Genomic DNA, 57176 nt, shown 5'->3' with positions numbered 1-57176 from the left:
CTGACCATCGACGACAACACCGGCGTCGGCACCAGCAACGGCAACGGCGGCCTCAACGCTCGTCAACAGTTCGTTGGCCTGCAAAGCGACAAGCTCGTACCGTCGCCCTCGGCCGTCCAGTATGCCCCTGGCTATGTGGCAACGGTCAATAACGATGTGCTCGCCGGTTCGAGCCTCGGTTCGCAGTCCATCTGAGCTCGCAGGCCGGCAACACCATCACCCCGAACTCGGCAGCGCGCTGGAACAACGCCGCCACCTACACCTCGCCCAACTGGAGCGGCTTCACCGCAAAGCGATCTACGCTTTCGGCGAGGAGCGAGACCCTCGCCAAGGACGGTAAGGACTCGAACGCCAACCTGCGCGTCTACGATAGCATCTTTCCAGCACTGACAACGGCAGATTCGGTCTTGGCGGCAACTACTCCAACGGAGCGTTGAACATTGACCTGGTCTACCAGCAGCGTTACAGCGTCGTTCGACCGCGGACTCGGCCATGGCCGTCCCGAACCTCTGGGGCAACGACATCAACGAAGGCTACATCGGCGCCTCCTATGACTTCAAGGCCGCCAAGGTCTCGGCCAGCTATCAGCAGCAGAACGACAAGAACGTCGCCAACAACGACAACACCGTCTGGTCCCTTGGCGTAAAGGTCCCGGTGATGGCTGCCAGCAATGTACTCCTGACCTATGGTCAGCCTGAGATGGATGCAGGCCACGTGGTTCCAGAGTTGACGGCAAGAGCAACAACCGCAACTCTCGCCTGGACGACCGCCATGTCCAAGCGCACCACCCTGTACGCCGGCTATGTCTGGTCGACAACGACAAGATGAGCCTGCCGATCCGCTTCTCTGGCGTTCCTGCCGGTGTTGGCCAGGGTCACGAGACCACAACACCTTCGCCGCTGGTGTTAACCACACGTTCTAATTCGACTTCGGTCGTTAGTTGAGAAACGGCGCTTCGGCGCCCGTTTTTTCGCCCGCGTTCGGGTACAGCCGCTCGTCGATCCTTACAACGCCTGTCGCAGGAGCATTCCGCGGACAAATGCTGAACGACGGACGGGGAGCGCCTTGCGCCAAGCTCCCATGGCCGGCAGCAAAGCGTATTTCCGGCGACCCACCTGTGACAAAAATGCAACAACCGCCGTCAGGGCGCCGAAATGGTGGCCAGCACGCTTGCTCGTAGTCTGGCCGTCTGCGATGATCGTTGCCAGCACATCGCAAAATTCTCTTGCCAATGAATCAATCTGGCGGAGCAGATTTAATCTTGGCGTTTCTGGAAAATAAGGAGAGTCATCATGCAAAGGAAAATTATCGCACTGGCTGTTGCCAGCCGGCTTCGGGCGCCGCCCTCGCGCAGACCAACGTCACCGTGTACGGCGTCGTGGATGCCGGCTACCTTTAACTCATCGGGCAACCAGCCGGGTGGAGGTTTCTCAACACCTTCGCGGCCTTTTCTTCCGGCATCAGTGCTGGCAACCGTATCGGCTTCAAGGGCTCGGAAGCGCTGGGCATGGCCTGAGCGCTGTGTTCACGCTTGAGTACGGCCTGGACATCGATAGCAACCAAGGCATCGGTACCGGCGGCCTCAACGCCCGCCAGCAATTCGTCGGCCTCGCCAGCGACAAGCTCGGCACCGTCGCTCTCGGTCGTCAATATGCCCCGGCTTCAACGCCTCGGCACGCAACTCGGCCCTCGACGCAACCGACCTGGCCATCCAGTCGAACCTTAGCGTTCTGTCCGGCATGTCGATCACTCCGAACAGCCCCGCGCGCTTCAACAATGCCATCACCTATACCAGCAACAACTACTCCGGCCTTAGCTTCAGCGCGATCTACGGATTCGGTGAAGAAGGTGTCGAGAACAGCACGAGCGACGGGGGCAAGTATGGTGTTGGCGCCAACTACGCCAATGGTCCGATCAACGTCGACCTGGTATACCAGGGCCGCCAGGACGTCGTGATTCCCGCGACCGACACCACACCCAAGAACCCTACGGGCAAGGACATCAACGAGTGGTATCTCGGCGGTAGCTACGATTTCAAAGTCGTCAAGCTGTTCGCCAGCTATCAGGAGCTGTATAGCCAGACCACCCAGGCGGACGCCCACTTTTAAAGGGAGCGATCTCTGGACGGTAGGCATCAATGCACCGATCGGTGCCGGCACGGCCTCCCTGAGCTACGGCGAACTGTCATTGGATAACACGAAGATGAAGGACGGCAGCAGCTGGGGAGCGGGCACCATGTACAGCTACCCGCTGTCGAAGCGGACCTCTGTATATGCCGCATACAGCTACTTCAGCAACGACAAGTACTCGCTGCCCATGCAGACGCAATTGGCGCCAATCACCGGCGGTGGCCAGATCGGCATCGGCGCGGTCGGCGAGAGCAACTATGCCATCGGTGCGGGCATGACGCACAGCTTCTAGGTTCTTTGGGGTCGCAGAAGGAACGGGCGCCTGGCGCCCGTTTTTTTGCTTCCCGGCTACGCCTCCTTATCAGGATCCTGACATCCAGGGCTCGGCCCCTTGCGTCGCCGTGCCTGACTCTGTACAATCCTCGCCTTTCAAGTTCTTCATCAGCTTTTTCATAGGGACAAACATTCATGGCCAATAGCGCACAAGCTCGCAAGCGAGCCCGCCAAGGCGTCAAACAACGCATCCACAACGCCGGCCTGCGCTCGACGCTGCGGACCGCCGTGAAGCGCGTTCAGAAAGCGATCATCGCTGGCGACAAAACGGCGGCTCAGAGTATTTTCCAGGAATCAGTCGCGGTGATTGACCGCATCGCTGACAAGAATATCATTCACAAGAACAAGGCCGCTCGGCAGAAGAGCCGCCTCTCGGCTCAGATCAAGGGCCTGGCCGCTTAGGTCCAGCGGCAGGGCAGCAGAAATAGCGGAAGCGGCACCTCAGGGTGCCGTTTTTTTTGCCTGCGAGTCCGCTGCTGCTGCCTTCTTGATGCGACTTTCGGCGACCCAGAACGTCGCGCGAAACCACGCGGCAGGCGGAATCTATAGCTTCCATACGGCGTGCAACACGACACTGGCGCCCAGCCGTGCGCGACAAAGGCTTCGCCGCGACCGTCGGCAGATACCGGGGTATAATCTCGCTGCAGATCGAATATTAGATCGCACTAATATTGCAATTGTGATGGGGAATGCTATGACAGCGGTGACGATGGATATGGAACAGGCTCGCTTCAACATGATCGAGCAGCAGAATCCGCCCCTGGGAGGTGCTGGATCCGGAAGTACTGGCAGTTCTTGATGCGGTCAAGCGTGAACACTTCGTGCCAGCGGCCCACCAGATGCTGGCGTTTGCCGACATCGAAATGCCCATCGGCAATGGCCAGACCATGCTGCAACCGAAGATTGAGGCACGCATTCTCCAGGAACTGGGCGTCAAGAACACCGATATCGTGCTTGAGGTCGGTACCGGTAGCGGCCACATGGCCGCCCTTCTGGCGACAAAGGCGGAGTACGTTTATAGCGTCGAGATCGATCCGCTCCTGGCCGAAACCGCCAAGCGCAATCTGCAACAGGCGGGCGTCGCCAACGTCAGCGTCGACACTGGCGACGCCTCCGAGGGCTGGTCTGCGCACGGCCCCTATGACGTGATTGTCATCTCCGGCTCCCTCTCCGAGCTACCCGAAGCTTTCCTGCAACAATTGAAGATCGGTGGCCGTCTAACGGCGTTCATCGGTGAAGCACCGGCGATGCAGGCCCGCTTGACGACGCACAGCGACGAGAATGCCTTCAACACCATCAATCTTTTCGAGACCGTCGTCGCACCACTACGAACGGCAAAGCCGCGCCAGCGCTTCGTTTTCTGACACCCGGGCGACGACGCGATGCAGCAGCTCTCGGCGACCGAGTTGGCCGAATGGTTGGCAGCCAGCAGTGCGGCCCCGGAAAGTGGTGCTGGCGGCTGGCGACAACGACCGCTGCTGCTCGATGTCCGGGAACCCTGGGAGTTCGAGCTGTGCCACCTTGACGGCTCTCGCCTGCTGCCAATGCAGAGCCTGGCCGCGCGCATCGATGAACTACCGATAGATGCCGATATCGTCGTCATCTGCCATCACGGCGTGCGTAGTCGACAGGTCGGCGGCTTTCTGGAGCGACAGGGCTTCAGTTCAATCTACAACCTCAGCGGCGGCGTCGACGCCTGGGCGAATGACGTCGATCCGGCAATGCACAAATATTGAAAGCGAGTTCAGAAAAGATGCCTGTAAAACCCCGCCCCCTCAAGCTCGGCCTCCTGCTGGCGGCTCTCCTTTCTGCAGCTCCCGGATACGCCACCGACCTGCTGCAGCTGTATCACGATGCCCTGAGCTACGACGCGCAGTACGCGGCTGCACGCGCCACCGCGGCTGCCGGACGCGAGAAAGAGCCGCAAGCACTGGCCGGTTTGCTGCCAACCATTGCGGCGACGGGCAACACCTTCTGGAACGACACCGACTACAGGGTCAGGATCGACTCAAGCAGGGAATCGTATAGCAACAAGTACAATAGCAACACCTATGGGGTGAACCTGACGCAGCCGCTGTTCCGCTGGCAGAATTTCGTTCAGTACGACCAGTCGAAGCTGCTGGTCATGCAGAGCGAGGCCAATTTCGCGCAGGCCGGCCAGGATCTGATCCTGCGCGTCGCGCAAGCCTACTTCGATGTCCTCTTTGCCATCGAGAACCTGCGCGCGGTGCAGGCCAACAAGACAGCGATTGCACAACAACTGGCACAGGCCAAGAAGAACTTCGAGGTCGGCATCGCCACGGTCACCGATACCTACGAGTCGCAGTCGCGCTTCGACCTGGCAACCGCGCAGGAGGTTGCCGCCGAAAGCGAGCTTGCCGTCAAGCGTTATGCGCTGAGCGTGGTCGTCGGCAAGGAAACCGGCGAGTTGAACCGGCTCAAGCCGCAGGCGGTAATGCAACCGCCGCAGCCGGCAAACATGGAGCAATGGGTGACGGCTGCCGAAGAGGACAGCTTTGTCGTCCAGGCGCAAAAGGCAGCTGCCGAAGCGGCCGCCAAGGCGGTAGAGGTGAGCAGGGCGGGGCACTATCCGACTCTGGACATGGTCGCCAACGTCAACCAGAACAACGGCCCGGGCCAGTTTGGTGTCGGCTCGATCGATAACCACACCAATCAGATTGGTCTGCAGCTCAATATCCCGATTTTTCAGGGCGGTTCGGTGAACTCGAAGACTCGCGAAGCGATCGCCAGGCTTGACGCCGAAAAGGCTGCGCTCGACAATGCCCGGCGCACGTCGACGCTCAACGCACGTCAGTCCTATCTGGGGGTCGTCAATGGCCTCTCCGGCGTACGAGCCCTGGAAGCGGCACTGGTTTCCGGCCGCAGTTTCGCTGGAATCGAACCGGCTCGGTTACGAGGTTGGCGTACGCATCAACATCGACGTGCTCAACGCCGAGAATCAGGTCTTCGTCACCCGCCGCGATCTGGCCAAAGCGCGTTTCGACACCCTGCTTTCCCAACTCAAACTAAAAGCCGCCGTGGGCGCGCTCGCTGAAACCGACCTGGAGCAGATCAACAGCCTTTTCGAGGCGCCATGAAGATGATGACCGTCGAGACAACCCAGATCATGAAAGCGATCACCGTTCCCCTCGTCCCCTGCCCCTTCTCCCGCAAGGGGAGAAGGGAGTTTCGTGAGTCGCTTGCGCGACTTTCACATTAAGCCCTTCGATCAGCGCCACGGTACGCGCCGTGGCGCCGCGGTGCGCCTGGCTGAACGCAGTCGCCGCGGCGCGCATGACGAGCAGGTCCGCCGGCTGCGCGAAGAGCGCGTGCGCCGCCAGCGCTGCCTGACGGGCGTCAGGCACGCGCCGGCCAGCACCACAGGCGATCGCATCCGCACTGGCCTGGGCGAAATTGAAAGTGTGCGGACCAAGGAGCAGCGGACAGCCACAGGCCGCCGCCTCGATCAGGTTCTGGCCGCCAAACGGCAACAAGCTCCCGCCCATCACAACCAGGTCCGCCAGCGCATAGTAGGCGGCCATTTCACCCATGCTGTCGCCCAGCCAGACCTGGGTCTCGCTACCCGGCAGTTCGGCTGAGCTGCGCCGGCAGAAGCTCAGGCCGCGACTGGCAAGCAGGGCGGCGACCTCGGCAAATCGTTGTGGGTGCCGGGGAACCAGCACCAGCAATAGATCGGCAACAGCCACCGTGGCCAAGGCATCGAGCAGCAGCGCTTCCTCGCCTTCCCGGCTACTGGCCAACAAGCACACCGGCCGCGGCCCCATGGCGTGCCGCCAGTCTGCGCCGAGCTGCAACTTGTCTGCGGCCGGCGTGACGTCGAATTTCAGATTCCCGCATACCGTTGGCTGGCGGGCACCAAGCTGCTGCAGGCGCTCGGCGTCGGCGGTCGTTTGCGCGGCAACGGCACTCAGCGACGCCAGCGCCGGTCGGATCAGGGTGCGCAGGCGCATATAGCCACCTAGAGAGCGCGCCGACAAGCGCCCGTTGATCAGCGCAAGCGGCAGCTGCCGCCTTCTCGCCGCGGCGATCAGGTTTGGCCACAGCTCGGTTTCCATCAGCAGCCCGATGCGCGGCTGAAAGTGATCGAGGAAACGTCCACAGGCATCGGGCAGGTCATAGGGCAGGTAAGCCTGCGTCAGGCGTTCAGGGCGAGCCGCCAGCAGCTCGCCGCCCGTTTCGCGGCCGGTCGGCGTCATATGGGTCAGCAACAGGTCATGGTCCGGATAGGCCTCCAGCAGCGCATCGATCAGCGGCACGGCCGCACGTGTCTCACCGACCGAAACGGCATGCAACCAGATCAACGGCCGCTGCCCACAGCGCAAAGTTTGCCGGTAGAGCGCGTGGCGCTCGCCAAAATGTTGTCGATACGCCGGCTGCCGACGTCCTCGCCAGAGCAGGCGCAACCAGACCAGGGGCATTGCCAGGTAGAAAAGCAGCGAATAGGCCAGAAGTGCCAGACGCGCCATCACCGCAGCGCCTGCTCGGCAACGGTCAGCACCTCGGCGGTCGACGGCGGCGCGCCACAGCGGCCGAGATTGCGCACAAAGCCACTGCCATAGACGCCGGTCAAAGCGGGATCTGTCGCTACGTAAAGGGCGATCACCGGCACCCGTAAGGCAGCCGCGAGGTGTGCCAGGCCGGTATCGACGCCGACCGCCAAATCTGCCCGTGCGATCAGGGCGGCGACCTGCGCTAACGGCAGCGGCGGCGGCACAATAGCCCCTGGCAAGGCGGCAGCGATACGCTCGGCACGCTGCCGCTCGAGCGCATTGCCGGCCGGAAGGACCGGCGTCAGGCCGCGCTCGAGCAGGGCTCGACCAAGGACGCGCCAGTTCGCCTCATCCCACAGCTTGTCGTCGCGACTGGTCGCCGTCAGCAGAATGACCAGCCGCTCTGACGACCGGCAAGCGTCGTCGATTGGCGGCGCCGAAATACCGTAGTCAAGGGCCAGGTCGACCGGATAATCGAAGGCTGCGGCGGCCAGCCAGCGGTTGCGTTCGACAGCGTGCGCATTGCGCGGGATGACAAAAGTCTCCTCATAAAAGCGCGCCGCGACCGGCTCACGCGCCGATTCGGCAGCATAGCCGTAGCGCCTGCCTTGGGCTTGCCGGGCAATCAGCGCGCTCTTCAGCAAGCCCTGCGTGTCGAGCACGGCGTCGTAGCTCGGGGCACGGATGCGGGCGCGGAAGTTGCGCACTTCGCGCCACGTGGCCAGACTGCCAAGCGTTTTCCGCCAGCGCCTGATGGCCACCGGAATGACCTGGTCGACAGCCGGGTGCAGGCGCGGAATATCGGCAAAGCCTTCCTCGACACACCAGTCGATTGCCGCTTCCGGAAAACACTGCCGCAAATCACTGAGCACCGGCAGATTGTGGATTACGTCACCAAGCGACGAGGTTTTTACCAATAGGATGCGCATCGGTGGGCCAGTTCCGGGGAAGATGGGCGGCAAGCAGGAAGAGCGCATTATAGAAGATGGCGCGCACAGCCACCCGCCTTGCGTGGCTCGGCAAACGGCAGGCCTTTGGCGAGCGCTGACCGCTCGCCGCCGCCCACTGCCGGCGTCAGCGCCTACCGGCAATCCACGGCGGCGGTATAATGCCGTCCCTCAAAGCCCCATGGCGGCAAGCCTGCACCTACTGGAGACCGTTTAAATGAACACCTCTGTCATTCGCCCGGTAATTCTCTGTGGAGGGTCGGGCACCCGTCTGTGGCCGCTGTCGCGGACGCATTACCCGAAGCAGTTTCTCCGCCTGGTCGACGACTTTTCGCTGCTGCAGAACACGCTGCGCCGCCTCGACGGGGTCTCCGGGCTGGGTGAAGCCATTGCCGTCGCCAACGAAAACCACCGCTTCCTGGTTGCCGAACAGCTTCACGAAATCGGCCAGAAGGCCGACATTCTCCTCGAACCGGCCGCACGCAACACCGCACCGGCCGTCGCCGCAGCCGCGGTGCACGCCCTCCGCACCGGCATTCACCAAGAGCCGCCGCTACTCCTCGTCCTGCCATCGGATCATGTCATCGCCAACGTGCCTGCTTTCCAGAAGGCGATCAGTGCGGCGATTCCACACGCCCGCGCGGGCGCCCTGGTCACCTTTGGCGTCGTCCCCGATCGTGCCGAAACCGGCTACGGTTACATCCGTCGCGGTGAGGTCGTCGAGGGTGGTTATGCGCTCGACCGCTTCGTCGAGAAGCCCGACGCGGAAACTGCGCAACGCTACCTTGATTCCGGCGACTACTACTGGAACAGCGGCATGTTCCTCTTCGGCGCCAACACCTACCTCGAAGCCCTCGACCGCTATGCGCCGGGAATCCGCGAGTGCGTGACTGCGGCCGTCGCCAGCGAACGCTGCGACCTGGACTTCGTGCGCCTCGATCACGCGGCTTTTCTCGCCAGCCCGTCAAAATCGATCGACTATGCCGTCATGGAGAAAACCGACCATGGCGTCGTCATTCCGCTCGATGCGGGCTGGAACGACATCGGCGCCTGGGATGCAATGGCTGCGCTTGGTCAGGCCGACGACAACGGCAACACGCAGCGCGGTGACGTACTGAGTATCGACACCCACGATTCGATCCTTCTCGCTGACGGGCAATTGCTGGCCACCGTCGGCGTCAGCGGACTGATCGTCGTTGCCACGCCAGATGCGATCCTGGTAGCCGACAAAGCGAAGGCGCAGGAAGTCAAGGCGCTGGTCGAGGCCTTGAAGCGTTCGGCGCGCAGCGAAACCGAACTGAGGCACATCGTCCATCGCCCCTGGGGAAGCTACGAGGGGCTGGCGCATGCGCCGCGCTATCAGGTCAAGCGCATCCTGGTAAAAGCCGGTGCCAGCCTCAGTCTGCAAAAACACCATCACCGTGCCGAGCACTGGGTCGTCGTCAAGGGCACGGCGCTGATCGTCCGTGGCGAAGAAACGCTGTTGCTCTCCGAAAACCAATCGACCTATATCCCGCTCGGCGTCGTCCATCGTCTGGAAAATCCGGGCAAGATCGACCTCGAAATGATCGAGGTCCAGTCCGGCAGCTATCTTGGCGAGGATGACATCGTCCGCCTGCAGGACAGCTACGGCCGCTGACCCGATGAGCGTCGCGCCGGCCGCACGCTGGCGGTGCCTGATGGCTGACTACGCTGAGCCCTCTTTGCCTCTCCACCCTCCCTCTGAAAAGGTCCGCACATGATTCTGGTCACCGGCGGCGCCGGCTTCATCGGCGCAAATTTCGTGCTCGACTGGCTGGCACAATGCGACGAGGCGCTGCTCAACCTCGACAAACTGACCTACGCGGGCAATCGCGAGAACCTCGCGTCGCTGCTCGACGACCCGCGGCATATCTTCGTGCACGGCGACATCGGCGACAGCCAGCTCGCCACCAGCCTCCTGGCGCAATACCAGCCACGGGCGATCGTCAACTTTGCTGCCGAGTCGCATGTCGATCGCTCGATCCATGGTCCCGAGGACTTCATCCAGACCAACATCGTCGGCAGCTTCCATCTCCTTGAAGCGACGCGCGCCTATTGGGGGACGCTGGCTGGCGAGGCCAAAGAGCGCTTCCGCTTTCTGCACGTGTCGACGGACGAGGTCTATGGTTCCCTGGCCAGCGATGAGCCGGCTTTCAGCGAAACGCACGCCTATGAACCGAACAGCCCCTACTCGGCAAGCAAGGCCGCGAGCGACCATCTGGTGCGCGCCTACCACCACACTTACGGGCTGCCGGTGCTGACCACCAACTGCTCGAACAACTACGGTCCCTATCATTTCCCGGAAAAACTGATCCCGCTGATGATCGTCAATGCCCTCGCCGGCAAAGCCCTGCCGGTGTATGGCGACGGCCAGCAGATTCGCGACTGGCTGTACGTCAAGGATCACTGCACGGCAATCAGGCGCGTGTTGGAAGCCGGCCGCCCAGGCGAGACCTACAACGTCGGCGGCTGGAACGAGCAGCCCAACCTCGATATCGTGCACACCGTCTGCGACCTGCTCGACGAACTTCGCCCACGTTCGGACGGCCGCCCCTACCGCGAGCAGATCACCACGGTTGCCGACCGCCCCGGCCACGACCGGCGCTACGCCATCGACGCGCGCAAGATCGAAAACGAGCTGGGCTGGAAACCGGCAGAGACTTTCGCCACCGGCATTCGCAAGACCGTCCTCTGGTACCTGGAGAATCAGCAGTGGGTACAGCACGTGCAATCCGGCGCCTACCGCGATTGGGTCGAAAAGAACTATGGCGGGCGCAAGCCATGAAAATAAAGCGATGAAAATACTGCTCTTCGGCAAGCGCGGACAGGTCGGCTGGGAATTGCAACGCAGCCTGGCTCCGCTCGGAACCGTGATCGCCCTGGATCACGAAGGCGATGGCCCACTGTGCGGCAGCTTCACTGACCTCGCCGGCCTGGCAGCCTGCGTGCGCGCGGTTGCACCGGACGTGATCGTCAATGCCGCCGCCCACACGGCGGTCGACAAGGCCGAATCGGAACCCGAACTGGCGGGAACGCTCAACGCCCTGGCTCCCGGCGTGCTCGCCGAGGAAGCCAGCCGCCTCGGCGCCTGGCTGGTGCACTACTCGACCGACTACGTATTCGCAGGCAGCGGCGAAAAGCCCTGGCAGGAATGCGACGCGACCGCGCCCCTGAGCGTCTACGGTAAAACCAAGCTCGCCGGCGAACAGGCGGTCGCCGCAGCCTGCACCAAGCACCTCATCTTTCGCACCAGTTGGGTGTACGCCGCGCGCGGCAACAACTTTGCGCGCACCATGCTGCGCCTGGCGAGCGAACGCGATCAGCTCAAGGTAATCGCCGATCAGATAGGCGCGCCGACCGGCGCCGAATTGCTGGCCGACGTGACTGCGCACGCCATTCGCAGCGCCTGGCAACAACCAGCGCTCGCCGGCCTCTACCATCTGGTGGCTGGCGGCGAGACCAGCTGGCATGGCTACGCCCGGCACGTCATCGACTTCGCCCGGCAAGCCGGCGAGGCCATCCGCGTCGCGCCGACAGCCATCGAGGCGGTGCCAAGCAGCGCCTACCCCTTGCCCGCCCCACGCCCGCACAACTCCCGCCTGGACACGCGCAAGCTGCAAGCTGCCTTCGATCTGCGCCTGCCCGACTGGCAGGTCGGCGTGAACCGCATGCTCGTCGAAGTTCTCGGGCAATGAGCCCTGCGACGTCGCTACTGGCACCGAACGGCTGTGAGGCACCGAATCGTGGGATGATGGAGCCCTCGTTGCACAGATCCTGAAGGGAGTCCGCGTTGCTCTGGTGGCTGGCATATATCGCGCTGGGTCTGTTTACCGGCTTGTTCGCCGGCATGCTCGGCATCGGCGGCGGACTGCTCATGGTCCCGACCTTGACCATGATGTTTGCCGCGCAGGCGGGATTTCCGGCGACCGAGGTCCTGCATCTGGCGCTCGGCACATCGATGGCCGCGATCCTGTTTACGTCGCTTGCCAGCCTGCGCGCCCACCACCAGCATCAGGCCGTGCTGTGGAAGGTGGTTGGCCAGATCACCCCCGGGATTCTCGCCGGCACGCTGATCGGCACACTGTTCGCCGGCAGCGTGCCGTCCAGACCTCTGGCGCTCTTCTTCATGGTCTTCGTCTGCGTGGTCGCGGTGCAGATGATCCTTGACCTGAAACCCAAGGCCTCGCGCGAGTTACCCGGCGCGTTCGGCGTCTTTGGCGTCGGCACCGGCATCGGCGCGCTGTCGGCGCTGGTCGCCATCGGCGGGGGGTCCCTCACGGTACCCTTCCTGACCTGGTGCAACGTCCGCGTGCAGCATGCAATAGGAACGTCGGCGGCGGTCGGCTTCCCGATCGCCATCGGCGGTTCGCTGGGTTACATTTTCAACGGCTGGGAGCACCCCGGCCTGCCACCGTGGAGCGTCGGCTACGTGTACCTGCCGGCGCTGCTGTGGCTGGTGCCATCGAGCATGCTCATCGCACCCCTCGGCGCCCGCCTGGCGCACCGCTTGCCGGTGGCCACCCTGAAGCGTCTTTTCGCCGCCATCCTGATTCTCCTGGCAGCCAAGATGATGTGGGGTCTGTCCGTTTGATGTGCGGGTCGCAGGCCCCTTTCACGGCAAAGGCGGCGATCAGCGGCCTCTGAATTCCGGCTTGCGCTTCTCGATGAATGCCGACAGGCCTTCGCGATAGTCCTCGGTCGCGAGAAAGGCGAACGAAGCACGCAGTTCCTCGTCACTCAGCGGCGCACCCTGCTGCAGTCGACGCAGCCATTGCTTGTGCCAACGGGCAACCAGCGGCGCGCCGGCGCAAATGCGGCGAGCACTGGCGTAAGCCTCGTTAACCACTTCGTCCTCCGTCACCACCCGGGTAAGGAGGCCTTTGGCGAGCGCCTCATGCGCACCGAGAATGCGCCCTTCGAGCAGGATTTCCAGCAGGCATGCTGGTCCGGCCAGACGCAGCAGACTGGCCATCTCCGCGGGATACATCGAAAAACCGAGCTTGTTGATGGGCGCACCGAAACGCGACGACTGCGCGGCGATGCGCAGGTCGCACTGCGCGGCAATCTCCAGCCCACCACCGATGCATGCTCCCTGCAGCAACGCGATCGTCGGCTGACGACAGTCGGCCAGAGCTTGCAGAGCGGCGCCCGCCTGCCCATGGTAGGCCATTGCCCGCTCTACTGTGTCGCGCCTGCTGAGAAACTCGTCGATGTCGCCACCGGCGGCGAACGCTTGATCACCGTCGCCACGGACCACTACGCAGCGTATCTCTTCGTCGCCCGACAATTCAGCGACGATCTCGGCCAGGCTCTGCCACATGGCAAAGTCGATGGCGTTGAGTTTGCCCGGATTCGAAAGGGTCACTGTGGCGACCCTTTCGGCGTGCGTGCATAGAATACGCCCGCTCATGTCGGCAGTTCTTGAGTGGCGTTGCTCCTGGCCAGCGCCTGGCGTCCGGAAAGAATGTGATCGTGCATCGCGACTTGCGCGCCCGCCGCGTCGCCGGCCTTGATCGCCGCCAGGATGATCGCGTGTTCGGCGAGCGACTGCTGCACACGACCGTCGATGCTCAGCGAAAACCGGCGCGTCAGTTTGAGCACCTTGCGCAGGTCCTGGATCACCTGACGCAACCTGCGGTTTCCCGACATTTCCTGGATCTGGTAGTGAAACGCCTGATTGACCTCAAAAAAGTGCTCGATCTCCTTAGTCTCGGCAAAGTGCTGTAGTTCCGCGTGCAGCGCATCGAGCCTGGCCAGATCGTCGGGCTGTGCCCGGGTCGTCGCCTCGAGTGCGCAACGCCCTTCGAGCATGGCCATCAAGGGAAAAATGTCATCCAGGTCCTGCTCCGAGATTTCGGTGACGAAGCAGCCGCGACGTGGCCGCAAGGTCACCAGGCCTTCGGCGGCAAGGACCTTCAGCGCTTCGCGTAGCGGCGTGCGGCTGATCCCGTAATCGGTTGCCAGAGCCTGTTCGTCGATTCTGGCTCCCGGGGCTAACTGATGCGCGAAAATTCTCTGCCGTAGTCTTTCAGCGACCTCCTGGTAGAGGGCCGTCTGGGCGATTTGACTGGGATCCATCGATCTCTTTTTTTCTACTGATTCGTTCAGGGTCTCAGACGAGACCTTGCTTTCATAATTATGGATACAGTATTATTCGTCGAGCGGGGTGTCAAGTGCTAGCGATCTTTGTCTGCCATAGCGGCTCGCTTGGTCGGTATAATTCCTTGGCTCGTCGGGGCGAATTTCCCACCCCACCCCATCCCACTGATTTCGTGAAAGGTTCCGTAATGTCCAACGCGAACAATCCTGCATTAGCTGATTCATCCAACCTCGATGACTGGAAGAAGGCTGCCGCCAAAGCACTGCGCGGTGCCGAACTCGAAACGCTGAACTGGGTAACGCCCGAAGGCGTGGTCGTCAAGCCCCTCTATACCAGGAAGGATCTGGAAGGCCTGCCCTACACCGACACCCTGCCAGGCTTGGCCCCATTCGTCCGCGGCCCGCAGGCAACGATGTACACCGGCCGGCCATGGACCATCCGCCAATACGCCGGCTTCTCCACCGCTGAAGCGTCGAATGCCTTCTATCGCAAGGCGCTGGCGGCCGGCGGTCAGGGCGTCTCGGTAGCCTTCGACCTGGCCACCCACCGCGGCTACGACTCCGACCATGCGCGCGTCACCGGCGACGTCGGCAAGGCAGGCGTGGCGATCGACTCGGTCGAAGACATGAAGATTCTGTTCGACGGCATCCCTCTCGAGAAAATCTCGGTGTCGATGACCATGAACGGTGCCGTGCTGCCGATTCTTGCCGGCTACATCGTCGCCGCCGAAGAACAGGGCGTGCCGCAGGACAAGCTCTCGGGGACCATCCAGAACGACATCCTCAAGGAGTTCATGGTCCGCAACACCTACATCTATCCGCCGCAGCCGTCGATGAAGATCATCTCCGACATCATCGGCTACACCGCGCAGCACATGCCGAAGTTCAACTCGATCTCGATTTCGGGTTACCACATGCAGGAAGCCGGCGCCACGCAGGCGCTCGAACTGGCGTTCACCATTGCCGACGGTCGCGACTACGTGCGCACGGCGATTGCTTCCGGCCTGGACGTCGACGCCTTCGCCGGCCGGCTCTCGTTCTTCTTCGCCATCGGCATGAACTTCTACCTGGAAGTGGCCAAGCTGCGCGCTGCCCGCCTGTTGTGGTGGAAAGCGATGCAGGAGTTCGAGCCAAAGAATGCGAAATCGAGCATGCTGCGCACGCACTGCCAAACCTCGGGCTGGTCGCTGACCGAGCAGGATCCCTACAACAACGTCGTGCGTACGACCATCGAAGCGATGGCCGCGGTTTTTGGCGGGACGCAGTCGCTGCACACCAATGCCCTTGACGAAGCCATCGCCCTGCCAACCGAGTTCTCTTCGCGTATTGCCCGCAACACGCAGCTGGTGATCCAGGAAGAGACGCACATCACCAACGTCATCGACCCCTGGGCCGGTTCCTACATGATGGAGAGGCTGACCCAGGATCTCGCCGACGAGGCGTGGAAGATCATCGAGGAAGTCGACAGCATGGGCGGCATGACGCACGCCGTCGAATCCGGCTGGGCGAAGATGAAGATCGAGGGCTGCGCGGCCGACAAGCAGGCGCGCATCGACTCCGCCAAGGACGTCATCGTCGGCGTGAACAAGTACAAGCTGGCCAAGCAAGACGACCTCGAAATCCGCGACATCGACAACAATGCCGTCCGCGACTCGCAGATCGCCCGCCTGAAGAGCGTTCGCGCCGGCCGCGATAACGAAAAGGTCAATGCCGCACTGGCCGACCTGACACGCTGCGCCGAGAGCAAGGAAGGCAACCTGCTCGACCTGGCGATCAAGGCGATGCGCCTGCGCGCCTCGGTTGGCGAAGTTTCCGACGCCCTGGAAGCAGTTTACGGGCGTTTCCGCGCCACTCAACAGACTGTTTCCGGTGTCTACGGCGCGGTCGTCGAAGGGATCGCCAGCTGGGAGGCGCTGAAAGCCGAAATCGCCCAGTTCAACGAAGACGAAGGCCGGCGGCCGCGGATCATGGTCGCCAAACTCGGCCAGGATGGCCACGACCGTGGTGCCAAGGTGGTGGCCACGGCCTTTGCCGACCTCGGCTTCGACATCGACGTCGGCCCGCTCTTCCAGACCCCGGAAGAAGCGGCGCGGCTGGCCATCGAGAACGACGTGCATGCAATCGGTGTATCGTCCCTCGCGGCCGGACACAAGACGCTGTTGCCGGCGCTGGTCAAGGCGCTCAAGGATCAGGGAGCCGACGACATCATCGTTTTTGCAGGCGGGGTGATCCCGGCGCAGGACTATGACTTCCTGTACAAGTCTGGCGCCAAGGCCATTTTCGGACCGGGAACGCGTATCGAGGATTCGGCGATGACCATCGTCAGCGAGATCCGCAAAGCGCGCGCCGCCGCCTCTGCCTGAGCCACGCACTGCTGTCAGCCATGGATATGACCCACTCTTCAACCACCAGCATGGCCACGGCTGACCAGCATCTCGTCGACGGCGTCCTCGCCTGCCGTCGACGGGCCTTGGCCAAAGCCATCACCCTCGTCGAATCGACGCGCACTGATCATCAGCGTCGCGCCCGACAGGTGCTCACGGCGCTGCTCCCGCACACCGGACGAACCATCCGCGTCGGCATCTCTGGCGCACCCGGTGCCGGCAAATCAACTTTTATCGAATCGCTCGGCCTGTTCCTGATCGGCGCAGGCAAACGCGTCGCCGTGCTCGCCGTCGACCCCTCGTCGTCAGTCTCCGGCGGTTCGATTCTCGGTGACAAGACGCGCATGGAACTGCTCTGCCAGCGCGACGAAGCCTTCATCCGTCCCAGCCCGTCCTCGGGTTCGCTGGGCGGAGTCGCCGACAAGACACGCGAGGCGATGCTGCTCTGCGAAGCCGGCGGCTTTGACGTGATCATCGTCGAGACCGTCGGCGTCGGTCAATCCGAAACGACGGTAGCCGGCATGGTCGATGCGTTCGTCCTGCTGCAGTTACCCAGCCAGGGCGATGACCTGCAGGCCATCAAGAAGGGAATTGTCGAAATTGCCGACCTGATCATCTTCAACAAGGCCGATATCGACGAACGCGCCGCGGCCGCCGCGCGCAGTCAGATGCGTACCGCACTGACCATGCTGCGCAGCGCCAGCCCGAACTGGCGGCCGCCGGTGCTCACCTGCAGCGCGCTTGGCAAGCGCGGCATCGCCGAGTTCTGGGCCGAAATCGAGCGCTACCAGGGGCTCATGAAGGCAAGCGGCGAATTCGAACAAAAGCGCCGCCGGCAGGCGGTGGACTGGATGTGGAGCCTGATAGATTCCGGTCTGCGCCGCTACTTCCGCGCCCATCCGGCCATACGAGCGGCCCTGCCCGAGCTTTCCAGTGATGTCGCCGAGGGGCGGACGACGCCCGGCGCGGCTGCCGCACGGCTGCTGACGCTGATGAAGGAATGATTTCTTGAGTCGGATCAGGATCGTCCGACTCGCAAGCGTAGTTCTGATGTTTGAGTAGTTCTGATTGACCCGACCGTTAGGGAGTAAACCTTATGCACGACATTATTCGCCAGCTTGCAGAAAAGCGTGCGGCGGCGTGTCTGGGTGGTGGCCAGAAACGCATCGATAACCAGCACAGCAAGGGCAAACTGTCCGCCCGCGAGCGCATCGAGCTCTTGCTCGACAGCGGTTCCTTCGAAGAATGGGACATGTTCAAGGAACACCGTTGTCACGACTTCGGCATGGCCGAACAGTCGGTCCCCGGCGACGGTGTGGTGATTGGCTGCGGAACCATCAACGGCCGCCTGATGTTCGTCTTTTCGCAGGACTTCACCGTCTTCGGCGGTTCGCTGTCCGAAGCGCATGCTGAAAAAATCTGCAAGGTCATGGACCACGCGATCAAGGTGGGAGCGCCGGTGATCGGCCTCAACGACTCGGGCGGCGCACGCATCCAGGAAGGAGTCGCTTCGCTGGCCGGTTATGCCGACGTTTTCCAGCGCAACGTTCTCGCCTCGGGCGTCGTTCCGCAGATCTCGCTGATCATGGGACCTTGTGCCGGCGGCGCCGTCTATAGCCCCTCGATGACCGACTTCATCTTCATGGTCAAGGACTCGTCGTACATGTTCGTCACCGGCCCGGAAGTGGTCAAGACGGTGACCCATGAAGACGTCACCGCCGAAGAACTTGGCGGCGCCGTCACCCACACCAGCAAATCCGGGGTTGCCGACCTGGCTTTCGAAAATGATGTCGAGGCGCTGATGATGCTGCGCCGCTTCATCAGCTTCCTGCCTTCGAACAACCGTGAAAAGCCACCGCGCCTGCCCTCGCAGGATCCTGCCGAGCGCCTCGACTTCTCGCTCGACACCCTGGTACCGGACAATACCAACAAGCCGTACAACATCAAGGAACTGATCATCAAGGTCGCGGATGATGGCGACTTCTTCGAACTGCAGCGCGAGTACGCCAAGAACATCGTCATCGGCTTTGCGCGCATGGACGGCTCGACCGTCGGCATCGTCGCCAACCAGCCGCTGGTCCTGGCCGGCTGCCTGGACATCAAGAGCTCGATCAAGGCGGCGCGCTTCGTGCGCTACTGCGACGCTTTCAACATTCCGGTGGTGACCTTTGTCGACGTTCCCGGTTTCATGCCCGGCACCTCGCAGGAGTACGGCGGCATCATCAAGCACGGCGCCAAGCTGCTCTACGCCTACGCCGAGTGCACGGTGCCCAAGATCACCGTGATCACCCGCAAGGCCTACGGCGGTGCCTACGACGTGATGGCCTCCAAGCACCTGCGTGGCGACGTCAACTTCGCCTGGCCATCGGCCGAAATCGCCGTCATGGGTCCGAAAGGCGCGGTCGAGATCATTTTCCGCGAGGAGAAGAATGACCCGGAGAAACTGGCCGCACGCGAAGCGGAATACAAGGCCAAGTTCGCCAACCCCTTCGTCGCCGGAGCCCGCGGCTTCATCGACGACGTGATCATGCCGCACGAGACCCGCAAGCGCATCTGCCGCTCACTGGCCATGTTGCGGGACAAGAAACTGGAAAACCCGTGGCGCAAGCACGGCAACATTCCGCTTTGATCCACGGGGAGAAATAGAGATGTTCAAGAAAATACTGATCGCCAACCGCGGCGAAATTGCCTGCCGGGTCATGAAGACCGCCAAGCAGATGGGTATCCTGACGGTCGCCGTCTATTCCGAAGCCGACAAGGACTCGATGCACGTGCTGATGGCCGACGAAGCCGTGTGTATCGGCCCGGCAGCGTCCAAGGAATCGTACCTGGCGATGGACAAGATCATCGCCGCCTGCAAACAGACCGGCGCCGAAGCGGTGCACCCTGGCTACGGCTTCCTCTCCGAGAACGAGGAGTTCTCGCGTCGTCTCGAAGAAAGCGGCATCATCTTCATCGGCCCGAAGCACCATTCGATCGCCGCCATGGGCGACAAAATTGCCTCGAAGACGCTGGCTCAAGAAGCCAAGGTCAACACCATCCCCGGCTACAACGCGGCCATCGAAGATTCCGCTACCGCCGTCGGCATCGCCAAGGATATCGGTTACCCGGTCATGATCAAGGCCTCTGCCGGTGGTGGCGGCAAGGGACTGCGCGTCGCCTACAACGACGCGGAGGCCGCCGAAGGCTTTGATGCCTGCCGCAACGAGGCGCGCAACAGCTTTGGCGACGATCGCGTGTTCATCGAGAAGTTTGTCGAGGGACCGCACCATATCGAAATACAGCTCATTGCCGACTCCTTTGGCAACACCGTCTATCTGCTCGAACGCGAGTGTTCGATTCAGCGACGGCACCAGAAAGTCATCGAGGAAGCCCCGTCGCCCTTTATCGACGACAGCATCCGCAAAGCCATGGGTGAGCAGGCCGTGGCACTGGCCAAGGCGGTGAAGTATCAAAGCGCTGGTACCGTCGAGTTCGTCGTCGGTTCCGACAAGTCGTTCTACTTCCTGGAAATGAATACTCGCCTGCAGGTCGAGCATCCGGTCACCGAAATGATCACCGGCGTCGATCTCGTCGAGTTGATGATCCGCGTCGCCGCCGGCGAGAAACTGCCTTTCGTGCAGGACGATATCAAGGCCAATGGCTGGGCCATCGAGTGCCGGATCAACGCCGAAGACCCCTTCCGCGGCTTCCTGCCGTCGATCGGGCGCCTGGTCAAGTATCGGCCACCGGAAGCCGTCGAAGGGGAAGTCCGGGTCGATACCGGGGTCTTCGAAGGTGGCGAGATTTCGATGTATTACGACTCGATGATCGCCAAGCTGATCTGCCACGGCTCGACCCGCGAGCAGGCGGTCAATCGCATGCGCGACGCACTGAACGCCTTCGTGATCCGCGGCATCAGTTCGAACATTCCATTCCAGGCCGCGCTGATGCAGAACAAGCGTTTCCTGTCGGGGATTTTCACCACTTCTTTCCTGGCCGACGAGTTCCCGAGCGGCTTCGTCGCCAGCGACGTGGTGCACCAGGATCCGGGCCTGCTTGCCGCCGTCGCCGCCTTCGGGCGTCGTCGCTACATCGACCGGGCAGTCCAGGTCAGTGGTCAGATGCCCGGGCACGAGCGCAAGGTCGGCAGCGGCTGGGTGGTGCAGATGGAAGGCAAGGACTACCCAGTGGTGGTCACGCCGATCCCCGGCGGCTACTCGGTCACCTACGGCGCGGATCGCTACGATCTCGTTTCCGACTGGCGGTTCGGCGAACAGGTCTTCCACGGTACCTGTAACGGCGAACCGCTATGCCTGCAACTCGAACGCATCGGCCTGCTCTATCGCGTCGTCCACTTCGGCAAGCAGGTCAAGGCGACGGTAATGACCGCCAATGCTGCCCGCATGCTGGCGCTGATGCCGAAGAAGGTGCCGCCGGATCTCTCCAAGTTCCTGCTCTCGCCGATGCCGGGCTTGCTGCGTGAAGTTTCGGTCAGCGTCGGCCAGCAGGTCAGCGCCGGCGAAAAGCTGGCTGTCATCGAAGCGATGAAGATGGAGAACGTTCTCCGCGCCGAGCTTGACTGCAAGGTCAAGAAGATCCTTACCGAGCCGGGCGAGAGCCTGGCGGTCGATCAGGTGATCATCGAGTTCGAATGAGTCTGACGCAGCGACAGTTCGGCGACCGTCGAAGCCCGCCTCCCGGCGGGCTTTTTTGTTTCACGGAGCGATCGCGAAGAAGATCCTTGCGGCTTTGCCGGTCCCCAGACCATCCGGGCCAACAGTTGCGCGAAAACCCCCATGGCGCCTTCACGCCATGAGGACTGGGGGGAGTCATCCTATCGGTTTGTTGCTGCAAGCACCCTGCCCGGCAGCCGCGAACCGACCCTAGCGCATGTCCTCCGGCGCCGGCAGATTGTGCTGCATAAGTACGAAGAAACGATCGTAGAAGGGCCCGGCCGGGATCGTTTCGCTGGCCACCTTGACCAGCGAATCCTCGGTCGCCGAGAGCGGTATCGACAAGGTGCCGAGCGCTGCGACGCCGACGCTCGCCGAACTCGGGTTCTTCTTGAGCGCGTAGCGGTCCTGGACTGCGCTGACATAAGCGGTCGCCAACTTGCCCCCCGTACCCACCGGAGCGCAAACAACATTGAAAACGATCTGCACATGCACCTCACCCTCGGGCTGGAAGCTCTTGGTTGCGCTGAGGAAATCGTGCACCTGGGCAGTCATTCGGTAACCCTGGCTGAGCAAGGCGCGGCGTGCCGCTTCGCAGGTCTCCTCGACGCCGGCGTCGAAGAGACGTGAAAACGTCTCGTCGGCCGCGAAGCCTTCCCGCTGGTAAACGGTGGCGCGGTCGGGCGAACTGGTGCAAGCAGCCAGCACGCCAAGCAGCAGCATTCCGGCCAGCCCCTGGCGAACAGAAAGTGACCGACAGCAGCTCGACAGCCAGCTCACTTCATTGTCTGCCACAGGTTTCCTGCACGTAGGCATCGCCATTCTCCGGTCGGCGGCAGGGCAGATAGCACCCTACTCCAAAGCGATTCGGCGCCGCAAGCATCGCGCAAGCTGGCGAGTTGAACCAGGTCAAGCCAGATACTCCACCATCAATCGCGGCACACCGTTTCAGGCGCACGTTCGATACGGCTCCTCGAAGTCCAGGAAGTCGTGCTCGGCCAGCGCGCCCTCGCTCCAGGCAAGGACTCCCGGCAGCGCCTGCACGCGCTCGATATAGGCAGCAATGGCCGCCGGCACCGGCACCGCGTAGCTCACCAGGCGCTTGACCACTGGCGCGAAGAAAGCGTCAGCAATGGAAAACTTGCCGAACAGCAGCGGCCCGCCGTGCGCGACCAGCAACTCGCTCCACATCTGCACCAGCCGATCGACGTCTGCACGTACTGCCGCCTGTTCGCGCAAGACGCGTTGCCCGATCTCCGGCAACGCCGCTTCGATGTTCATCGGCAAGTGACTGCGCAAGGCACCGAAACCGGCGTGCATCTCGGCACAGACGCTGCGCGCGCGGGCGCGCGCTTGCCGCTCGACGGGCCACAGCTGCCGATCAGGATATTTCTCGGCCAGGTACTCGGCAATCGCCAGCGTGTCCCAGACCGCAAAACCGTCATCCACCAACACCGGCACGCGGCCGGCCGGGCTGTGCCGGGCGAGTTCGGTCTTGAACTTCGAGTCGGGCGTGAAGGCATCGAAGCGCAGCATCACCTCGGCGAAAGGAATTTCTGCCTGACGTAGCAGCACCCACGGGCGCATCGACCAGGACGAGTAGTTTTTGTTGCCGATAAAGAGCTGCATGGACATGGTGATTCACCTTTCATTGACAGGACAATCGCGCTGCCGCCGGACTCGGTGTGCAGAGTGCACTCCGGCAAACGCCGCCTTTCTCAGTGATGGAAGCCGGAAGCTTCGGCGGCGCTCAGCGGCGCCGGCAGCCGGTGTTTGGCAAAGTACTCGAGTGCGCGCCGGATGTCTTCCACCAGCAACGTCGCCAGGTCGCGGCTGACTCCGTGCCGCACGAGGATGCGCTGGATTGCGAGATCCTGACGATTGGCCGGCAAGGCATAGGCGGGCACTTGCCAGCCACGACTGCGCAGGCGGTCGGCCAGATCGTAAAGGCTGAAGCCCGGATCGGCGCCCTCCTTCATCTTCCAGCACAAGGCCGGGATGCCGGCGTCGCGATCGCCGCCGTAGATGATCTCGAAAGGTCCGAGTTCGGCGATTCTGGCGGCGAGGTAAGCGGCGGTGTCGTAGCAGGCGCCGTGAATCTTGCCATAGCCCTCCCTGCCCAAACGCAGGAAATTGTAGTACTGGCAAACCACCTGCCCGCCCGGCCGCGAGAAGTTCAGGGCGATGTCGCGCATGTTGCCACCCAGGTAATTCACCCAGAAGACCATTTCATCGGGCAGGTCGGCAGCTTCCCGCCAGATGACCCAGCCGACACCGAGCGGCGACAGACCGAACTTGTGGCCCGAGGTGTTGATCGACTTGACGCGCGGAATACGGAAATCCCAGACCAGATCCGGGGCACAGAAGGGCGCCAGAAAACCACCGCTGGCGCCGTCGACATGCATCGGGATGTCCAGTCCCTGCTCTTCATGCAACTGATCGAGCGCGTCGGCGACCGCCTTGACCGGCTCGTACTGGCAGGTGAAAGTCACCCCCAAGGTCGCTACGACACCGATGGTGTTCTCGTCACAGCGCTTGAGCACTTCCTCGGCAGTCATCAGCAGACGTTCGCCTTCGAGAGGAATCTCGCGCAGCTCGATGTCCCAATAGCGGGCGAACTTGTGCCAGCAGATCTGCACCGGGCCGGTAATCAGATTCGGCTTGTCGATCGGCTTGCCGGCCGCTTTTCGTTGGCCCTCCCAGCGCCGCTTCATGGCCATGCCGCCAAGCATCGCCGCTTCGCTCGAACCGGTCGTCGAGCAGCCGACGGTATTCGCCGCCGTCGGCGAGTTCCAGAGATCGGCGAGCATGTGCACACAACGGGCCTCGATTTCGGCGGTCTGCGGGTACTCATCCTTGTCGACCATGTTCTTGTCCATGCACTCATCCATCAGCTGATGGACTTCGGGCTCGGCCCAGGTCTGACAGAAGGTCGCCAGGTTCTGCCGCGCGTTGCCGTCGAGCATCAACTCGTCGTGGACCACCGAGTAGGCATGGCGCGGATCGTGTTCCGACGCCGGGAACCTGTACTTGGGCATGCTGACCGACAAATCGGCCGAGGCGTACACCTCGTCCTCGAGTTTCTCGCGAATGCTTTCTTTCTCGTGGAGGGGCATGCTGTTGTGCCTTTCGCTGTTGGATGAAATACGTCGCGTGCTGCGTTCTGATCGCGCGTCGCGCTACCGCCTGCCCTGGCCTCAGTGCGCCTGGTCCCAATTGGCGCCAACACCGACATCGACCACTAGCGGCACGCGCAGGGTCGCCCAGTCGGTCATCAGTCCCGGCAACGCGGCGCGCACACGCGCCAGCTCGCCGTCGGGAACTTCGAGCACCAGTTCGTCATGCACCTGCATCAGCAGGCGCGTCTGCAGGCCCTCGGCGTCGAGCCAGCCCTGGACGACAATCATCGCCGACTTGATCAGGTCCGCCGCCGAGCCCTGCATCGGCGCGTTGATCGCCGCGCGTTCGGCACCCTGGCGACGCGCAGCCTGGCTGGAGCGAATTTCGGGAAGCCATAGGCGACGCCCGAAAACGGTGTCGACGTAGCCCTGCGTCCTGGCCATCTCGCGCGTCCTGGCCATGTAGCCGGCGACACCCGGATAGCGTGCAAAATAGCGCTCGATATAGGCTTGCGCGGCGCTACGTTCGAGGTCCAGTTGCCGGGCCAGCCCGAAAGCACTCATGCCGTAGATCAGGCCAAAGTTGATGACCTTGGCGACGCGCCGCTGATCCGGGCCGACGTCGCCCGCACTGACGCCGAAGATCTCGGCAGCGGTTGCCCGATGCACATCCTCGCCCTGCGCGAAAGCTTCCAGCAGACGCGGGTCCTCCGAGAGGTGGGCCATGATCCGCAGTTCGATCTGCGAATAGTCCGCCGATACAATGCTGCAGCCGGCGGGAGCAATGAAGGCCGCGCGGATGCGCCTTCCTTCGGGCGTGCGCACCGGGATGTTCTGCAGGTTGGGATCGCTCGACGCCAAGCGGCCGGTGACTGCTACCGCCTGCGCGTAGCTGGTATGTACCCGTCCGCTCTGGGCATTGACCATTTTCGGCAGCTTGTCGCTATAGGTGCTCTTGAGCTTGGCCAGTTGTCGCGATTCGAGCAGGATCTTGGGCAGCGGGTAGTCCAGTGCCAACTCCGAGAGCACTTCTTCGTCGGTCGACGGCGACCCGGAGGGCGTTTTCTTCTTCACCGGCAGACCCAGCGTGCCGAAGAGGATTTCCGCCAGCTGCTTCGGCGAGTTGACATTGAACGGCTGCCCGGCCGCCGCGTGTGCCTGCGCTTCGAGCTCGAGCAGGCGCTTGCCGATCTCGGAACTCTGTTCGCCGAGCAACTGCGCATCGATCAGCACGCCGGTCCGCTCCATGCGCAACAGGATCTCGCGCACCGGCATCTCGATCGTCTCGTAGACCCGCAGTAGACCCGCATCGGCGGTGATCTGCGGATAAAGCCTGGCGTGCAGCCGCAGGCACAGATCGGCGTCCTCGGCAGCATATTCGGCGGCCTGCTCGATGGCCACCTGGGCAAAGCTGATCTGCTTGGCGCCCTTGCCGCACAGCGCTTCGTAGGGGATCGTCGCCAGCCCGAGATGGCGCGTCGCCAGGCGACCGAGGTCGTGGCCGCGAGCGCCGTCCTTGCCCGATTCGAGGACGTAGGATTGCAGCAGGGTATCGTGCGCGACGCCGGCCAGGGCAATGCCGTGGTTGGCCAGAACATGCTGGTCGTACTTGAGGTTCTGACCGATCTTGGCGTGTTTGGCGGATTCCAGCCAGGGCTTCAAACGCGCCAGCGTTGCGGCGCACGGTAACTGGTCCGGCCCGCCGGGATAGCAATGGGCCAGTGGCAGGTAGGCCGCTTCGCCTTCGGCGACCGCCAGAGAGAGGCCGACGATGCGCGCTGCAAAGGGGTCGAGGCTGGTGGTTTCGGTATCCAGGGCGGTCAGTGGGCTGGCGTCGATCTTCGCCAGCCAGCGCTCGAATGCCGCCTGGTCGAGGATCGTCTCGTAGTTCGCTCGATGCGCGTCGTCGGACAGGAGGCTCGCCTGCTCGGGCTGGGCAAGCGGCGGCAGCGGCGTGCTGCCCGCTGGCGTGCTCGACTGCGCGGCCTTCGCCGCGCCGCCCTCCGGAGTCTCCTGAATGTCGCGCAACCAGGAACGCATTTCGTAGTGTGCAAACAGCGCGGCCAGGCGTTCGCGGTCGACCGGGCGCGGCGCGAGGTCGGCGACTGCCAGGGGCAGCTCGAGGTCGCAGCGAACGGTGACCAGGCGCTGCGCCAGCGGCAGGAAGTCGAGCGCACGGCGCAGGTTCTGGCCGACGACGCCACCGATTTCGGCAGCGGCGGCAATGACGCCGGCGAGCGAACCATACTGGCTGAGCCACTTGACCGCCGTCTTGGCACCGACTTTGTCGACGCCGGGCACGTTGTCGACCGTATCACCGACCAGCGCCAGGTAGTCAACGATGCGCTCGGCGGCAACGCCGAACTTCGCGAGCACGCCGGCTTCATCGAGCACTTCGTTGCTCATGGTGTTGACCAGCTGTACCTGCGGAGCGACCAGTTGTGCGAGATCCTTGTCGCCGGTAGAGACCACCACGCTGACGCCCTGCGCCGCTGCCTGCTGCGCCAGCGTGCCGATCACGTCGTCCGCTTCGACCCCGTCGACGATCAACAGCGGCCAGCCCAGCGCGGCGATGGCGGCATGCAAGGGTTCGATCTGGCAGACCATGTCCGCGGGCATCGGCGGCCGGTTGGCCTTGTACTGCGGGTACCAGTGGTCACGAAAAGTCTTGCCCTTGGCATCGAAAACACAGGCTTTGTAAGCGACATCGCGTGCCTGGTAGTCGCTTTCCAGTCGGCGCAGCATATTCAGCACGCCATGCAGCGCGCCAGTCGGCTCGCTGCGCGTCGTGCGCAGATCAGGCATGGCGTGGAAGGCACGGTAAAGGTAGGACGATCCGTCGACCAGGAGCAGGGTAGGCATCAGCGGGCCACCAGCGAGGAGAAAGAACTGAGGAAGAAGCACGAGCCAAACACTTGTTCGCCCCATCGCGAGGCCATGGAGAAACCCCTGTCCGGCAAAGCAATGTTGGCGAATCGGCAAACATTATCGCAGACTTCGGCGAGGCCTCCGCGATCAGCGACATTACTGCCGACTACTTGCGTAGTCTTGTACTCGCTTGTACTCGCATCGACTTTGAACGATGATACTCACCGTTGGCTCAACCACCCGGAAACATCCCCATGCGTCGCATCCTATTGGCCCTCTTCGTACCATTTGTTCTGGCAATCGCTGCCCTGCCCGCTCTCGCGCAGGAGAGAACCGATCTGCAGCCCTTGCCCGCCGTCCCGCCACCGCCGCCGGAAATGGCGCCGTTCGACGAGAGCCTGGAACCCGAAGTGACGATCAAGAAACGCGAGGGCGACACCATCGAGGAGCACCGGATCAACGGCAAGCTGTTCAAGATCAAGGTAACCCCCGCCCACGGTGTTCCCTACACCCTGATCGACCGCAACGGCGACGGCAACTTTAGCCAGACAACAATGGGCTCGGCCGATGTCAGCGTCCCGCAATGGGTGATCGGCACCTTCTGACGCGCTGGCACTCACGCTCACCTGCTGGCCCGCTGTTAGCAGCGCTTTTACCAGCGCCCCTGCCAATCCTCCGCCACCCCTTTTCACAGCTCTCGGGAGAGCCATGTCGGTATTCACCCAGCTGACGGCCGCGCAGGCGGCCGCCGGGCTCGAAGCCTATCCTCTGGGAAACCTCGAAGCGCTGACCGGGATCGCCGAAGGCGTGCAGAACTCCAACTTCTTCCTGAACACCAGCACCGGCGACTATGTGTTGACCCTCTTCGAAGAAGTGACAGCCGAGCAGGCTCCGTTCTACATTCAGCTGCTGGCCCATCTGGCGGCGCAGGGCTTGCCCTGCCCGGCCCCGGTCGCCAACCGCTGCGGCGCATTGTTGACCACCCTCGGCGACAAACCGGCGGTCATCGTCAGCCGCCTTGCCGGGCGCTCTGAAGACACGCCAAACCTGGCGCAGTGCGCCGCAGTGGGCGGCCTGCTGGCCGCGCTGCACCTCGCCGCGTGCTCCTTCCCGGCGCCGCCAAGGCATCAGCGCGATATCGACTGGTGCGCAAGGGTGGCCGTCGAGATCGAATCCCGCCTCGCTGAAAACGACGCCCGGCTGCTGCGCGACGAGTTGCGCCAGCAACGGGCCCTGCGCCCGGACGATCTGCCGCGCGGGCTGATTCACGCCGATCTTTTTCGCGACAACGTCCTGTTCTCGGGCGATCGCATCAGCGGCGTGCTCGACTTCTACTTCGCCGGCGTCGACGATCTGCTTTTTGATCTGGCGGTGACCGTCAACGACTGGTGCCTGACCGCCGACGCGGCGCTCGACAGCGAGCGCTGCGCCGCCCTGCTCGGCGCCTATGACGCCCAACGACCGCTGTTGCCAGCCGAGCAAGCGGCATGGCCGACGCTGCTGCGCGCTGCGGCGCTGCGCTTCTGGATCTCGCGCCTGCAGGACTACCATTTGCCGCGGACCGGAGACCTGGTCGTTATGCGTGACCCGGACGCCTACCGCTCGATCCTGCTGGCGCGCATCGCGTCGGGCAGCAAGGTGCCCTGGCTTGCCTCACCCGCCCAGGGCGACTAGCATTTGCACTCTATTCTCGACACGAGCATGAACATGCCCTCCTTCCCTATCCCGGCACCGCAGTTCAACGGCGCCTGCCGCCGCGTCGCGGCCGGCAGCGCACTGAGCTGGCTGAAGCAGGGCTGGGCCCTGTTCATCGCCAATCCCGGGGCCTGGATCGCAATGATGGTCATCGTTATCGTCATCTACATCGGCCTGGCGATAGTCCCCTTGATTGGCCCACTCGCCGCCCACCTGCTGACGCCGGTACTGGCAGCCGGCATGCTGGTCGCCTGCCACAAGCTGGCGCGGGAGCAGGGGCTCGAAATCAGCGACCTCTTCGCCGGTTTCCAGCAGCACACGGCGGCGTTGCTGACGCTCGGCGTGCTGTACATGCTGGTCATGCTGGCGCTGTTCGTGCTGGTGATGCTGCTCGCCGGCAGCGGCATGGCCGGCGCCATGATGATGCAAAGCCCCATGGCGGCGGGCATCGCTTTCGGCGGGGTGGCGCTGGCCGGGGTGCTCTGGCTGCTGCTCTCGGTGCCCATCGTGATGGCCATCTGGTTTGCCCCGGCGCTGGTCATTTTCAACGCCATGCAGCCAGTCGACGCGCTCAAGGCAAGCTTCAACGCCTGCCTCAGGAACGTCGTCGAGTTTCTGGTCTATGGCCTGCTGGTCATGGTCCTGTGTTTTTTTGCCGCACTGCCGGTCGGTCTCGGATTCCTGGTCCTCGGACCAGTCCTGGCCGGCTCCGTGTATGCTGCGTACCGTGACATTTTTCTCGCCGCCTGAACGCAACTGACGACAACATGCAAGCACTGACTCTTAACGCGGCGCACGGCTGGCGCTGGCTGGCCGAAGGCTTCCGGATTTTCCGGAAGAACCACCTCATGCTGACCTTCCTGGTCGTCAGCTACTGGATGTTGATGGCCATCGTCAATGTCATCCCGGTGATCGGCACCATCGCCACCACGCTGTGCATCCCGGCTTTTTCGGTCAGTCTGATGAACGCCTGCCGGAACATCGACAAAGGTGGGCCGCTTGGCCCGCAAACCCTGTTCTCGGGTTTTCAGAAGAACCCGCGCGCACTGATCACCCTGGGCGCCATTTACCTGGCGGCGACAGTCGGCATTCTCGCCATCTCGTCACTCGCCGATGGCGGCGCGCTGATGCAACTGATGCTCGCCGGCCGCACGCCGGATGCAGAGGTGCTCGCCAGTGGTGACGTAATGCTCGCCCTGCAGGTGGCGCTGATTCTCCTCTGCCCGCTGATCATGGCTTACTGGTATGCGCCAATTCTTGCCGCCTGGCATGGACTGTCGCCGGCCAAGGCGCTGTTCTTCAGTTTCATCGCCTGCGCCCGCAACTGGCGCGCTTTCCTGGTCTATTCACTGGCCCTCCTGGTCGCCGCAACGCTGCTCCCGGGGCTGCTGCTCGGCACCCTCGCCGCGCTGCTGCCGGACGGCGCGGCCCTGCTTACCGTCGTGCTCACCGTCTTGCTGGTCCTGATCCTGGCACCAACCGTGTTCGCCAGCTTCTACGTCAGCTACCGGGACGTCTTCGTCACGGCTACGGAAAGCGATGCCTGAGAAGCAAGGCGAGCAGCCACTGGGAATTTTTGGCGGCACTTTCGACCCGGTTCATTTCGGACACCTGCGGCTCGCCGAAGAAGCGGCCGACCACCTCCAGCTGGCCGCCGTGCGCTGGATTCCGGCCGGGCAGCCGCTGCTGCGCGCAGCGCCCCAGGTGAGCGCGCGCCACCGTCTGGCGATGGTGCACCTGGCCACAGCCGGGAATCCCGGCTTCGAAGTTGACGCCGCCGAAGTCGACGCCGCCCAGGCGAGTTACACCGTGCTCACCCTCGAACGCCTGCGCCAGGCCAATCAACTGGGCAAGCGGCGACCCCTGGTCCTGCTGCTCGGTGCCGACGCTTTCGCCGCCCTGCCCAACTGGCACCGCTGGCAGTCGCTGCTCGAACTGGTGCACATCGGCGTCGCCCATAGATCCGGCTTTCCGATCGACGTCGGCAAGCTGCCGGAAACGCTGACCGCCTGCTATCGTGAACGCTTGTGCACGCAGCCGACGGCCTTGCACGAATCGGCAGCCGGCCGTATCGCCACTTTTGCAATGACCCCGCTGGGCATTTCGGCAACGCAGATTCGCACGCTGCTGGCAAGCGGCAGCAGTCCGCGCTATCTGCTCCCCGATGAAGTCATCGCCTACATCCGCAAGCACAACCTTTACCCGGAGTACTGACTCGCCAATGAAACTCGCGCAGCTGGAAAAGCTCGTCGTCGACGCGCTCGAAGACATCAAGGGCCGTGACGTCGAAGTCATCAACACCACCAAACTGACCTCGCTATTTGACGCCATCGTCGTCGCCTGCGGCGACTCGAACCGCCAGGTCAGATCACTGGCCCGCAACGTTCAGGACAAGGCCCGCGAAGCGGGCGTTCATGTCCTCTCCTGCGAAGGCGAAGAAACCGGCGAATGGGTACTGGTCGACCTCGGCGACGTCGTCGTCCATGTCATGCAGCCGGCGATTCGCAGCTACTACCGGCTTGAAGAACTGTGGGGCGGCAAAGGCCCGGAGCGGGTCCGCCGGGCGAGCGCAGCGACTAAAGAGGCGGCCACCGGCGAGGAATGAAACTGGCCATCCTTGCCGTCGGCCACAAGCCGCCCGCATGGGTCGCGCAAGGCTGTGCCGAGTACCTCAAGCGCATGCCGCGCGAACTGCCCCTGGTGATCGTCGAGATCAAGCCCGAAGCGCGCGGCTCGAAGACCCGCGAGCAACTGCTGGCCGCCGAAAGGACCCGCCTGCTGGCCGCGCTGAACGGCTATCAGCGACTGATCGTCCTCGACGAACGCGGCGCCGACCTGAGCACCGTGCAGCTTGCCGAACGCCTGCAGGACTGGATGCGTAGCGGCGGCGCGACGGCTTTCGTGATCGGCGGCGCCGACGGTATCGACGCCGAACTCAAGGGACAAGCCGATGAAACCATCCGCCTCTCGAGCCTGACCCTGCCGCACGCCGTCGCCCGGCTAATCCTCTGCGAACAGCTCTATCGCGCCATCAGCGTCGTTCGCAACCACCCCTACCACCGGGAAGGCTGATGTCATTATTCTCTTTGCAGCACCGACGGGTGCACCTGGCGTCGCGCAGCCCGCGCCGACGCGAATTGCTGACCCAGATCGGCGTCGGCTTCGACACCATCGCCTTCCGCGATGCTCAGCGCGGCGACCCGGAACTCGACGAAACGCCGCTGCCCAAGGAAGCGCCGACGGCCTACGTCGAACGCCTCGCCCGCAACAAGGCGAGCCTGGGCTGGCGCATCGTCAACTGGCGCGGCCTGCTGCTGCAGCCCGTGCTGGCCGCCGATACGACCATCGAACTGGCGGGCGAACTGATTGGAAAACCGCTCGACGTCGACGACGCGCAGCGCATCCTGCGCCGCCTTTCCGGCCAGACACACCGCGTGCTGACCGCCGTCGCGGTCAGCTTCGACGAGCGCACCGAACTCCTCTGCTCGATCAGCGAAGTACGTTTTCGCGAACTCGATGACGACGAGATTGCGCGCTACGTCGCCAGCGGCGAGCCGATGGACAAAGCCGGCGCCTACGGCATCCAGGGGCGGGCGGCAATGTTCGTCGAACATATCGCCGGCAGCTACAGCGGCGTAATGGGGCTGCCACTGTGCGAAGCGGCGCAACTCCTGAAACGCTTCGGCTACCAGGTGTAGCCCTAACAGACCGCCCCACGGAGAAAGGAAACCGGTTCAGTGCGCATTCTGCTGGTCGAAGATGATGCCTTGCTCGGCGACGGTATTCGTGCCGGTCTCAAGCTCGCCGACTACGCGGTGGACTGGGTGCGCGACGGCGCGGCTGCGCGCCTGGCCCTGCTCGATCACGACTATCAGGCCTGCGTTCTCGATCTCGGCCTGCCCAAGCGCGATGGCCTGTCGGTACTCAAGGAGCTGCGCGGACGCGGCAGTCAGCTGCCAGTGCTGATCCTCACCGCGCGCGACACCAGTGCCGACAAGATTGCCGGCCTGGACAGCGGCGCCGACGACTACCTGACAAAACCCTTTGATCTGCCCGAACTGCAAGCACGGCTGCGCGCCCTGATTCGCCGTGCGGGCGGCGCCGCGACGCCCACCCTGACGCACGCCGGCCTGGTCCTCGACCCGGCGAGCAAGCGGGTCACCCGGGACGGTCAGGCGATCAGCCTGTCGGCCCGCGAATACGCGCTGCTGCTCGACCTGCTGCGCCACAAAAAACACATCCGCAGCCGCCGCCAGATCGAGGAAAGCCTCTACGCCTGGGGCGAGGAAACCGGCAGCAACACCGTCGAAGTCCACATCCACAACCTGCGCCGCAAGCTCGGTGCCGACTTCATCCGCACCGTGCGCGGCCTCGGCTACCGACTGAGCGACGACGCCTGATGGGCAGCGGCCGCCCGCGCGCGCGCTTGCAGTCGCTGCGCTGGCGCCTGCTCGGCACCGTCTGCATCGCCGCTCTGCTGGGCCTGGTAATCAGCGGAGTACTCAGTTACGGGCAGGCGCAGCACGAAGCCGAAGAGTTGATGGACGGACATCTGACGCAATCGGCCCGACTCCTGCTGGCACTGGTACACGATAACGAAGACTATCTGGCAGAACTGGCGAAGCGCCTGGCGACGGTCAGCAACGAGCAGGCCCATCCCTACGAGCAATCGCTGGAGTTCCAGATTGGACGCGCCGACGGCTCCCTGCTGCTGCGCTCGGCGCATGCGCCCGACACGCCCTTGTCCAGCGAACCGGGCTACCGCGTCATCGAACACGACGGCCATCCCTGGCGGATGCTGACCCTGGCGGCGAGCACCGCCGGGCACTCGGACTACCACGTCCAGGTCGGCCAGTCGATCGCGCTACGCGACCGCGCGGCACTGGAAGTAGCCGGCCAGGCGGTGCTGCCGATCGCTTTGATCTCTCCGCTGCTGCTGCTCCTGCTCTACTTCTCGGTGCGGCGCGGGCTGAAGCCTCTCGACGATCTGGCCGCCGACGTTGCTTCACGTTCGCCGGAAAATCTCGGGCCACTGGCCAGTGTCGATGCGCCGCTGGAAGCGCAACCGCTACTGGCGGCGCTCAACCGCCTCCTGGGCCGGCTGCGCGACACACTGAGCAACGAAAGACGTTTTACTGCCGACGCCGCGCACGAGTTGCGAACACCACTGGCAGCCGTCCGGATTCAGGCACAGGTCGCCCAGCTCAGCAAGGACGCCAAAGACCGCCAGCACGCGCTGACGCAGATCCTGGCGAGCAGCGACCGAGCCACGCGCGTCCTCGAACAACTGTTGCGCCTGGCCCGCCTCGACCCGCTGGCCGGACTGCCCAGCCCTGAAGAAATCGACCTCGCCGCTCTGGCACAACAGGTGTTGGCCGATGGCGAAGAGTACCGTGAGCGTAGCGCGAGCACAGAGGCGTCAGAGGGCTGCGCGATTCGGCTCGAGGCCGATGCGTCACCTTTATCGCTCTTATTACCCTTTTCGCCCTTGCTGCTCAGGGGCGACGCCGAGCTGCTGGCGATAGCGCTGCGCAATCTGCTCGATAACGCCTTGCGCCATACCCCGCCGGGCAGCACGATCACCGTTTTCGCGCGGCGGCAGGGCAATGCCTTGGCGCTAGGAGTGGCCGACGATGGGCCCGGCGTAGCGCCCGCGGACTTGCCGCGACTCGTCGAACGCTTCTATCGTGGTCGCGACGCGCACGGCGAAGGAAGTGGCCTTGGCCTGGCCATCGTGCAGCGCGTCGCCGAACTGCACAACGCCTGCCTGCAGCTGGAAAACCTCGACGGCGGCGGTTTCACGGCCTACCTGCGCTGGCCCTTGCCGCCAGCGGTGAAGGTAGCAGTCCCTGGCGCTTGACCGTTAATGTGAAAGTCGCGCATGCGACTCACGAACCTCCCTTCTCCCCCTGCGGGAGAAGGGCCGGGGGTGAGACGGGGAATTCTGGGCGCATGCGCCCAGCCCGTCGAACGATTCCGGCGTGCAAACCGGAATGCGCACTGCAAGCGAGAGGGAAAACGGTCATGACTTTCATGATCTGAGGTGTATCGATTGTCATGACCGTTAGCCGAAGCGCAGTCCGAAATACTGGCTGAGCAGCAGCGCAGTCAGGAGCACGACGATGATCGCCAGCAAGCGGTTCTGCTGGCGCTGCGTGCGCACCAGTCTTGCCAGCTGCGGCGCCACATTGGGCGCCTCTGGCCGGGCCAGCGCCTGGTGCACCAGACGCGGCAGCTGCGGCAGCATGCGCGCCCAGTTTGGCGCCTCCTGCTCGACGCCACGCTGGAAGGCACGCCGGCCTACCTGTTCGTTCATCCAGCGTTCAAGAAAGGGCTTGGCGGTTTTCCAGAGGTCAAGATTGGGATCAAGCTGACGGCCGAGGCCCTCGATATTGAGCAGCGTTTTCTGCAGCATCACCAGCTGCGGCTGGATCTCGACGTTGAAGCGGCGCGAGGTCTGGAACAGCCGCAGCAGCACGCGACCGAAGGAGATTTCGTGCAGCGGGCGGTCGAAGATCGGCTCACAGACGGCACGCACGGCGGCTTCGAACTCGTCGGCGCGGGTATCGGGCGGCGCCCAGCCGGCTTCGATGTGCGCCGTCGCCACGCGTTTGTAATCGCGCTGAAAAAAAGCAAGGAAGTTCTGGGCCAGGTAATTCTTGTCGGTATCGGTCAGCGTCCCGACGATGCCGAAGTCGAGCGCGATGTAGCGGCCGTGGTGCTCCGGGTCGGTGGCAATGAAGATGTTGCCGGGGTGCATGTCGGCGTGAAAGAAACCGTCACGGAAGACCTGCGTGAAGAAGATCTCGACGCCGGCGCGCGACAAGGCCGGCAGGTCGATGCCGGCGACGATCAGCGCCCCGGTCTGACTGATCGGGATGCCACGCATCCGTTCCATGACCATCACCGTCGTCGTGCACTGGTCCCAGTACACTTCGGGAACCTGCAGCAGCTGCGAGCCATGGAAGTTGCGCCGCAGCTGCGAGCAGTTGGCGGCTTCGCGCATCAAGTCGAGTTCGTCGTAGAGATACTTGGCGAACTCGGCGACGACTTCGCGCGGCTTCAGGCGTTTGCCGTCCGACCATACCGTTTCGAGCAATCCGGCGAGGGTGTCGAGGAGCGCCAGGTCATTGGCGATGACGCTGCGCATTTCCGGACGCAGCACCTTGACCGCTACCTCCTGGCCGCCGTCTTCCGGACGCAGGCGCGCGAAGTGTACCTGTGCTATCGACGCACTGGCGACCGGCGTCGCGTCGAATTCGGCGAACACTTCGCTGGCCGGCCGGCCGTAGGCGGCCTCGATCTGCGCCAGCGCCAGCTCGGACGAGAACGGCGGCACGCGATCCTGCAATTTGGCCAGTTCGTCGGCAATGTCCGGGCGCAGCAGGTCGCGCCGCGTCGACAGCACCTGCCCGAACTTGACGAAAATCGGCCCCAGTGCTTCCAGGGCCAGACGCAGACGAACCGCCGAGGGCGTATCGAAGCGGCGCCAGAAGTGCAGCGTCCGCGATAGCGCGGCCAGACGACCGCTGGGCTCGTGTTCGAGAATCATCTCGTCGAGACCGAAGCGGCTGGCAATACTGAGGATTTTGGCGAGGCGGAAAAGTCGCACGGAAGAGGGGCGCCCTGTGGTCGGCAAAGTATCGAGTTTACACAGAAACGAGCTTCATCGCGCCGGCTATCGTCGCTGCTCGAGCCCTGGCAACGTATAATCGACGGCTCAACCGAATCCACGACCCGACGCGCCCTGATGAGCCAAGACCTGAAATCCCACCTTGCCGAGCTGATGCGTGCCGCACTGCGCAGCGTTGCGCCTGCCGAGGTGGCTACGAGCGAAATCCACATCGAAAGGCCAAAGCAGGCCACGCATGGCGATTTCTCCTGCAACCTGGCCATGCAGCTGGCGCGCACGCTGAAACGCAATCCCCGCCAGCTGGCGCAGCTGCTGCTGGCCGAATTGCCGAAGTCGGCACTGCTCAGCAGCGCCGAAATCGCCGGCGCCGGCTTCATCAACTTTCGCCTGCACCCCACTGCCCGGCTCGAAGCCGTGCGCCGCGTCCTCGAGGACGGGCCGTCCTTTGGCTGCTCGGCAGCCGGCGGCAGGAAGAAAGTGCTCGTCGAATTCGTTTCCGCCAACCCGACCGGGCCGCTGCATGTCGGCCACGGCCGCGGCGCAGCCTACGGAGGCAGCCTCTGCCAGCTGCTCGCCTGCGCCGGCTGGGAGGTGACCAGCGAATACTACGTCAATGATGCCGGCCGGCAGATGGACATTCTGGCCGTGTCGACCTGGCTGCGCTATCTGGCACTGGCCGACCACGGAAGCAACGCCAGCGAGCCCATCCCTTTTCCGAGCAACGCCTACAAGGGCGCCTATGTCACAGAGATGGCCAGGCAGTTGCTGGCCACGCAGGGCGAGCGCTATCTGCGTTCGGCAGCCAGCGCCATCGCCGGCACGCCCGGCCTGCCCGACTCCGCGCGCACCGACGCCGAAGCTGCGCAGCAGCGCGAAGCGCATCTCGACGCCCTGATTGCGAATGCCAAGCAGCTGCTCGGCGGCGACTGGAAAGACGTGCACAACTACGTGCTCAGCGAACAGCTCGCCGACTGCCGCAGCGACCTCGAAGAGTCGGGAGTACATTTTGACGTCTGGTTTTCCGAAGAGTCGCTGTTCGCAAGCGGATTGGTGGCCCGCTGCGTCGAGCAACTCGACAAGGCCGGACATCTCTACCAACAGGACGGCGCCTGCTGGTTCAGGTCGACCACTTTTGGCGACGAAAAAGATCGCGTCGTGCAACGCGAAAATGGCCAGTACACCTACTTTGCGTCGGATATCGCCTATCACCTCAACAAGTACGACCGCGGTTTCCAGCGGCTGATCAATGTCTGGGGTGCCGACCATCACGGCTACATCCCGCGCGTCAAAGGCGCCCTCGCGGCGCTCGGGCTCGATCCAGACACGCTGGATGTGGCGCTGGTTCAGTTTGCAGTGCTCTATCGCTCGGGCCGCAAGGCGCAGATGTCCACCCGTTCCGGCGAGTTCGTAACCCTGCGCACCCTGCGCGAAGATGTCGGCAACGACGCCTGCCGCTTCTTCTACGTTCTACGCAAGTCGGACCAGCACCTCGATTTCGACCTCGACCTGGCCAAGAGCCAGTCCAACGAGAACCCGGTCTACTACATTCAGTACGCGCATGCTCGCGTCTGCTCGCTGCTGGCCCTGTGGGGAGGCGAGCCGCAAACGCTCGCCAGCACCGATCTCGGCCGCCTCGATGGCAGCCATGAACTGGCGCTCGCCGCCCGACTGGGCGAATTCCCGGAGACCGTCGAGACCGCCGCCAGCGAACTGGCGCCGCACCTGATCGCTTTCTATCTCAAGGAACTGGCGGCCGAATTTCACAGCTACTACAACGCCGAACGCATGCTGGTTGATGAACCCGCGCTGCGCGATGCGCGCATCGCGCTGGCGGCGGCGGTCAGGCAAGTGATTCGCAACGGTATGGCCATTCTCGGCGTCAGCTGCCCTGAATCGATGTAATCAAAGGAACAAACGGTCATGAGTCGAGACATGAAACAACCCCGCAGAACGCCTCCCCGCAAGACCTCGGGCGGCGGCACTCTGCTTGGACTGTTCATTGGCCTGGTCGTCGGCGTCATTGCCGTGGCTGGCGTGGTCTGGTACGTCAACAAAGTGCCATTGCCTTTCACCACCACCGGCCAGCAAGCGAAATTGCCGTCACCGGTCAGCGACGCGCCGCGCCCGGAACCGACGCCGGAAATAGCGGCGCCCGTCCCCCCGGCACCGGTTGCACTGCCTGGTAAGCCTGGCGATTCGACGACCCCCGAAAAACCGCGCTTTGACTTCTACAAGATCCTGCCCGGCAACGCCGAAGCCATTCCCGACCCGACACAGCGCGTACCCCGCGTGACCGAACGCCTGCCGGCGACCATCCCGCCGCTGGAGGGAAAACCGCTCGAAATCAAGCCGATCGACGTTCGGCCGCCGGAAGACAGGAAGGCCGAGGACAAGAAGGCCGAAGACAAGAAGGCCGAAGCGGAAGCGCTGCTCAAGAAGCCCATTTACCTGCAAGCCGGCTCGTTCCAGAATGTGGCTGAAGCGGACAACCAGAAGGCTCGGCTGGCGTTAATGGGCGTTGAGGCACGAATTCAACAGGTGATGCTGCAGGACAAGGTGTGGTACCGCGTTCGCCTGGGTCCCTACCCACGCATGGAAGAAGTCAGCATCCTGCGTGGCGAGTTGGCCAGGCAGGGTATCGATGCCCGTGTCGTCAAGAAGGACTGAGTCCGCTACGCAAACACTCAGACGCACAAGCACTCTGAGACGCTAACAAGGAAGGAGAACAAGACAATGCAAAGACGCATCAGTGGATGCTTGGCCGTGATCGCCCTGGTGGTACTGGCCATGGCCTTACCGGCGCGCGCCGAAGTGGTGGCCGATCGTGATTACGTGGCCATCGTCCCGGCGCAGGTCACCGACAATCCGGCCAAGACCGAAGTGCTCGAATTCTTCTCCTACGGCTGCCCGCATTGCGCAGACTTTGACCCGCTGGTCAGCAAGTGGGCCAAAGGCTTGCCGAGCGACGTGGTCTTCAAACGCGTCCCGATCTCCTTCGGACGCCCACAGTGGGCCAGCCTGGCGCGGCTGTATTACGCGCTGGAAGCGAGCGGCGAACTGGCCAAGCTCGATGCGGCCATATTCCGCGCCCTGCATCAGGAGAACAAGCGCCTCTTCGACGACAAGAGCATCATCGCCTGGGTGAGCGCACAGGGTATCGATGAGGCGAAGTTCACCGCCAGCTACAACTCCTTCGGAGTTCTCAGCCAGGCCAAGCGTGCGGATCAGATGGCGCACGCCTACAAGATAAAGGGAGTTCCGGCTCTCGCCGTAGACGGCAAGTATCTCGTCTCCAGCAAGGAGCTCAAGGGCTACGGCGATCTCCTGGCCTTGACCGAGCAGGTGATCGACAAGGCGCGCAGCGAGAAGCCGAAGAAGTGAGCCGGCAGGCGCGATGAGCGCCCGCGGAGCCGCCATGCCGGCGCCCCCCGCCAAGCTGTTCATCACCGGTGCCTCGTCGGGAATCGGCCAGGCACTGGCCGACTACTACGCCGCGCAAGGGGCGCAGCTCGGGCTTTGCGCGCGCCGCTCCGAACCGCTGCAACAGCTGGCCGCGCGCTGGCCAGGGCAGGTCCATTGCTACCCGCTTGACGTCACCGACGCTGCCGCCTTGCGTGCCGCCGGCGAAGACTTCATGGCCAATCGCGGCGTTCCCGATATCGTCATTGCCAACGCCGGCATCTCGATGGGCACGCTGAGCGAGCACGCCGAAGACCTGGATGCCATTCGCCGGATCATGGACACCAATTTCTTCGGAATGGCGGCGACCTTCTCGCCTTTCATCGGCCCCATGCGCCGCGCCGGTCGCGGGCGGCTGGTCGGCATCGCCTCGGTCGCCGGCATCCGCGGCCTGCCCGGATCCGAGGCCTACAGCGCCTCGAAAGCGGCGGTGATTGCTTATCTCGAAAGCCTGCGTGTCGAACTGCGCGCTTCGGGAGTCAAGGTGGTGACACTCTCTCCCGGCTACATCAGCACGCCGATGACCGCTGTCAACCCCTTCCCGATGCCCTTCCTGATGTCCGCCGAGGCCGCCGCACCGCGCTTTGCGCGGGCCATCGCCAAGGGTTGCAGCTATGTCGTCGTTCCCTGGCAAATGGGCGTCCTTGCCCGTTTGCTACGGCTGCTGCCGAACGCTGTCTATGACCGGCTGATGGTCGCTGCCCCACGCAAACCACGACAAGCCGCAGCCGAGTAGGCGACCACCGAGCACATCTCCGCTGGCAGCTCGCGCAGCCCTACCAGTCGATCGGCTGGCCATCGCGAAAGAAACCACCGCTCGGGCCGTCGTCAGGCAAGAGCGCGGCCCAGACGATCCCTTTCGCCCCCTCATCGGCACTACGGCTGGCGTCCTTGCCGCCCATCTCCGTCTGACACCAGCCGGGGCAAACCGAATTGACCTTGATCGGAGTCGCCGCGAGTTCGGCAGCGGTCAGGCAGGTCAAGGCATTGAGCGCCGCTTTCGACATTCGATAACCGGGCCAGGAGCCGCCCATGTCGGACAACTGCCCCATCCCCGACGAAACATTGACGATGCGCCCGTAGCCGTTTTCGCGCATCAGAGGAACAATTGCCTGAATCAGACGCAGCGGTCCCAGCGCGTTGCAGGCGTAGGTGGCGGCGACCATCTCCGCATCGACAACCAGTACGCTGCCGGCCTGTGGCTGTGCGAAGTTTTTGCGTTCGAGAAACACGCCGGCATTGTTGACGAGAATATCGACGCGCCCGAACTCGCGGCGCAGGCGGGCGGCGAGGGCCGCGACGGCACCGGCGTCAGTCACGTCAGCAGTGTGCGGAAAGACGTCGTGGCCACTCTCGCGCAGCTGCCGGGCCGCGTCTTCGATCGCTTCGGTATTGCGGCCAACCATCAAGACCCAGCATCCGGCCGCTGCCAAATCGCGTGCCACCGACAGGCCAAGCCCACGCGCGGCACCGGTAACGACGGCAAGTTTTTGCGCTAGCATTTGTCTCCCCCCATTCTCTCACCTCAAAACGCCAATCATGCAATGGTCTGACGCGATCGGCAAGCGACACGATCGCTACGCGGAGACGCCGCGAATCGTCTCTCTGGTGCCCAGCCTCACCGAACTGCTGGTCGATCTTGGCCTCGCCGAGCACCTCGTTGGCCGCACCGGCTTCTGCGTCCATCCGCGACATGTCGTTCGCCGGCTGCCGAAGCTTGGCGGCACCAAGGGTTTTGCGATCGAAAAACTACGCGCGCTGGCGCCAACGCACGTGCTCGTCAATATCGACGAAAACCGCCGCGAAGAAGTCGCCGCCCTGCATGCCTTCGTGCCGCAGGTGATCGTTACCCACCCCTTGGCGGTACGCGACAACCTCGCGCTTTACCAGTTGCTCGGCGGCATCTTCGGCCGCGACCCGCAGGTCGAAGCACGGGCGCGTGCACTGGCGGCCGATTTCGAGCGCGAATCGGCGGCCCTGAGCGCACAGACCGCGACCCTGCCGCGACAAAAGGTGCTCTACCTGATCTGGCAGCAGCCCTGGCTCAGCGTCGCCCGCGACACCTATATTTCGCAAATGCTGGCCGCCGCCGGCTGGGATAGCCTGCCGGTCGAAAGCGCGCTGCGCTACCCGGAAGTCGATTTGCCGGCACTGGCCGGGCAAGCGGATTGGCTACTGCTTTCCAGCGAACCCTACCCGTTTCGCGAAAAACACCTGCGCCAACTGGCGGAGCAGCTGCCGAGCACACGCGCCACGCTGATCGACGGTGAAATGGTTTCCTGGTATGGCAGTCGGGCGATACGCGGGCTGGCGTATCTGCGCCGCCTGCGTGCCCGCCTGGCCTAAGGCGATTGCTGCGAACTTGACCCGAATCAAGAGCCGGATGGCCGCCCTGACTATACTGGCCAGTTCTCTTCACTGACCCGCTTCGCCGAGGTTTCGCATGTCGTGCACGCACGTTCCCGAACTGATTTGCCCCGCTGGCAGCCTGCCGGCACTAAAAGCCGCAGTCGACCACGGCGCCGACGCGGTTTACCTCGGCTTCCGCGACGACACCAACGCGCGCAACTTCGCCGGCCTCAATTTCGACCGCAAGGCGATGGTCGAAGGACTGCGCTACGCCCATTCGCGGCAGCGCAAGGTGTTGATGGCGATCAACACTTTCGCCCAGCCCGGACGCGCCGCCGATTGGCAGCGCGCTGTCGATGGCGCGGCCGATCTCGGCGTCGATGCGGTGATCCTCGCCGACGTCGGCTTGCTCGACTATGCCAGCCGCCGCCACCCCGAGCTGCGTCTGCACCTCTCGGTGCAGGGTTCGGCGACCAGCTACGAAGCGGTCAATTTTGCGCAGCGCGAATTCGGTGTCCGCCGCGCGGTGCTGCCGCGCGTGCTGACGCTGGCGCAAGTCGAGACGGTGATCCGCAACACACCGGTCGAAATCGAGGTTTTCGGCTTCGGCAGTCTGTGTGTAATGAATGAAGGCCGCTGCTGGCTGTCCTCCTACGCGACTGGCGAATCGCCGAATACCGTTGGCGCCTGTTCGCCAGCGAAGTACGTCAAGTGGGAGAAGTCGCCCGGCGAGATGAGCACCCGCCTCAACGGCATTCTCATCGACCGCTTCGGCGACGCCGAGCCGGCGGGTTATCCGACGCTGTGCAAGGGACGCTTCGAGGTCAATGGCGACACCTATTACGCGCTCGAAGAACCGACCAGCCTGAATGTCCTTGAAGTCCTGCCGGAGATTGCCGCCATCGGCGTCGCAGCAATCAAGGTCGAGGGACGACAGCGCAGCCCGGCCTACGTTGCGCAAGTGACGCGCGCCCTGCGCGCAGCGCTCGACGAACTGGCGAGAGATCCCGACAACTTCCACGTCAAACCCGCCTGGCAGGCCGAGCTGGCGCACGTTTCCGAAGGCAGCCAGGTCACCCTTGGCGCCTACAACCGCCCGTGGCGCTAGCGGTCATAAAAGTCATGACCGTTTCCCCTCTTTCCGGGCCTTTCTCCCACAAGGGGAGAAAGGAGTTTCGTGAGTCGCTCGCGCGACTTTCACATTAACGGTCATGACACGTGGAGACACCCCAAATCATGAAAGTCATGACCGTTTCCCTCTTCCCCTGCCCGTTCTCCCGCAAGGGGAGAAGGGAGTTTCGTGAGTCGCTTGCGCGACTTTCACATTAAGGCCAGGAACACCATGAAACTCTCTCTTGGGCCGCTGCTCTACTTCTGGCCAAAACACGAAGTCTTCGAGTTCTACGCCGAAATGGCTCACAACCCGGCGATCGATATCATTTACATCGGTGAAGTGGTCTGCTCGCGGCGCCAGCAGATTCGCGTCACCGACTGGCTGGCGCTGGCGCGCGACCTCGCCGACGCCGGCAAGGAAGTCGTCCTTTCCGCACAGGCACTGCTCGAATCCGAGGGCGACCTGAAAATGCTGCGGCGCCTCTGTGCCGAGTTCGGCGAAATCCCCGGCTGCCGCCTCGAAGCCAACGATCTCGGCGCAGTGAATGTCGCCGCCGGCAGCCCTTTTGTCGCCGGAGCGCACCTGAATATCTACAACGAAGTCACCCTGGCGACCTATGCCCACTACGGCATGCAACGCTGGGTGCCGCCGCTCGAAGGGGACCGCCGCCTGATCGAGACGCTGCACCGCAGCCGCCCGGCCGGCGTCGAAACCGAGGTCTTCGTTTTCGGCAAGCTGCCGCTGGCCTTCTCGGCGCGCTGCTTCACGGCGCGCTACTACGGTCTCAACAAGGACGACTGCCAGTTCAAGTGTCTCGATCATCCCGAGGGGATGACCCTGCGCACACGCGAAGGACAGCCATTTCTGGCCATCAACGGCATCCAGACGATGTCCGCGCAGACCTACAATCTGTTGCCACAGGTGCCGGAACTGCTCAAGATGGGCGTCGAGGTGCTGCGCATCAGCCCACAGCCGCAGGCCATGACAGCCATCATCGCCGCTTTCGACGCCGCCCGGAACGGGCAAGAGCCAGCACCCGACACCAGCACCTGGGCCAGTGAAGGCGTGGTCAACGGCTACTGGTTCGGCGACGCCGGTATCGCGTGCCATCAGCCGACTGCGGACGTAGGAATGAACGGTCATGAGCGGTCGAAACACCCCTGATCATGACCTTCCCCCTCTTCCCCTGACCCTTCTCCCGCGACGGGAGAAGGGAGTTTCGTGAGTCGCATACGCGACTTTCGCATTAAGGAGTGTGTTCATGAGCCAGGGTTTTTCAATACCCCGTTTCAAACTACCGGCGCTGGTCGCTTCGCTCGGCACGCGCCTGCCGCAGTGGCCGCACTCGCTGGCGCTGGCCACGGGGCTGAATGCCGCCGCCAGGATCGGCCTGCTGCCCGACGACAGTCTGGCACTGCTCGAAGGGCGCAGCTTTCTGGTTGAGGTGCTCGACGCCGGAGGGCAGGCACGCTTCACTTACCGCGACGGCCTGTTCCGGCCGTTGTGGAAAGCGCCAAAGTCACCCGAAACACCCGACCTGTCGTTCAGCGCCAACCTCTCGGCTTTTCTGCAGTTGCTGGCGCGCCAGGAGGACCCGGACACCCTGTTCTTCAGCCGCGAGCTGTCGATCGTCGGCGACACCGAACTGGGCCTGGTGATCAAGAACATGCTCGACGCCGTCGAACTGCCCCAGCTACCCAGCCTGGCCGCTTTTCGCTCCTAGCCTGCTGAGCAGACGGCGCTGACCGTGGCTGCCAAGGCCAGCTTGCCGCGTGCCCGGCCGCCGCTGCCCGCCGGGCGCGTCCTGCTCGAAGGGGTGAGCTGCGCACTCGGCGCCGGCCTGCTCTGGGGACTCGTTTTCGTCGTCCCGCTGATGCTGCCCGACTATCCGCCGGCGATGCTTTCTTTCGGGCGCTATCTGAGCTTCGGGGTGATTGCCCTGCTGCTGGCCTGCACCGACTGGCCACGACTGCAAAGCCTGCAGCGACAGGACTGGGAAAAAGCTTTCGAACTGGCACTGGTCGGCAACATCCTCTACTACCTCTTCCTGTCGGCCGCCGTCCAGCTCGCCGACGCCCCGCTGCCGACGATGCTCATCGGCACCCTGCCGATCGTCATCGCCATCGTCGCCAACTTCAGCGCCGCAGCGCTGCCCTGGCGCCGGCTGCTACCGTCGCTGCTGGTCATCGCCACAGGTATCGCTTTGGTGAACCGCCACGAGATGGCGCTCCTTGACGACCGCCACAGCGCACAGGACTACTTCCTGGGAACGCTGTTCGCCCTGGCGGCGGTCGCGGCCTGGACCTGGTACCCGCTGCGCAATTCGCGCTGGTTGCAGCAACGACCTGCGCTGGCTTCCGGCACCTGGGCCATCGCCCAGGGACTGGCGACACTGCCGCTGGCGCTGCTTGGCATGGCCGCTGCCGGGCTGTATTTCCAGTCGCATGGCGGCTTCGATTTTCCGCTCGGCGCCAGCGCCGGGCGCTACGTCGGCCTGATGCTGATCCTCGGATTCTGCGCTTCGTGGCTCGGCACCCTGCTCTGGAATCGGGCCAGCCGCTTGCTGCCCGCCGCCCTCGTCGGCCAACTGATCGTCTTCGAAACCCTGGCCGCTTTCGCCTATGCTTTCATCCTGCGCGGTGCGCTACCCGGCAGCACCGCACTGATCGGTATCGCCCTGCTGGTCGGCGGCGTCATCCTCGGCGTGCGCGCCTTCCGCGGCGGCTGATTCCCGCGGACCGGCGCACCAACCCGCCGACGCGATACCGGCCTCCTGCCGACCGCGGCTATCGCAAGGCCGGAGGATCCGCCAATCAGGACCCAGCGCGCGCCCAGGCGACGGTGGCGATGCCGGCGAAGGTCATCAACACCGAACCCACCACATGTGCCGCCACCGCGCCGAGCGCCCAGGAAGTCCGTCCCTGCTGCAGCAACATCGTGAGTTCGACCGAGAAGGCCGAGAAGGTCGTCAGCCCGCCACAGAAACCGGTAATGATCAGCAGCCGCCATTCCGGCGAGATCGCCGAGAGCGAAGTGAAGAACGCGACCGCCAGGCCGATCAGGTAGGCGCCGACCAGATTGGCGACCAGCGTGCCCGGCGGAATGGTCGGAAACAGGCTGTTGAGCCGGATGCCAAGCTGCCAGCGCAGGAGTGCGCCAAGCGCCGCGCCGATCGAAATGGCGAGAACTGATTTCCACATACATTGCCCTGAAAACGCATCGCCGATGCGGAGCAAGGAAGAAACACTGCGCACCGAACCCGGATAAAGCAGGCATGATAAGCCGAAAAGCGGCCGTTGGCGGCTGGGCCCTGCTCCCCGGGCAAGCAACAGCAGCCTGGAACAGCAGCCCGGAACTGAAGCGCTGAACGAGCACCGCCAGGCGCCTATTCACGTCAGCTGACTCATCCAGGCCTCAAGCTTGGCGACCCGACACAAGGCTTGCAAGAGTTCAAACGCACACTCGGCATGGCTGCTCGCCGCAGGGCTCAAGCCCGCGCCCAAGGCGAAGCACTCCGCGCGCACGCAGAGCACGAAAGCCGGCGGCGGCGCGGCGTGATTGATGCGCGCCAGCACCGCCAGCACGGCCTCGGGTGACAGGGCATGCGTGCCGGGGTTGGCGAGATCGCGGCCAGCAGCAGCGCGCGCCTGACGAAAGACGAAAGGCGCCGCGCTCTGCTCACCCGCGTCGATGAACAGCACCAGCCGCCTGCCGACGAGGTCCAGCGCATGCTCGATCTGCAACTGGAAGTCGCCGATCAAATCGAAGCCGGCGGCCAGGCCAGCACTGTCCAGCCAGTTTTGCAGACGCTCGAGAAGCAGCGGCCCGAGCGCGTCGTCGCCGCGGCTGGGGTTGCCGCAGGCGAGAATCAGGACCGGAGGCAGCGACATCGGCGTCTCCCCGCGTGCTTCACGAAGCGCTGCGCAGGCGCCCGACCACTTCACCCGCCGCATCCTGAAGTTCGAGTTGCAGCGGCATCTTGCCAAGCGCGTGCGTGGCGCAGGACAGGCAGGGGTCGAAGGCGCGGATGGCGACTTCGATGTGGTTGAGCAGGCCTTCCGTGAGCTCTCGCCCATTGAGGTAGCGGCGCGCAACCCGGCGGATCGCTTCGTTCATCGGCTGATTATTGTGGGTCGTCGACACGATCAGGTTGCAACTGCTGACCAGATCGTCGTCATCGACCTGATAGTGGTGGATCAAGGTGCCGCGCGGCGCCTCGATAACGCCAATCCCTTCGCGCTTGCGCTGGCCAGCGGTGATCAAGTCGCTGCCCGACAGATCGTCGTCGTGAAGCAGTTCGGCGATCGTCTCGGCGGCGTGCAACAGTTCAATCATGCGTGCCCAGTGATAGGCCAGCGGCGCGTGCACCGGCTTGCCCTGGCCGTAGTCGATGAACTCGCGGCGCTCGACTTCGGCGAACGGGGTCGGAATGAAGTCGCAATTCTGCACCCGCGCCAGCGGCCCGACCTTGTACCAGCCCTGCTCGGGGCCAAGCGCCAGGAGGAAGGGAAACTTCATGTAGCTCCAGGCTTTGACTTCCTCGCGAATCAGCTGGTGATAGTTCTGTGCGTCGAAGCCGTCAACGAAAATGCCGCCGTCGGCGTCACGAACGCGCAACTGACCGTCGTAGAAGTCAAGCGCGCCGGCGGCGCCGACCAGCGACAGGATGTTCGAGCGGAAAGCGCCGAAAACGTCGTAGAGCGCCGGGTCGGCGGCGTGCAGACGCTTGACCAGCTGCACCGCATCGCGGCTCCAGCCGACGATCTGGCCGATGTCGGCGAGCAGGCCGTCGCGGTCCTCGCGGCTCAGCGCGCGATTGACGCCACCCGGAATCGCGCCGGTACCATGCACCCGCTTGCCGGCGGTCAGGCGAATCACCTCCTGGCCAAACTTGCGCAACAACACCCCTTGCCGGGCGACTTCAGGGAAGGCCGCGGCGACACCGACGATGTTGCGCCGGCCGGCCTCGCTCTCGAAGCCGAAGAGCAGGTCCGGTGACGAGAGGTGAAAGAAGTGCAGGGCATGCGACTGCAGGATCTGCCCATAGTGCATCAGCCGGCGCAGCTTCTCGGCGCTCGCCGTCAGGCGGCTGGCGCCGACGACATGATCGAGCGCCTTGGCGGCCGCCAGATGATGCGATACCGGACAAATGCCGCACAGACGCTGCACCATCACCGGCACTTCCCAGTACGGCCGGCCCTGGATGAATTTCTCGAAACCGCGGAATTCGACGATGTGCAGGCGCACCTGCTGCACCTGGTCCTTGTCGTCGAGCAGCAGTGTCACCTTGCCATGTCCCTCGACTCGCGACACCGGGTCAATGGCGACGCGGCGCAGTGCGCCTGCGTCGGCGGACGCGGTTTCCAGTTCGAAATTCCTGCCTGCTCCTGTACCTGTGCGCATGGCGACGCCCTCAGTCGAAATGCAGCAGTGGATGCCCGAGACGCGGCGTGCGCCCCTCGAGAAGATCGGTCAGGAACTTCCAGAGGGCGTCGCCCGACGGCGGGCAGCCGGGAATGAAGTAATCGATGCGCACGATCTCGTGGATCGGATGCACCTTGTCGAGCGGCAGCGGCAGTTCCGGGTCGTTGGGGATCTGGCCGCCGACGATGTCCGGCGCCGTCAGGTAGATCTCCTGCAGGCACTGGCCGAGGTCGAGATGATTGCGCTGCGCCGGCAGGCCGCCATTGACCGCGCAGGCACCGACGGCGATGAGCACCTTGCAGTGGCGGCGAAACTCGCGCAGCACATGCACGTTTTCGGCATTGCAGATGCCGCCCTCGATCAGGCCGATGTCGCAGGGACCGCAGTGCTTGATGTCGGTGAGCGGCGAGCGGTCGAAATCGACGCGTTCGAGGAGCTCGAAGAGGCGTTCGTCGATGTCCAGCAAGGACATGTGACAGCCAAAACAACCGGCCAGCGAAGCGGTCGCCAGACGCACTTTCCTGCGCACTTCGGTGTTTCCTGCGCCAGCATCCATCTCAGCTCTCCTCATCGGCGCGACGCGCCGCCAGGCGCTCGACCTGCCTGGCGATCGGCTCGACGTCGTAGCGGCGCTTGCCTATCGGCACCGCGAAGCCGCTGCGCTTCTTGAGGATCACGCCGACCGGGCAGACGTGCGCCGCCGTGTCGGCCCAGGAAAAATCGGTGTCGGCCAGCCGCCCGGACTCGGCATTGACGATCAGGTGCTTGGTGATGCCGCGCCCGGACAGCGAAAAGACGCTCTTGCCGTCAAGGTCGCGACTGGCCCGCACGCAGAGCTCGCAGAGAATGCAGCGATTGAAATCGAGCAGCACCTCCGGGTGCGACGCATCGACCGGCCGGTTGGGATAGAACTGGTCGAAGTGCGGACTGAGCATCTCCAGCTCGTAGGCCAGCGCCTGCAGCATGCAGTTGCCGCTTTTTTCGCACGAAGGGCAGAAGTGATTGCCTTCAACGAAGAGCATCTGCAACAAGGTGCGTCGCTTGTCGTTGAGATCCGGCGAGTTGTTCTCGACCTCCATGCCGTCGCGCGCCGGCAGGGTGCACGCCGACACGTAGCGCCCGTTGGCCTTGACCGTGCACAGCTTGCAACTGCCCTGCGGCTTGAACTCGGGATGATGGCAAAGGTGCGGAATGAAGATGTCGGCGGCCATCGCCGCGTCCATGATCGTCTGCCCGTCGACGAAAGGCACCGGCAGACCGTCGAGGAGGATACTGGGCTGGTTCATGGGGCCACTCCCGGAAGTCTGGCGGCGAGACCGAAATGTGCCGCCGGGTCGTCACGACCGGTCATCTGGCGCGCCGCCGCCAGCGCCTGATCGAGGTCGAAAGCCGGCTCGAAGTCGAGCGAGCACAGCCGCCGCTCGTAGGCCGGACGAAACTTCTGCAGGGTATCGAAGAGCGGGTTGCACGCTGCCTGACCGAGGCCGCAATGGCTGGCCGCATGCAGCAGGCGATGAATCCTGAAGATCTGGTTGATCTCGTACTGCGTGCCCAGGCCCTTGCCGATCTTGTCCATGCAGTTGGCGACCAGCGACGTACCAACCCGGCAGGGCGTGCAGAAGCCACAGCTTTCGTGTTTAAAAAAATGCGCAAAATTGCGCGCCACTTCGAACATGTCGCGATGCGTCCCGAAGACCATGAAGGCGCCCGCCGTCGGCACATCCTCGAAAGCGATGCTGCGCGAAAATTCGTGCATTGCCAGACAAACGCCCGAAGGTCCGCTGACCTGCACCGCCTGCGCATTGCCGGCACCGCAGTCCTGGAGCACCTGCTCCACCGAAACGCCGAAGGGGTACTCGTAGATCCCCGGCCTCTCGACATCACCCGCAATCGACAGCAGCTTGCTACCGGTCGATTGCTTGGTGCCGAGACCGGCAAACCAGGCACCGCCCCGGATGGCGATCAGCGCCGCCTTGCACAGCGTCTCGACGTTGTTCACCACCGTCGGCTGACCGCGATAGCCGGCGGTGACCGGGAACGGCGGGCGAATGCGCGGGATCCCGCGCTTGCCTTCGAGCGACTCGAGTAGCGCGCTTTCCTCGCCGCAGACGTAGGCGCCGGCACCGAGATGGATGTCGATCTCGAAGTCCAGGCCGGCCTGATCGCACAGGGCGCGGCCGAGCAGGCCGCTACGTCGGCGCCGCTCGAGATTCTCGCGCAGCGCCGGCAGCAAATAGGCGTACTCGCCACGCAGATAGAGCAGGCCCTTACTGGCACCAATGGCGAAACCGGCAACGCTCATGCCATCGAAGACCAGGTCGGCATAGCTGCTGAGCAGCACGCGATCCTTGAAAGTGCCGGGCTCGCCCTCGTCGGCGTTGCAGACGACGTAGCGCGCACCGGCCTGACCGTCTGCCTCGGCATGGCATTCGGCGCGACGCGCCGACTCCCATTTGATGGCGGTGGTGAAACCGGCGCCGCCACGCCCGCGCAGATTCGAAAGCTTCATTTCGGCAAGCATCGCTTCGCTGCCGCGGGCAATCGCCGCCCGCAGCGCTTCGCCGGCGGCCCACTCGGCAGAGAGCAGGGTATCGCGGCGACGGATGTTGTCCGCCACCCGAAAGTACTCGGCCGGCCAGTCGCCCAGCGGCACCTGGGCGCGAATCAGCTCGCTGATACGGTCTATGCGTTCGCCCGAGAGGCGGGTCAGCGGCTGGCCATTGAGCAGCAGCGCCGGCCCCTGATCGCACATGCCGGTACACGAGGTGGTGTCGACGCTGAGCAGGCCGTCCTCGGAGACCTTGCCGCGCTCGATCCACAGCTTGTTGCACAGGCGATCGCGCAGTTCGCCGCTGCCGAGCATGCGATCAGTGATGTTGTCCGAGAACAACACCCGGTAGCGGCCGGGCGGCGTCAGATGGAAGAAGGAGTAGAAACCGGCAACGCCTTCAACCTGCGCCCGCGGCAACTTGAGCGCCCGGGCAATGGCGGTCAGCAAGGCCGCCGGCAGATGGCCGACGACTTCCTGCGCCTCGCGCAGGATCTGCACCAGCCGCAGTGGATCACCCTTGTGGCGGTCGACGACCGGCCGTAGCAGCTCCTCAAGTCGTTCCGCGTCAAAGCATTCCTTGCTCATCACCGTCTCCAGTACGACAGCGCCCTTGCCGATTTCCTGGCCAAGCCTAGAGCCTCCGACGGCGGCAGGTGCTGATGCAGGTCAACAAGCGTGACGGCCATCAGGCAAAAGGCCACTGGACTGCCATCTCGCTACGCGCCATAAATCGCTCTACATTTTCGTGCTGCGTTGCAGCATAATGCGCGCTGATCAGTCCCCTTGGGAGCACCACCATGCACTTCGAAACCCCCCTGGAATTCCTCGAAAGCCGAACCTACGACGAAATCAACGTCGGTGACAGCTCGTCGCTGGTACGTACGCTGCGCCCGGAAGACGTCAAGCTGTTCGCGCTGATGTCGGGCGACATGAATCCGGCACTGGCCAACGCCGATTTCAGTCACAGCGGCGTTTTCCAGGACTTCATCGCGCACGGCATGTGGTGCGCCTCGCTGCTGTCGACCATGCTCGGCACGCAATTCCCTGGCCCGGGGACAGTGATGGTCGAATCGTCGCTGCATTTCGCGCGGCCGGTGGCGATCGGCGACACGCTCACGGTAACCGTCACCGTCGGCCAGAAATTCGCCCGCAACCGGCACATCCTGCTTGACTGCAACTGCCACAACCAGGACCAGCTGCTGGTCGTCTCGGGCAGTGCCGAAGTTCTGGCGCCGCGCGAAAAAATCATCACCAAGCGCAAGGCGATGCCGGAAATCACCATTTCGGACAAATACGCGCGCCTGCAGACCCTGGTGTCGCGCGCCGAGGGCCTGGCACCGATCGACATGGCGGTGGTGCACCCCTGCGATCGCGAATCGCTCAAGGGCGCGCTGCTGGCCGCCGAAGCCAGGCTCATCGACCCCATCCTGATCGGACCCGAGCAGCGCATCCGCGCCGTCGCCGAGGAAAATGGCCTGGACCTCAAGGACTACCGCATCGTGAACTGCAAGCACAGCCACGAATCGGCGGCGATGGCGGTGACCCTGATTCGCAGCGGTGACGCCGAAGCACTCATGAAAGGCAGCCTGCATACCGACGAACTGATGGCCGAAGTCATCTCCAGCCGTTCGGGTCTGCGCACCGGCCGGCGTATCAGCCACGTTTTCCTGATGGACGTTCCCACCTATCCACGGCCGATCATGATCACCGACGCCGCGATCAACATCGCGCCGACGCTGATGGAGAAAGTCGATATCGTGCAGAACGCCATCGACCTGGCGCACATCATCGGCACGCCCGAACCCAAGGTGGCGATTCTCTCGGCGGTGGAAACAGTCAGCGACAAGATCCAGTCCACCCTCGACGCCGCCGCACTGTGCAAAATGGCCGACCGCGGCCAGATCAGGGGCGGCCTGGTCGATGGCCCGCTGGCTTTCGATAACGCTGTTTCTCTGGTCGCCGCCAAGACCAAGGGCATCGTCTCGGCGGTCGCCGGTCGCGCCGACATACTGGTCGTTCCCGACCTCGAATCGGGCAACATGATCGCCAAGCAGCTCGAATACCTGGCCAACGCCTTGAGCGCCGGCATCGTCCTCGGTGCGAGCGTGCCAATCGTCCTCACCAGCCGCGCCGATACCTCCGAAACGCGCATCGCCTCCTGCGTCATCGCCGCACTGATGGCGCACGCCGCGCGCGCCAAGCAGGCGAGCACCTGAAACCACCTGCCGCACGCTTGGCCGGGGCGGGCTTCTCTCGCCTCGGCCGCTGCGCTGCGACGTAGTACATCTTTCTCCCCGCCCCTCGTGTGCTCTTCGCCGTGCCGCTCCGCCTGGCTACGCTCACGGCCGCGGCATTGCGGCTGCCGACGCTGCCCGCAGCACAGCCGAAAAAAAATTCTGCCGCCCTGGACTTCCGCAAGGCCGTGATTTCACGGCTTTTCCCGCGCCCCGGAAAGCCACGGCGCAAAAACTACATTTAGTCAAGATATTGCCTTTGCACACTACATACAGTAGCTTTGCACTATTGCACTCGTAGCCGCAAAGGAGCCAAAGCCGACGCCAGCCAGCCCGCGTCAATAGGCTCGCCTCATGAATCGCCTGTCCGAGAAACGTAGCACCCGCAAGAACAATCGACCACACAAGTCGTCAACACGCCCACACAAAAAAACACCGGAGGAATTACCCATGAGCCAGCTTGAACACCAGCTACCCCTGTCAGCCGTCGACGAGGCACCCGCCATCACGCCGCTTGCCGAGCAGGAAATCTCCGTCGAGGTGCTGGTCGAAAAGTACGCCAAGGGCAAGGAAACCTCGGTCCATGACGTGCGTCGCCGCGTCGCCCGCGCACTCGCCGCCAACGAGGACGAAAAGCAGCGCGCGCACTGGGAAGAGCGTTTTCTGTGGGCGCAGGAAACCGGCTTCGTCCCGGCCGGACGCATCAACTCGGCCGCCGGCACGACGCTGGCGGCAACGCTGATCAACTGCTTCGTGCAGCCGATCGGCGATTCGGTGGTGGAAATCGTCGATGGCAAGCCGGGCATCTACAGCGCGCTCGCCGAGGCCGCCGAAACCATGCGCCGCGGCGGCGGCGTCGGTTACGACTTCTCGTCGATCCGGCCGATGGGCGCGCTGGTCAAGGGCACGCAATCGCGCGCTTCCGGTCCGGTCTCCTACATGCGCGTCTTCGACCGCTCCTGCGAAACCGTCGAATCGGCCGGCGCCCGCCGCGGCGCCCAGATGGGTGTGCTGCGCTGCGACCACCCCGATATCGAAGTCTTCATCCACGCCAAGGACCACGGCGACCTCTCCAACTTCAACGTCTCGATCGCCGTCACCGACGGCTTCATGGAAGCCGTCGAAGCCGACGCCGAAGTCGAACTCTCACACCGCGCCGAGCCGAACAGCGACATGAAACGTGCCGGCGCCTTCCAGCGCGAAGACGGCATCTGGGTTTACCGCCGCGTGCGCGCCCGCGACCTGTGGGACCAGGTGATGAAGTCGACCTACGACCACGCCGAGCCGGGCATCCTCTTCCTCGACCGCATGAACAAGGACAACAACCTCTACTACTGCGAAGTGATCGAGGCCACCAACCCCTGCGCCGAACAGCCGCTGCCGCCGTACGGCTGCTGCTGCCTGGGGTCGATCAACCTGACGCCCTTCGTCAAGGACGCTTTCAGCCAGCGCGCCGAGTTCGACTTTACCGCTTTCGGCGAAGTGGTCAAGGTATCCACGCGCATGCTCGACAACGTCCTCGACGTCACCGCCTGGCCGCTCGAACGGCAGCGCGACGAAGCCAACAACAAGCGCCGCGTCGGCCTCGGCTTCACCGGCCTCGGCGACGCCCTGTGCATGCTGCGCCTGCGCTACGATCGCCCCGAAGCGACGGCGATGGGTGCGCGCATATCCGAATACATGCGCGACAGCGCCTACCTGGCGTCGGTCGAGCTGGCCAGGGAGCGCGGCCACTTCCCGCTGTTCAACGCCGAACTCTATCTCTCCGGCGGCAACTTCGCCTCACGACTGCCGAACGACATCAAGAGCCAGATCCGCAAGCACGGCCTGCGCAACTCGCACCTGTTGTCGATCGCACCCACCGGCACGATTTCGCTGGCCTTCGCCGACAATGCCTCGAACGGCATCGAACCGCCGTTCTCCTGGACCTACAGCCGCAAGAAGCGCATGGCCGACGGCACGCTCAAGGAATACGCCGTCGAAGACTACGCCTGGCGGCTCTACAAGCACCTCGGCGGCGACGTTGAGAAACTGCCCGACTACTTCGTCACGGCGCTGGAAATCTCGGCCAAGGCGCACAAGGACATGGTCGCCGCCGTCGCCCCGTACATCGACACCTCGATCTCGAAGACGGTCAACGTCCCCGCCGACTACCCCTACGAGGAATTCCAGGGCCTCTACATGAGCGCCTGGAAAGCCGGCCTCAAGGGCCTGGCTACCTATCGTCCGAACAGCGTCATGGGCTCGGTGCTCTCGGTCGAATCGAAGAAACAGGCCGAAGAGAAAAAGCAGCCGCAGGACTTCGTCAGCGGCGACGCCAACCGCCGCCTGTCGATCAAGACCCTGCCGGCGCCGGTGCTGGCCAGCCTGCGCTGGCCGAACCGCCCGAACCTGCCGGAAGGAAACATGGCCTGGACCTACATGATCGAGCACATGCACGGCAAGTTCGCGCTCTTCGTCGGTCACGTCGACCAGGAAGGTCGCAAGTGGCCTTTCGAAGTCTGGGTCAATGGCCCCGAGCAGCCGCGCGGCCTCGGCGCCGTCGCCAAGACCCTGTCCATGGACATGCGCGCCAACGACCACGGCTGGCTGGCGCTGAAGCTCGAATCCCTGGCCAAGACCCCCGGCGACGAAGGCTTCGAGATGGCTTTCCCGCCGCATGGCGAGCGCAAGCGCATGCCCTCGGTGGTCGCCGCCGTCGCGCAACTGATCCAGCACCGCGTCGAGAAAATCGGCGCCTTCAACCACGACGGCCCGACGCCCGTACTCGACGCCATGTTCAGCCTCAAGGAGCCAAAGACCGGCACCGACGGAACCCTCTCCTGGACCGTCGATGTCTTCAACCCGGCCACCGGCGAAGACTTCGTCCTCGGCCTCAAGGAGATCACCCTCCCCGACGGCGTCACCCGCCCCTACTCGGTATGGCTCGCCGGCAACTACCCGCGCGCCCTCGACGGCCTGACCAAGCTGCTCTCGCTCGACATGCGCGTCGTAGACCCGGCCTGGATCGGCATGAAGCTCAGAAAGCTGCTCGACTACCCCGAGCCCCTCGGCGACTTCATGGCCTTCGTCCCCGGCACCCGTCGCCAGACCAACTACACCTCCACCGTCGCCTATCTGGCGCAACTGATCATCCACCGCTACGCGATGCTCGGCATCCTCGACGAGAACGGCCTGCCATTGCAGCAGATGGGGATTCTCGAAGCGCCGGCGGGCGGGACGGCTGCGAAGCCGACGGCCGGGAAGCTGTGCGGGGAATGCGGCAACCGGACGATGATCAGGAAGGATGGCTGCGATTTTTGTACGGCTTGTGGGGCGGTGGGGAGTTGCGGGTGAGGTTGGCGGGTGCGGCTGGGGGCACGTCTGACGCCCTGCCCGCGTCAAGCCTAATGGGCGGCTTTGCCCGCCAGCCATGTTTGGTGTGCGATTTCAACTGTTTGGCAATTCCCTCCCCTAGGGCATAGCCTTATACACAACTTACCCAGGATCTGCCTGACGCATGAACTGGAGGCCGATAGCGCAATCCATGACACGCTGCAAACCGAGCCAGATGGTTTTGACGCCCGGTTCTCCGTCGCCTTTGCGTGCAAGGAAGCCGCCGAGCATGGCGACCAATCTCAGGACCTGGTTGAGAGTTGGGAGGTCAGCGGG

The 57176-nt window shown here is 63.8% G+C and carries 54 protein-coding genes and 2 pseudogenes (1 of these 56 only partly in view); 37 read left to right on the top strand and 19 right to left on the bottom strand.

Translation table 11 applies throughout. The annotated features are described in order from the left end of the window. Together QZ648_RS00545 and QZ648_RS00540 are read left to right on the top strand one after the other, a co-directional pair. A pseudogene (locus tag QZ648_RS00545) lies at window positions 1–195 on the top strand (porin); the annotation flags it as partial. A gap of 297 nt (window positions 196–492) precedes the next feature. After that, window positions 493–828, top strand: a complete 336-nt coding sequence (locus QZ648_RS00540; RefSeq protein ID WP_291995807.1) for a porin — start codon at window positions 493–495, stop codon at window positions 826–828. 176 nt (window positions 829–1004) lie between these two features. Here QZ648_RS00540 and QZ648_RS00535 read toward each other — a convergent pair whose 3' ends face one another. Together QZ648_RS00535 and QZ648_RS00530 are read right to left on the bottom strand one after the other, a co-directional pair. Beyond that, the gene (locus QZ648_RS00535; protein WP_291995806.1) at window positions 1005–1298 is read right to left on the bottom strand and encodes a hypothetical protein; all 294 of its coding nucleotides are present in this window, start codon (window positions 1296–1298) and stop codon (window positions 1005–1007) included. Between the two features lie 97 nt (window positions 1299–1395). Continuing rightward, window positions 1396–1650, bottom strand: a complete 255-nt coding sequence (locus QZ648_RS00530; RefSeq protein WP_291995805.1) for a hypothetical protein — start codon at window positions 1648–1650, stop codon at window positions 1396–1398. On the opposite strand from QZ648_RS00530, the gene QZ648_RS00525 reads away from it, so the two are divergent. From QZ648_RS00525 to QZ648_RS00500, 6 genes and pseudogenes are all read left to right on the top strand, one after another. After that, window positions 1599–2108, top strand: coding sequence for a porin (locus tag QZ648_RS00525; RefSeq protein ID WP_366144038.1), 510 nt, complete (start codon window positions 1599–1601; stop codon window positions 2106–2108). The genes QZ648_RS00530 and QZ648_RS00525 overlap by 52 nt on opposite strands. After that, the gene (locus QZ648_RS00520) at window positions 2014–2421 is read left to right on the top strand and encodes a porin (protein WP_366144037.1); all 408 of its coding nucleotides are present in this window, start codon (window positions 2014–2016) and stop codon (window positions 2419–2421) included. The genes QZ648_RS00525 and QZ648_RS00520 overlap by 95 nt, the downstream gene beginning before the upstream one ends. A gap of 176 nt (window positions 2422–2597) precedes the next feature. Beyond that, window positions 2598–2864: a 30S ribosomal protein S20 gene (rpsT, locus tag QZ648_RS00515; protein ID WP_169065369.1), complete on the top strand. Its 267-nt coding sequence runs from the start codon at window positions 2598–2600 to the stop codon at window positions 2862–2864. Window positions 2865–3171: 307 nt separating this feature from the next. Then, window positions 3172–3826: pseudogene (locus tag QZ648_RS00510) on the top strand (protein-L-isoaspartate O-methyltransferase). 18 nt (window positions 3827–3844) lie between these two features. Beyond that, on the top strand, window positions 3845–4198 hold the full coding sequence (locus QZ648_RS00505; RefSeq protein ID WP_291995804.1) for a rhodanese-like domain-containing protein: 354 nt from the start codon (window positions 3845–3847) through the stop codon (window positions 4196–4198). 17 nt (window positions 4199–4215) lie between these two features. Beyond that, window positions 4216–5517 carry a TolC family outer membrane protein gene (locus tag QZ648_RS00500; protein ID WP_366144035.1) on the top strand — a complete coding sequence of 434 codons (1302 nt, stop codon included), beginning with the start codon at window positions 4216–4218 and terminating at the stop codon, window positions 5515–5517. Between the two features lie 82 nt (window positions 5518–5599). Here QZ648_RS00500 and waaA read toward each other — a convergent pair whose 3' ends face one another. After that, window positions 5600–6949, bottom strand: a complete 1350-nt coding sequence (gene waaA / locus QZ648_RS00495; protein ID WP_291995803.1) for a lipid IV(A) 3-deoxy-D-manno-octulosonic acid transferase — start codon at window positions 6947–6949, stop codon at window positions 5600–5602. After that, window positions 6949–7902: a lipopolysaccharide heptosyltransferase I gene (gene waaC, locus QZ648_RS00490; protein WP_291995802.1), complete on the bottom strand. Its 954-nt coding sequence runs from the start codon at window positions 7900–7902 to the stop codon at window positions 6949–6951. Before waaC ends, waaA begins: the two co-directional genes overlap by 1 nt. A gap of 235 nt (window positions 7903–8137) precedes the next feature. Between waaC and QZ648_RS00485 the strand changes: the two genes are divergently transcribed. The 4 genes from QZ648_RS00485 (at window position 8138) to QZ648_RS00470 (ending at window position 12532) form a co-directional block, all read left to right on the top strand. Then, window positions 8138–9559 carry a mannose-1-phosphate guanylyltransferase/mannose-6-phosphate isomerase gene (locus tag QZ648_RS00485; RefSeq protein WP_291995801.1) on the top strand — a complete coding sequence of 474 codons (1422 nt, stop codon included), beginning with the start codon at window positions 8138–8140 and terminating at the stop codon, window positions 9557–9559. A gap of 99 nt (window positions 9560–9658) precedes the next feature. Next, entirely contained in the window at window positions 9659–10726 is a 1068-nt protein-coding gene (gene rfbB / locus QZ648_RS00480) for a dTDP-glucose 4,6-dehydratase (RefSeq protein WP_169065364.1), read from the top strand. Between the two features lie 10 nt (window positions 10727–10736). Then, window positions 10737–11636, top strand: coding sequence for a dTDP-4-dehydrorhamnose reductase (gene rfbD, locus QZ648_RS00475; RefSeq protein WP_291995800.1), 900 nt, complete (start codon window positions 10737–10739; stop codon window positions 11634–11636). Between the two features lie 95 nt (window positions 11637–11731). After that, complete coding sequence (locus QZ648_RS00470; protein ID WP_169065362.1) at window positions 11732–12532, top strand: sulfite exporter TauE/SafE family protein; 801 nt, start codon at window positions 11732–11734, stop codon at window positions 12530–12532. 39 nt (window positions 12533–12571) lie between these two features. On the opposite strand, the gene QZ648_RS00465 is transcribed toward QZ648_RS00470, so the two are convergent. Continuing rightward, the gene (locus tag QZ648_RS00465; RefSeq protein WP_291995799.1) at window positions 12572–13351 is read right to left on the bottom strand and encodes an enoyl-CoA hydratase-related protein; all 780 of its coding nucleotides are present in this window, start codon (window positions 13349–13351) and stop codon (window positions 12572–12574) included. Further along, window positions 13348–14019, bottom strand: coding sequence for a GntR family transcriptional regulator (locus QZ648_RS00460; protein ID WP_291995798.1), 672 nt, complete (start codon window positions 14017–14019; stop codon window positions 13348–13350). The genes QZ648_RS00465 and QZ648_RS00460 overlap by 4 nt, the downstream gene beginning before the upstream one ends. A gap of 209 nt (window positions 14020–14228) precedes the next feature. On the opposite strand from QZ648_RS00460, the gene scpA reads away from it, so the two are divergent. The 4 genes from scpA (at window position 14229) to accC (ending at window position 21061) form a co-directional block, all read left to right on the top strand. Further along, the gene (scpA, locus tag QZ648_RS00455; protein ID WP_169065360.1) at window positions 14229–16403 is read left to right on the top strand and encodes a methylmalonyl-CoA mutase; all 2175 of its coding nucleotides are present in this window, start codon (window positions 14229–14231) and stop codon (window positions 16401–16403) included. Between the two features lie 26 nt (window positions 16404–16429). Continuing rightward, window positions 16430–17428 carry a methylmalonyl Co-A mutase-associated GTPase MeaB gene (gene meaB, locus QZ648_RS00450; protein ID WP_169065359.1) on the top strand — a complete coding sequence of 333 codons (999 nt, stop codon included), beginning with the start codon at window positions 16430–16432 and terminating at the stop codon, window positions 17426–17428. Window positions 17429–17520: 92 nt separating this feature from the next. Further along, window positions 17521–19053, top strand: coding sequence for an acyl-CoA carboxylase subunit beta (locus QZ648_RS00445; protein ID WP_291995797.1), 1533 nt, complete (start codon window positions 17521–17523; stop codon window positions 19051–19053). A 19-nt stretch (window positions 19054–19072) separates the two neighbouring features. Beyond that, complete coding sequence (gene accC / locus QZ648_RS00440; RefSeq protein ID WP_169065357.1) at window positions 19073–21061, top strand: acetyl-CoA carboxylase biotin carboxylase subunit; 1989 nt, start codon at window positions 19073–19075, stop codon at window positions 21059–21061. 228 nt (window positions 21062–21289) lie between these two features. Here the strand turns inward: accC and QZ648_RS00435 are convergent, their stop codons facing one another. The 4 genes from QZ648_RS00435 to polA all read right to left on the bottom strand — a co-directional run bounded on the left by QZ648_RS00435 (window position 21290) and on the right by polA (window position 27060). Then, complete coding sequence (locus tag QZ648_RS00435; protein WP_291995796.1) at window positions 21290–21874, bottom strand: DUF2242 domain-containing protein; 585 nt, start codon at window positions 21872–21874, stop codon at window positions 21290–21292. A gap of 153 nt (window positions 21875–22027) precedes the next feature. Next, a complete protein-coding gene (locus tag QZ648_RS00430) occupies window positions 22028–22708 on the bottom strand; it encodes a glutathione S-transferase family protein (RefSeq protein ID WP_169065411.1) in 681 nt (226 codons plus the stop codon). An 89-nt stretch (window positions 22709–22797) separates the two neighbouring features. Then, window positions 22798–24195, bottom strand: a complete 1398-nt coding sequence (locus QZ648_RS00425; RefSeq protein WP_291995795.1) for a glutamate decarboxylase — start codon at window positions 24193–24195, stop codon at window positions 22798–22800. Between the two features lie 81 nt (window positions 24196–24276). After that, window positions 24277–27060, bottom strand: a complete 2784-nt coding sequence (polA, locus tag QZ648_RS00420) for a DNA polymerase I (protein ID WP_291995794.1) — start codon at window positions 27058–27060, stop codon at window positions 24277–24279. A 260-nt stretch (window positions 27061–27320) separates the two neighbouring features. Here polA and QZ648_RS00415 point away from each other — a divergent pair, with 260 nt between their 5' ends. The 10 genes from QZ648_RS00415 (at window position 27321) to QZ648_RS00370 (ending at window position 34621) form a co-directional block, all read left to right on the top strand. After that, window positions 27321–27671 carry a DUF2782 domain-containing protein gene (locus QZ648_RS00415; RefSeq protein WP_169065354.1) on the top strand — a complete coding sequence of 117 codons (351 nt, stop codon included), beginning with the start codon at window positions 27321–27323 and terminating at the stop codon, window positions 27669–27671. Between the two features lie 103 nt (window positions 27672–27774). Then, window positions 27775–28740 carry a homoserine kinase gene (locus tag QZ648_RS00410; protein ID WP_291995793.1) on the top strand — a complete coding sequence of 322 codons (966 nt, stop codon included), beginning with the start codon at window positions 27775–27777 and terminating at the stop codon, window positions 28738–28740. 27 nt (window positions 28741–28767) lie between these two features. Continuing rightward, window positions 28768–29511, top strand: coding sequence for a BPSS1780 family membrane protein (locus QZ648_RS00405; protein ID WP_291995792.1), 744 nt, complete (start codon window positions 28768–28770; stop codon window positions 29509–29511). 17 nt (window positions 29512–29528) lie between these two features. Continuing rightward, window positions 29529–30308 (top strand): BPSS1780 family membrane protein, encoded by a 780-nt coding sequence (locus tag QZ648_RS00400; protein WP_169065351.1) that lies wholly within the window; start codon window positions 29529–29531, stop codon window positions 30306–30308. Continuing rightward, window positions 30301–30975, top strand: a complete 675-nt coding sequence (nadD, locus tag QZ648_RS00395; protein WP_169065350.1) for a nicotinate-nucleotide adenylyltransferase — start codon at window positions 30301–30303, stop codon at window positions 30973–30975. Before QZ648_RS00400 ends, nadD begins: the two co-directional genes overlap by 8 nt. Window positions 30976–30982: 7 nt before the next feature. Then, window positions 30983–31366: a ribosome silencing factor gene (gene rsfS, locus QZ648_RS00390; protein WP_169065349.1), complete on the top strand. Its 384-nt coding sequence runs from the start codon at window positions 30983–30985 to the stop codon at window positions 31364–31366. Next, window positions 31363–31833 carry a 23S rRNA (pseudouridine(1915)-N(3))-methyltransferase RlmH gene (gene rlmH, locus QZ648_RS00385; protein ID WP_169065348.1) on the top strand — a complete coding sequence of 157 codons (471 nt, stop codon included), beginning with the start codon at window positions 31363–31365 and terminating at the stop codon, window positions 31831–31833. Before rsfS ends, rlmH begins: the two co-directional genes overlap by 4 nt. Further along, entirely contained in the window at window positions 31833–32459 is a 627-nt protein-coding gene (locus tag QZ648_RS00380) for a Maf family protein (protein ID WP_169065347.1), read from the top strand. Before rlmH ends, QZ648_RS00380 begins: the two co-directional genes overlap by 1 nt. Window positions 32460–32498: 39 nt before the next feature. Continuing rightward, entirely contained in the window at window positions 32499–33161 is a 663-nt protein-coding gene (locus tag QZ648_RS00375; protein ID WP_291995791.1) for a response regulator transcription factor, read from the top strand. Continuing rightward, window positions 33161–34621, top strand: coding sequence for an ATP-binding protein (locus tag QZ648_RS00370; protein WP_169065345.1), 1461 nt, complete (start codon window positions 33161–33163; stop codon window positions 34619–34621). Before QZ648_RS00375 ends, QZ648_RS00370 begins: the two co-directional genes overlap by 1 nt. 204 nt (window positions 34622–34825) lie before the next feature. Here the strand turns inward: QZ648_RS00370 and ubiB are convergent, their stop codons facing one another. Beyond that, complete coding sequence (gene ubiB / locus QZ648_RS00365) at window positions 34826–36373, bottom strand: ubiquinone biosynthesis regulatory protein kinase UbiB (protein ID WP_169065344.1); 1548 nt, start codon at window positions 36371–36373, stop codon at window positions 34826–34828. Window positions 36374–36511: 138 nt separating this feature from the next. Here ubiB and argS point away from each other — a divergent pair, with 138 nt between their 5' ends. The 4 genes from argS (at window position 36512) to QZ648_RS00345 (ending at window position 40589) form a co-directional block, all read left to right on the top strand. Beyond that, on the top strand, window positions 36512–38296 hold the full coding sequence (gene argS, locus QZ648_RS00360; protein WP_291995790.1) for an arginine--tRNA ligase: 1785 nt from the start codon (window positions 36512–36514) through the stop codon (window positions 38294–38296). 30 nt (window positions 38297–38326) lie between these two features. Next, complete coding sequence (locus tag QZ648_RS00355; protein ID WP_291995789.1) at window positions 38327–39061, top strand: SPOR domain-containing protein; 735 nt, start codon at window positions 38327–38329, stop codon at window positions 39059–39061. A 66-nt stretch (window positions 39062–39127) separates the two neighbouring features. Continuing rightward, window positions 39128–39775 (top strand): thiol:disulfide interchange protein DsbA/DsbL, encoded by a 648-nt coding sequence (locus QZ648_RS00350; protein ID WP_291995788.1) that lies wholly within the window; start codon window positions 39128–39130, stop codon window positions 39773–39775. A 34-nt stretch (window positions 39776–39809) separates the two neighbouring features. Continuing rightward, window positions 39810–40589: an SDR family oxidoreductase gene (locus tag QZ648_RS00345; RefSeq protein ID WP_291995787.1), complete on the top strand. Its 780-nt coding sequence runs from the start codon at window positions 39810–39812 to the stop codon at window positions 40587–40589. A 40-nt stretch (window positions 40590–40629) separates the two neighbouring features. Here QZ648_RS00345 and QZ648_RS00340 read toward each other — a convergent pair whose 3' ends face one another. Next, window positions 40630–41355 carry an SDR family NAD(P)-dependent oxidoreductase gene (locus QZ648_RS00340; RefSeq protein WP_169065340.1) on the bottom strand — a complete coding sequence of 242 codons (726 nt, stop codon included), beginning with the start codon at window positions 41353–41355 and terminating at the stop codon, window positions 40630–40632. Window positions 41356–41392: 37 nt separating this feature from the next. Here QZ648_RS00340 and QZ648_RS00335 point away from each other — a divergent pair, with 37 nt between their 5' ends. The 5 genes from QZ648_RS00335 to QZ648_RS00315 all read left to right on the top strand — a co-directional run bounded on the left by QZ648_RS00335 (window position 41393) and on the right by QZ648_RS00315 (window position 46044). Next, complete coding sequence (locus QZ648_RS00335) at window positions 41393–42199, top strand: helical backbone metal receptor (protein ID WP_291995786.1); 807 nt, start codon at window positions 41393–41395, stop codon at window positions 42197–42199. 97 nt (window positions 42200–42296) lie between these two features. After that, complete coding sequence (locus QZ648_RS00330) at window positions 42297–43310, top strand: peptidase U32 family protein (protein ID WP_291995785.1); 1014 nt, start codon at window positions 42297–42299, stop codon at window positions 43308–43310. 234 nt (window positions 43311–43544) lie between these two features. Then, window positions 43545–44480, top strand: coding sequence for a U32 family peptidase (locus tag QZ648_RS00325; protein ID WP_291995784.1), 936 nt, complete (start codon window positions 43545–43547; stop codon window positions 44478–44480). Window positions 44481–44577: 97 nt separating this feature from the next. Beyond that, a complete protein-coding gene (locus QZ648_RS00320) occupies window positions 44578–45039 on the top strand; it encodes an SCP2 sterol-binding domain-containing protein (RefSeq protein ID WP_169065338.1) in 462 nt (153 codons plus the stop codon). Window positions 45040–45063: 24 nt separating this feature from the next. Next, entirely contained in the window at window positions 45064–46044 is a 981-nt protein-coding gene (locus QZ648_RS00315) for a DMT family transporter (protein ID WP_291995783.1), read from the top strand. Window positions 46045–46129: 85 nt separating this feature from the next. Here the strand turns inward: QZ648_RS00315 and crcB are convergent, their stop codons facing one another. The 6 genes from crcB to QZ648_RS00285 all read right to left on the bottom strand — a co-directional run bounded on the left by crcB (window position 46130) and on the right by QZ648_RS00285 (window position 51876). After that, entirely contained in the window at window positions 46130–46516 is a 387-nt protein-coding gene (gene crcB / locus QZ648_RS00310) for a fluoride efflux transporter CrcB (RefSeq protein WP_169065337.1), read from the bottom strand. Window positions 46517–46705: 189 nt separating this feature from the next. Beyond that, a complete protein-coding gene (locus QZ648_RS00305; RefSeq protein WP_291995782.1) occupies window positions 46706–47206 on the bottom strand; it encodes a hydrogenase maturation protease in 501 nt (166 codons plus the stop codon). 19 nt (window positions 47207–47225) lie between these two features. Beyond that, window positions 47226–48719 (bottom strand): Ni/Fe hydrogenase subunit alpha, encoded by a 1494-nt coding sequence (locus tag QZ648_RS00300; RefSeq protein WP_169065335.1) that lies wholly within the window; start codon window positions 48717–48719, stop codon window positions 47226–47228. Window positions 48720–48729: 10 nt separating this feature from the next. Next, window positions 48730–49296: an NADP oxidoreductase gene (locus tag QZ648_RS00295; protein ID WP_169065334.1), complete on the bottom strand. Its 567-nt coding sequence runs from the start codon at window positions 49294–49296 to the stop codon at window positions 48730–48732. Window position 49297: 1 nt separating this feature from the next. Next, entirely contained in the window at window positions 49298–50026 is a 729-nt protein-coding gene (locus QZ648_RS00290; protein ID WP_169065333.1) for a 2Fe-2S iron-sulfur cluster-binding protein, read from the bottom strand. Further along, window positions 50023–51876, bottom strand: coding sequence for an NAD(P)H-dependent oxidoreductase subunit E (locus QZ648_RS00285; RefSeq protein WP_291995781.1), 1854 nt, complete (start codon window positions 51874–51876; stop codon window positions 50023–50025). Before QZ648_RS00285 ends, QZ648_RS00290 begins: the two co-directional genes overlap by 4 nt. A 212-nt stretch (window positions 51877–52088) precedes the next feature. Here QZ648_RS00285 and QZ648_RS00280 point away from each other — a divergent pair, with 212 nt between their 5' ends. Both QZ648_RS00280 and QZ648_RS00275 read left to right on the top strand, forming a co-directional pair. After that, entirely contained in the window at window positions 52089–53507 is a 1419-nt protein-coding gene (locus QZ648_RS00280) for a bifunctional enoyl-CoA hydratase/phosphate acetyltransferase (RefSeq protein WP_169065331.1), read from the top strand. 468 nt (window positions 53508–53975) lie between these two features. After that, entirely contained in the window at window positions 53976–56861 is a 2886-nt protein-coding gene (locus QZ648_RS00275) for an adenosylcobalamin-dependent ribonucleoside-diphosphate reductase (RefSeq protein WP_169065330.1), read from the top strand. A 141-nt stretch (window positions 56862–57002) separates the two neighbouring features. Here QZ648_RS00275 and QZ648_RS00270 read toward each other — a convergent pair whose 3' ends face one another. After that, window positions 57003–57176: the 3' portion of an IS4 family transposase gene (locus QZ648_RS00270; protein ID WP_291995780.1), read on the bottom strand. Its footprint extends 1155 nt past the window's final position; only the last 174 of its 1329 coding nucleotides appear in the window; the start codon falls outside the window, past its right edge — the gene reads right to left on this strand; the stop codon is at window positions 57003–57005.

It is taken from the genome of Candidatus Accumulibacter sp. ACC012, from assembly GCF_907163155.1.
GTDB lineage: Bacteria > Pseudomonadota > Gammaproteobacteria > Burkholderiales > Rhodocyclaceae > Accumulibacter > Accumulibacter delftensis.
Note: the sequence above shows the minus strand (reverse complement) of the source record. Positions and strands in the feature narration are given on the sequence as shown.

Coding starts and splice junctions, on each gene's coding strand:
- QZ648_RS00380 (WP_169065347.1), top strand. CDS start 31,833: ATGTCATTATTCTCTTTGCAGCACCGACGGGTGCACCTGGCGTCGCGC.
- QZ648_RS00485 (WP_291995801.1), top strand. CDS start 8,138: ATGAACACCTCTGTCATTCGCCCGGTAATTCTCTGTGGAGGGTCGGGC.
- QZ648_RS00460 (WP_291995798.1), bottom strand. CDS start 14,019: ATGGATCCCAGTCAAATCGCCCAGACGGCCCTCTACCAGGAGGTCGCT.
- rfbB (WP_169065364.1), top strand. CDS start 9,659: ATGATTCTGGTCACCGGCGGCGCCGGCTTCATCGGCGCAAATTTCGTG.
- accC (WP_169065357.1), top strand. CDS start 19,073: ATGTTCAAGAAAATACTGATCGCCAACCGCGGCGAAATTGCCTGCCGG.
- waaA (WP_291995803.1), bottom strand. CDS start 6,949: ATGGCGCGTCTGGCACTTCTGGCCTATTCGCTGCTTTTCTACCTGGCA.
- QZ648_RS00445 (WP_291995797.1), top strand. CDS start 17,521: ATGCACGACATTATTCGCCAGCTTGCAGAAAAGCGTGCGGCGGCGTGT.
- QZ648_RS00430 (WP_169065411.1), bottom strand. CDS start 22,708: ATGCAGCTCTTTATCGGCAACAAAAACTACTCGTCCTGGTCGATGCGC.
- nadD (WP_169065350.1), top strand. CDS start 30,301: ATGCCTGAGAAGCAAGGCGAGCAGCCACTGGGAATTTTTGGCGGCACT.
- QZ648_RS00275 (WP_169065330.1), top strand. CDS start 53,976: ATGAGCCAGCTTGAACACCAGCTACCCCTGTCAGCCGTCGACGAGGCA.
- QZ648_RS00355 (WP_291995789.1), top strand. CDS start 38,327: ATGAAACAACCCCGCAGAACGCCTCCCCGCAAGACCTCGGGCGGCGGC.
- QZ648_RS00415 (WP_169065354.1), top strand. CDS start 27,321: ATGCGTCGCATCCTATTGGCCCTCTTCGTACCATTTGTTCTGGCAATC.
- QZ648_RS00540 (WP_291995807.1), top strand. CDS start 493: ATGGCCGTCCCGAACCTCTGGGGCAACGACATCAACGAAGGCTACATC.
- QZ648_RS00405 (WP_291995792.1), top strand. CDS start 28,768: ATGAACATGCCCTCCTTCCCTATCCCGGCACCGCAGTTCAACGGCGCC.
- QZ648_RS00285 (WP_291995781.1), bottom strand. CDS start 51,876: ATGAGCAAGGAATGCTTTGACGCGGAACGACTTGAGGAGCTGCTACGG.
- QZ648_RS00295 (WP_169065334.1), bottom strand. CDS start 49,296: ATGGATGCTGGCGCAGGAAACACCGAAGTGCGCAGGAAAGTGCGTCTG.
- QZ648_RS00300 (WP_169065335.1), bottom strand. CDS start 48,719: ATGCGCACAGGTACAGGAGCAGGCAGGAATTTCGAACTGGAAACCGCG.
- QZ648_RS00505 (WP_291995804.1), top strand. CDS start 3,845: ATGCAGCAGCTCTCGGCGACCGAGTTGGCCGAATGGTTGGCAGCCAGC.
- rlmH (WP_169065348.1), top strand. CDS start 31,363: ATGAAACTGGCCATCCTTGCCGTCGGCCACAAGCCGCCCGCATGGGTC.
- QZ648_RS00330 (WP_291995785.1), top strand. CDS start 42,297: ATGTCGTGCACGCACGTTCCCGAACTGATTTGCCCCGCTGGCAGCCTG.
- QZ648_RS00400 (WP_169065351.1), top strand. CDS start 29,529: ATGCAAGCACTGACTCTTAACGCGGCGCACGGCTGGCGCTGGCTGGCC.
- QZ648_RS00290 (WP_169065333.1), bottom strand. CDS start 50,026: ATGAACCAGCCCAGTATCCTCCTCGACGGTCTGCCGGTGCCTTTCGTC.
- QZ648_RS00305 (WP_291995782.1), bottom strand. CDS start 47,206: ATGTCGCTGCCTCCGGTCCTGATTCTCGCCTGCGGCAACCCCAGCCGC.
- QZ648_RS00345 (WP_291995787.1), top strand. CDS start 39,810: ATGCCGGCGCCCCCCGCCAAGCTGTTCATCACCGGTGCCTCGTCGGGA.
- argS (WP_291995790.1), top strand. CDS start 36,512: ATGAGCCAAGACCTGAAATCCCACCTTGCCGAGCTGATGCGTGCCGCA.
- QZ648_RS00465 (WP_291995799.1), bottom strand. CDS start 13,351: ATGAGCGGGCGTATTCTATGCACGCACGCCGAAAGGGTCGCCACAGTG.
- crcB (WP_169065337.1), bottom strand. CDS start 46,516: ATGTGGAAATCAGTTCTCGCCATTTCGATCGGCGCGGCGCTTGGCGCA.
- QZ648_RS00335 (WP_291995786.1), top strand. CDS start 41,393: ATGCAATGGTCTGACGCGATCGGCAAGCGACACGATCGCTACGCGGAG.
- scpA (WP_169065360.1), top strand. CDS start 14,229: ATGTCCAACGCGAACAATCCTGCATTAGCTGATTCATCCAACCTCGAT.
- rsfS (WP_169065349.1), top strand. CDS start 30,983: ATGAAACTCGCGCAGCTGGAAAAGCTCGTCGTCGACGCGCTCGAAGAC.
- QZ648_RS00500 (WP_366144035.1), top strand. CDS start 4,216: ATGCCTGTAAAACCCCGCCCCCTCAAGCTCGGCCTCCTGCTGGCGGCT.
- QZ648_RS00425 (WP_291995795.1), bottom strand. CDS start 24,195: ATGCCCCTCCACGAGAAAGAAAGCATTCGCGAGAAACTCGAGGACGAG.
- polA (WP_291995794.1), bottom strand. CDS start 27,060: ATGCCTACCCTGCTCCTGGTCGACGGATCGTCCTACCTTTACCGTGCC.
- QZ648_RS00280 (WP_169065331.1), top strand. CDS start 52,089: ATGCACTTCGAAACCCCCCTGGAATTCCTCGAAAGCCGAACCTACGAC.
- QZ648_RS00325 (WP_291995784.1), top strand. CDS start 43,545: ATGAAACTCTCTCTTGGGCCGCTGCTCTACTTCTGGCCAAAACACGAA.
- rpsT (WP_169065369.1), top strand. CDS start 2,598: ATGGCCAATAGCGCACAAGCTCGCAAGCGAGCCCGCCAAGGCGTCAAA.
- QZ648_RS00350 (WP_291995788.1), top strand. CDS start 39,128: ATGCAAAGACGCATCAGTGGATGCTTGGCCGTGATCGCCCTGGTGGTA.
- QZ648_RS00320 (WP_169065338.1), top strand. CDS start 44,578: ATGAGCCAGGGTTTTTCAATACCCCGTTTCAAACTACCGGCGCTGGTC.
- waaC (WP_291995802.1), bottom strand. CDS start 7,902: ATGCGCATCCTATTGGTAAAAACCTCGTCGCTTGGTGACGTAATCCAC.
- meaB (WP_169065359.1), top strand. CDS start 16,430: ATGACCCACTCTTCAACCACCAGCATGGCCACGGCTGACCAGCATCTC.
- rfbD (WP_291995800.1), top strand. CDS start 10,737: ATGAAAATACTGCTCTTCGGCAAGCGCGGACAGGTCGGCTGGGAATTG.
- QZ648_RS00370 (WP_169065345.1), top strand. CDS start 33,161: ATGGGCAGCGGCCGCCCGCGCGCGCGCTTGCAGTCGCTGCGCTGGCGC.
- QZ648_RS00410 (WP_291995793.1), top strand. CDS start 27,775: ATGTCGGTATTCACCCAGCTGACGGCCGCGCAGGCGGCCGCCGGGCTC.
- QZ648_RS00340 (WP_169065340.1), bottom strand. CDS start 41,355: ATGCTAGCGCAAAAACTTGCCGTCGTTACCGGTGCCGCGCGTGGGCTT.